55 protein-coding genes and 1 tRNA gene (1 of these 56 only partly in view) are annotated in these 57,255 nt (G+C 67.5%); 29 read left to right on the top strand and 27 right to left on the bottom strand.

Annotation, left to right across the window (positions count from 1 at the left end; translation table 11 throughout):
* From AU188_RS08465 to AU188_RS08455, 3 genes are all read left to right on the top strand, one after another.
* A protein-coding gene (locus tag AU188_RS08465; RefSeq protein WP_059163292.1) for an ABC transporter ATP-binding protein crosses the window boundary here: on the top strand, window positions 1-768 show its 3' end. 1,146 nt of this gene lie to the left of the window's left edge; the window shows 768 of its 1,914 coding nt (coding positions 1,147-1,914); its start codon lies off the left edge, out of view; the stop codon is at window positions 766-768.
* A 108-nt stretch (window positions 769-876) separates the two neighbouring features.
* Window positions 877-2,844 (top strand): ABC transporter ATP-binding protein, encoded by a 1,968-nt coding sequence (locus tag AU188_RS08460; protein ID WP_286137359.1) that lies wholly within the window; start codon window positions 877-879, stop codon window positions 2,842-2,844.
* Window positions 2,841-4,685 carry an ABC transporter ATP-binding protein gene (locus tag AU188_RS08455; protein WP_059163290.1) on the top strand — a complete coding sequence of 615 codons (1,845 nt, stop codon included), beginning with the start codon at window positions 2,841-2,843 and terminating at the stop codon, window positions 4,683-4,685. Before AU188_RS08460 ends, AU188_RS08455 begins: the two co-directional genes overlap by 4 nt.
* A 75-nt stretch (window positions 4,686-4,760) precedes the next feature.
* On the opposite strand, the gene AU188_RS08450 is transcribed toward AU188_RS08455, so the two are convergent.
* The 4 genes from AU188_RS08450 to AU188_RS08435 form a co-directional block, all read right to left on the bottom strand.
* Window positions 4,761-6,134 carry an NAD(P)-binding protein gene (locus AU188_RS08450; RefSeq protein WP_059163289.1) on the bottom strand — a complete coding sequence of 458 codons (1,374 nt, stop codon included), beginning with the start codon at window positions 6,132-6,134 and terminating at the stop codon, window positions 4,761-4,763.
* On the bottom strand, window positions 6,135-7,238 hold the full coding sequence (locus AU188_RS08445; protein ID WP_059163288.1) for an epoxide hydrolase family protein: 1,104 nt from the start codon (window positions 7,236-7,238) through the stop codon (window positions 6,135-6,137). It lies immediately after the preceding gene.
* Window positions 7,229-7,531 (bottom strand): hypothetical protein, encoded by a 303-nt coding sequence (locus AU188_RS08440; RefSeq protein ID WP_059163287.1) that lies wholly within the window; start codon window positions 7,529-7,531, stop codon window positions 7,229-7,231. Before AU188_RS08440 ends, AU188_RS08445 begins: the two co-directional genes overlap by 10 nt.
* Before the next feature lie 77 nt (window positions 7,532-7,608).
* A complete protein-coding gene (locus AU188_RS08435; protein ID WP_172799436.1) occupies window positions 7,609-8,040 on the bottom strand; it encodes an Hsp20/alpha crystallin family protein in 432 nt (143 codons plus the stop codon).
* Between the two features lie 155 nt (window positions 8,041-8,195).
* Here AU188_RS08435 and AU188_RS08430 point away from each other — a divergent pair, with 155 nt between their 5' ends.
* Together AU188_RS08430 and AU188_RS08425 are read left to right on the top strand one after the other, a co-directional pair.
* Entirely contained in the window at window positions 8,196-8,642 is a 447-nt protein-coding gene (locus tag AU188_RS08430; RefSeq protein WP_059163285.1) for a hypothetical protein, read from the top strand.
* 52 nt (window positions 8,643-8,694) lie between these two features.
* Window positions 8,695-8,940 (top strand): hypothetical protein, encoded by a 246-nt coding sequence (locus AU188_RS08425; protein ID WP_059098191.1) that lies wholly within the window; start codon window positions 8,695-8,697, stop codon window positions 8,938-8,940.
* A gap of 6 nt (window positions 8,941-8,946) precedes the next feature.
* Here the strand turns inward: AU188_RS08425 and AU188_RS08420 are convergent, their stop codons facing one another.
* On the bottom strand, window positions 8,947-9,651 hold the full coding sequence (locus AU188_RS08420; protein WP_059163284.1) for a hypothetical protein: 705 nt from the start codon (window positions 9,649-9,651) through the stop codon (window positions 8,947-8,949).
* Window positions 9,652-9,703: 52 nt separating this feature from the next.
* Complete coding sequence (locus AU188_RS08415; RefSeq protein ID WP_059163283.1) at window positions 9,704-11,173, bottom strand: acetyl-coenzyme A carboxylase carboxyl transferase subunits beta/alpha; 1,470 nt, start codon at window positions 11,171-11,173, stop codon at window positions 9,704-9,706.
* Window positions 11,174-11,199: 26 nt separating this feature from the next.
* Here AU188_RS08415 and AU188_RS08410 point away from each other — a divergent pair, with 26 nt between their 5' ends.
* The 6 genes from AU188_RS08410 to AU188_RS08385 are packed head-to-tail and all read left to right on the top strand — an operon-like array spanning window position 11,200 to window position 17,762.
* Window positions 11,200-11,934, top strand: coding sequence for an enoyl-CoA hydratase (locus tag AU188_RS08410; RefSeq protein WP_059163282.1), 735 nt, complete (start codon window positions 11,200-11,202; stop codon window positions 11,932-11,934).
* Window positions 11,934-13,052 (top strand): MBL fold metallo-hydrolase, encoded by a 1,119-nt coding sequence (locus tag AU188_RS08405; protein ID WP_059163281.1) that lies wholly within the window; start codon window positions 11,934-11,936, stop codon window positions 13,050-13,052. Before AU188_RS08410 ends, AU188_RS08405 begins: the two co-directional genes overlap by 1 nt.
* Window positions 13,053-13,070: 18 nt before the next feature.
* On the top strand, window positions 13,071-14,654 hold the full coding sequence (locus AU188_RS08400) for a serine hydrolase domain-containing protein (RefSeq protein WP_059163280.1): 1,584 nt from the start codon (window positions 13,071-13,073) through the stop codon (window positions 14,652-14,654).
* 14 nt (window positions 14,655-14,668) lie between these two features.
* A complete protein-coding gene (locus AU188_RS08395; protein WP_172799438.1) occupies window positions 14,669-17,041 on the top strand; it encodes a cation-translocating P-type ATPase in 2,373 nt (790 codons plus the stop codon).
* A 22-nt stretch (window positions 17,042-17,063) separates the two neighbouring features.
* Window positions 17,064-17,318: an antitoxin gene (locus AU188_RS08390; RefSeq protein WP_059163278.1), complete on the top strand. Its 255-nt coding sequence runs from the start codon at window positions 17,064-17,066 to the stop codon at window positions 17,316-17,318.
* 3 nt (window positions 17,319-17,321) lie between these two features.
* A complete protein-coding gene (locus AU188_RS08385) occupies window positions 17,322-17,762 on the top strand; it encodes a type II toxin-antitoxin system Rv0910 family toxin (protein WP_059163277.1) in 441 nt (146 codons plus the stop codon).
* Window positions 17,763-18,048: 286 nt separating this feature from the next.
* Here the strand turns inward: AU188_RS08385 and AU188_RS08380 are convergent, their stop codons facing one another.
* The 5 genes from AU188_RS08380 to AU188_RS08360 are packed head-to-tail and all read right to left on the bottom strand — an operon-like array spanning window position 18,049 to window position 24,213.
* The gene (locus AU188_RS08380; protein WP_059163276.1) at window positions 18,049-19,527 is read right to left on the bottom strand and encodes an acyl-CoA synthetase; all 1,479 of its coding nucleotides are present in this window, start codon (window positions 19,525-19,527) and stop codon (window positions 18,049-18,051) included.
* Complete coding sequence (locus AU188_RS08375; protein WP_059163302.1) at window positions 19,524-20,300, bottom strand: SDR family NAD(P)-dependent oxidoreductase; 777 nt, start codon at window positions 20,298-20,300, stop codon at window positions 19,524-19,526. Before AU188_RS08375 ends, AU188_RS08380 begins: the two co-directional genes overlap by 4 nt.
* Before the next feature lie 20 nt (window positions 20,301-20,320).
* Entirely contained in the window at window positions 20,321-21,865 is a 1,545-nt protein-coding gene (locus AU188_RS08370; RefSeq protein ID WP_059163275.1) for an AMP-binding protein, read from the bottom strand.
* Between the two features lie 9 nt (window positions 21,866-21,874).
* Complete coding sequence (locus AU188_RS08365) at window positions 21,875-22,609, bottom strand: GntR family transcriptional regulator (protein WP_059163274.1); 735 nt, start codon at window positions 22,607-22,609, stop codon at window positions 21,875-21,877.
* Window positions 22,606-24,213, bottom strand: coding sequence for an SMP-30/gluconolactonase/LRE family protein (locus tag AU188_RS08360; RefSeq protein WP_059163273.1), 1,608 nt, complete (start codon window positions 24,211-24,213; stop codon window positions 22,606-22,608). Before AU188_RS08360 ends, AU188_RS08365 begins: the two co-directional genes overlap by 4 nt.
* A gap of 138 nt (window positions 24,214-24,351) precedes the next feature.
* On the opposite strand from AU188_RS08360, the gene AU188_RS08355 reads away from it, so the two are divergent.
* The 12 genes from AU188_RS08355 to AU188_RS08300 all read left to right on the top strand — a co-directional run bounded on the left by AU188_RS08355 (window position 24,352) and on the right by AU188_RS08300 (window position 38,970).
* The gene (locus AU188_RS08355; protein WP_059163272.1) at window positions 24,352-25,197 is read left to right on the top strand and encodes an SDR family NAD(P)-dependent oxidoreductase; all 846 of its coding nucleotides are present in this window, start codon (window positions 24,352-24,354) and stop codon (window positions 25,195-25,197) included.
* A complete protein-coding gene (locus tag AU188_RS08350) occupies window positions 25,197-26,558 on the top strand; it encodes an aromatic ring-hydroxylating oxygenase subunit alpha (RefSeq protein ID WP_059163271.1) in 1,362 nt (453 codons plus the stop codon). The genes AU188_RS08355 and AU188_RS08350 overlap by 1 nt, the downstream gene beginning before the upstream one ends.
* A gap of 3 nt (window positions 26,559-26,561) precedes the next feature.
* On the top strand, window positions 26,562-28,418 hold the full coding sequence (locus AU188_RS08345; protein WP_059163270.1) for a flavin-containing monooxygenase: 1,857 nt from the start codon (window positions 26,562-26,564) through the stop codon (window positions 28,416-28,418).
* 75 nt (window positions 28,419-28,493) lie between these two features.
* The gene (locus tag AU188_RS08340; RefSeq protein WP_059163269.1) at window positions 28,494-29,417 is read left to right on the top strand and encodes an SDR family NAD(P)-dependent oxidoreductase; all 924 of its coding nucleotides are present in this window, start codon (window positions 28,494-28,496) and stop codon (window positions 29,415-29,417) included.
* Window positions 29,410-30,567, top strand: a complete 1,158-nt coding sequence (locus tag AU188_RS08335; RefSeq protein ID WP_059163268.1) for a CaiB/BaiF CoA transferase family protein — start codon at window positions 29,410-29,412, stop codon at window positions 30,565-30,567. The genes AU188_RS08340 and AU188_RS08335 overlap by 8 nt, the downstream gene beginning before the upstream one ends.
* A 2-nt stretch (window positions 30,568-30,569) precedes the next feature.
* On the top strand, window positions 30,570-31,736 hold the full coding sequence (locus AU188_RS08330) for an acyl-CoA dehydrogenase family protein (protein WP_059163267.1): 1,167 nt from the start codon (window positions 30,570-30,572) through the stop codon (window positions 31,734-31,736).
* 5 nt (window positions 31,737-31,741) lie between these two features.
* On the top strand, window positions 31,742-32,659 hold the full coding sequence (locus AU188_RS08325) for an acyl-CoA dehydrogenase family protein (protein ID WP_059163301.1): 918 nt from the start codon (window positions 31,742-31,744) through the stop codon (window positions 32,657-32,659).
* The gene (locus AU188_RS08320) at window positions 32,656-33,576 is read left to right on the top strand and encodes a Gfo/Idh/MocA family protein (RefSeq protein WP_059163266.1); all 921 of its coding nucleotides are present in this window, start codon (window positions 32,656-32,658) and stop codon (window positions 33,574-33,576) included. Before AU188_RS08325 ends, AU188_RS08320 begins: the two co-directional genes overlap by 4 nt.
* Before the next feature lie 50 nt (window positions 33,577-33,626).
* Window positions 33,627-34,817, top strand: coding sequence for an acyl-CoA dehydrogenase family protein (locus AU188_RS08315; protein WP_059163300.1), 1,191 nt, complete (start codon window positions 33,627-33,629; stop codon window positions 34,815-34,817).
* Entirely contained in the window at window positions 34,817-35,773 is a 957-nt protein-coding gene (locus AU188_RS08310) for an acyl-CoA dehydrogenase family protein (protein WP_059163265.1), read from the top strand. Before AU188_RS08315 ends, AU188_RS08310 begins: the two co-directional genes overlap by 1 nt.
* Before the next feature lie 19 nt (window positions 35,774-35,792).
* On the top strand, window positions 35,793-37,505 hold the full coding sequence (locus AU188_RS08305) for a thiamine pyrophosphate-binding protein (RefSeq protein ID WP_059163264.1): 1,713 nt from the start codon (window positions 35,793-35,795) through the stop codon (window positions 37,503-37,505).
* Between the two features lie 28 nt (window positions 37,506-37,533).
* The gene (locus AU188_RS08300; protein WP_059163263.1) at window positions 37,534-38,970 is read left to right on the top strand and encodes an aldehyde dehydrogenase family protein; all 1,437 of its coding nucleotides are present in this window, start codon (window positions 37,534-37,536) and stop codon (window positions 38,968-38,970) included.
* 57 nt (window positions 38,971-39,027) lie between these two features.
* Here the strand turns inward: AU188_RS08300 and AU188_RS08295 are convergent, their stop codons facing one another.
* Entirely contained in the window at window positions 39,028-39,348 is a 321-nt protein-coding gene (locus AU188_RS08295) for a DUF1330 domain-containing protein (protein ID WP_172799434.1), read from the bottom strand.
* A 4-nt stretch (window positions 39,349-39,352) separates the two neighbouring features.
* Between AU188_RS08295 and AU188_RS08290 the strand changes: the two genes are divergently transcribed.
* Window positions 39,353-40,255, top strand: a complete 903-nt coding sequence (locus tag AU188_RS08290; RefSeq protein ID WP_059163261.1) for an amidohydrolase family protein — start codon at window positions 39,353-39,355, stop codon at window positions 40,253-40,255.
* A gap of 140 nt (window positions 40,256-40,395) precedes the next feature.
* Complete coding sequence (locus tag AU188_RS08285; protein ID WP_059163260.1) at window positions 40,396-41,175, top strand: VOC family protein; 780 nt, start codon at window positions 40,396-40,398, stop codon at window positions 41,173-41,175.
* Window positions 41,176-41,178: 3 nt separating this feature from the next.
* Here AU188_RS08285 and AU188_RS08280 read toward each other — a convergent pair whose 3' ends face one another.
* Window positions 41,179-41,757, bottom strand: coding sequence for an SDR family oxidoreductase (locus AU188_RS08280; RefSeq protein WP_059163259.1), 579 nt, complete (start codon window positions 41,755-41,757; stop codon window positions 41,179-41,181).
* 107 nt (window positions 41,758-41,864) lie between these two features.
* Entirely contained in the window at window positions 41,865-42,311 is a 447-nt protein-coding gene (locus tag AU188_RS08275; protein ID WP_059163258.1) for a cupin domain-containing protein, read from the bottom strand.
* A gap of 80 nt (window positions 42,312-42,391) precedes the next feature.
* On the opposite strand from AU188_RS08275, the gene AU188_RS08270 reads away from it, so the two are divergent.
* Window positions 42,392-42,817 (top strand): hypothetical protein, encoded by a 426-nt coding sequence (locus AU188_RS08270; protein ID WP_059163257.1) that lies wholly within the window; start codon window positions 42,392-42,394, stop codon window positions 42,815-42,817.
* A 74-nt stretch (window positions 42,818-42,891) separates the two neighbouring features.
* Here the strand turns inward: AU188_RS08270 and AU188_RS08265 are convergent, their stop codons facing one another.
* Window positions 42,892-43,341: an Hsp20/alpha crystallin family protein gene (locus tag AU188_RS08265; RefSeq protein WP_059163256.1), complete on the bottom strand. Its 450-nt coding sequence runs from the start codon at window positions 43,339-43,341 to the stop codon at window positions 42,892-42,894.
* 481 nt (window positions 43,342-43,822) lie between these two features.
* On the opposite strand from AU188_RS08265, the gene AU188_RS08260 reads away from it, so the two are divergent.
* Entirely contained in the window at window positions 43,823-44,518 is a 696-nt protein-coding gene (locus AU188_RS08260; protein ID WP_059163255.1) for a GAF and ANTAR domain-containing protein, read from the top strand.
* Between the two features lie 114 nt (window positions 44,519-44,632).
* On the opposite strand, the gene AU188_RS08255 is transcribed toward AU188_RS08260, so the two are convergent.
* Both AU188_RS08255 and AU188_RS08250 read right to left on the bottom strand, forming a co-directional pair.
* Window positions 44,633-45,508: a DUF732 domain-containing protein gene (locus AU188_RS08255; RefSeq protein WP_059163254.1), complete on the bottom strand. Its 876-nt coding sequence runs from the start codon at window positions 45,506-45,508 to the stop codon at window positions 44,633-44,635.
* 409 nt (window positions 45,509-45,917) lie between these two features.
* A tRNA-Arg gene (locus tag AU188_RS08250) sits at window positions 45,918-45,990 on the bottom strand.
* Between the two features lie 136 nt (window positions 45,991-46,126).
* Between AU188_RS08250 and AU188_RS08245 the strand changes: the two genes are divergently transcribed.
* A complete protein-coding gene (locus AU188_RS08245) occupies window positions 46,127-48,076 on the top strand; it encodes a flavin-containing monooxygenase (RefSeq protein ID WP_059163253.1) in 1,950 nt (649 codons plus the stop codon).
* On the opposite strand, the gene AU188_RS08240 is transcribed toward AU188_RS08245, so the two are convergent.
* Complete coding sequence (locus tag AU188_RS08240) at window positions 48,071-48,889, bottom strand: LLM class F420-dependent oxidoreductase (RefSeq protein ID WP_059163252.1); 819 nt, start codon at window positions 48,887-48,889, stop codon at window positions 48,071-48,073. The genes AU188_RS08245 and AU188_RS08240 overlap by 6 nt on opposite strands.
* Before the next feature lie 179 nt (window positions 48,890-49,068).
* Here AU188_RS08240 and AU188_RS08235 point away from each other — a divergent pair, with 179 nt between their 5' ends.
* Entirely contained in the window at window positions 49,069-50,172 is a 1,104-nt protein-coding gene (locus tag AU188_RS08235; RefSeq protein WP_059163251.1) for a glutamate--cysteine ligase 2, read from the top strand.
* On the opposite strand, the gene AU188_RS08230 is transcribed toward AU188_RS08235, so the two are convergent.
* The 9 genes from AU188_RS08230 to AU188_RS08190 form a co-directional block, all read right to left on the bottom strand.
* Entirely contained in the window at window positions 50,169-50,885 is a 717-nt protein-coding gene (locus tag AU188_RS08230; RefSeq protein WP_059163250.1) for an anti-sigma factor, read from the bottom strand. The genes AU188_RS08235 and AU188_RS08230 overlap by 4 nt on opposite strands.
* Window positions 50,882-51,463 carry a sigma-70 family RNA polymerase sigma factor gene (locus AU188_RS08225; RefSeq protein ID WP_059163249.1) on the bottom strand — a complete coding sequence of 194 codons (582 nt, stop codon included), beginning with the start codon at window positions 51,461-51,463 and terminating at the stop codon, window positions 50,882-50,884. Before AU188_RS08225 ends, AU188_RS08230 begins: the two co-directional genes overlap by 4 nt.
* Window positions 51,464-51,465: 2 nt before the next feature.
* Window positions 51,466-52,233: a DUF1365 domain-containing protein gene (locus AU188_RS08220; RefSeq protein WP_286137356.1), complete on the bottom strand. Its 768-nt coding sequence runs from the start codon at window positions 52,231-52,233 to the stop codon at window positions 51,466-51,468.
* Between the two features lie 49 nt (window positions 52,234-52,282).
* Window positions 52,283-53,335: a poly-gamma-glutamate hydrolase family protein gene (locus AU188_RS08215; protein ID WP_059163247.1), complete on the bottom strand. Its 1,053-nt coding sequence runs from the start codon at window positions 53,333-53,335 to the stop codon at window positions 52,283-52,285.
* Window positions 53,335-54,558 (bottom strand): Nramp family divalent metal transporter, encoded by a 1,224-nt coding sequence (locus AU188_RS08210; RefSeq protein WP_059163299.1) that lies wholly within the window; start codon window positions 54,556-54,558, stop codon window positions 53,335-53,337. Before AU188_RS08210 ends, AU188_RS08215 begins: the two co-directional genes overlap by 1 nt.
* Before the next feature lie 77 nt (window positions 54,559-54,635).
* Window positions 54,636-54,848, bottom strand: a complete 213-nt coding sequence (locus AU188_RS08205) for a hypothetical protein (RefSeq protein ID WP_059163246.1) — start codon at window positions 54,846-54,848, stop codon at window positions 54,636-54,638.
* Between the two features lie 47 nt (window positions 54,849-54,895).
* Entirely contained in the window at window positions 54,896-55,162 is a 267-nt protein-coding gene (locus tag AU188_RS08200; protein ID WP_059163245.1) for a hypothetical protein, read from the bottom strand.
* Between the two features lie 32 nt (window positions 55,163-55,194).
* Window positions 55,195-56,271 (bottom strand): NAD(P)H-dependent amine dehydrogenase family protein, encoded by a 1,077-nt coding sequence (locus AU188_RS08195; RefSeq protein WP_059163244.1) that lies wholly within the window; start codon window positions 56,269-56,271, stop codon window positions 55,195-55,197.
* Between the two features lie 10 nt (window positions 56,272-56,281).
* A complete protein-coding gene (locus AU188_RS08190) occupies window positions 56,282-57,073 on the bottom strand; it encodes an SDR family oxidoreductase (protein WP_059163243.1) in 792 nt (263 codons plus the stop codon).
* Window positions 57,074-57,255 lie beyond the last annotated feature (182 nt).

Here is a 57,255-nt window from a genome sequence, read left to right as displayed (position 1 = left end):
CTGGAGGAGGTCGCGGTCCTCGACCATCGGGGTGGTGACGAAGTGCTGCACGGCATTTCGTTCACGGCGCGGCCGGGACAGATCATCGCGCTGGTCGGCTCGTCGGGCGCGGGCAAGTCGACGATCGCGTCGCTGATCGCCCGCCTCTACGACGTCGGAGCCGCGGATGCGGCGACATCAGACGAAGGCTCCGGTTCGATAAAGCTCAACGGCGTCGACGTCCGCGACCTGACGTTCGATTCGCTGAAGGACACCATCGGAGTGGTCACCCAGGACGGGCACCTGTTCCACGAGTCGATCCGCGCCAACCTCAAGCTCGCGGCGCCCGAGGCGACGGACGACGAACTGTGGGACGCGCTCGACCGCGCCCGGCTCGCCGACGTGGTCGCGGACATGCCCGACGGCCTCGACACCGTCGTCGGCGAGCGCGGCTACCGCTTGTCGGGCGGGCAGCGGCAGCGGCTGACCATCGCCCGGTTGCTGCTGGGCCGCTCGCGCGTCGTCGTGCTCGACGAGGCCACCGCTTCGCTGGACTCCGAATCCGAGGCCGCCGTGCAGCAGGCGCTGACCGAGGTGCTGGCGGGCCGCACCTCCATCGTCATCGCCCACCGGCTGTCGACCGTGCGTGCGGCCGACCTCATCCTCGTCGTCGAGGACGGCCGCATCGTCGAACGGGGCACCCACTTCGAACTGCTCGCCAATCGGGGCCGCTACGCCGACCTGTACGAGACCCAGTTCGGTGATCAGGAGGAAGGCGTCGCGGCATGACCATCCGTCGAGATCGACGCTTTGGTCGATTCTCGGCGACGATTTCCGCCAATTCGTCGGTTTCGGCGAGGCCGTTATCGAATTGCCCCGCATGGGAACATGGACCCAGTGGTTGACCCCGTAGTTCATGCCCTGCGCTCAGCGCCGGCCATCGCACCGCCACCGCAACGCCGACGCGCGAGCTCGGACCTGTGGCGGATGCTGCCGTACCTGATGCCGTACCGGGCGCGCTGGATCGCGATGGTCACCGTCGCGATCGCCAGCCTGGCCGCCACCGTGGCGATTCCGCTGATGACCAAGGCCGTCATCGACGGTCCGGTCCGGCATCAGGACCCGCAGGGCCTCTGGCTGCTGGGCGCCGCCGCCATGGGTGTCGGCATCTGCGAGGCGGTGCTGTGGTTCATCCGCCGTTGGCTGGCGGCGCGCGCCACCATGGGGGTCGAGGCCGACATCCGCAAGGACCTCTACGCCCGGCTGCAGATCTTGCCGATGAGTTTCCACGGCCGCTGGCAGTCCGGTCAGCTGCTGTCGCGAATCATGAACGACCTCAGCACGATTCGCCGCTTCATGTCCTTCGGTCTGCTCTTTCTCCTGCTCAACGGCCTGCAGATCACCGTGGTGACCGTGATCCTGCTGGCGATGTACTGGCCGCTGGGCGTGGTCGTGGTGGTGTCGATCGTGCCGATCACGATGACAATCCTGCACTTTCAGCAGGAGTACACCCGGCTGTCGCGGTTGGCTCAGGACCAGGCCGGCCACGTCGCCACCCACGTCGAGGAGTCCGCGCTGGGGCTGCGGGTGGTGAAGTCCTTCGGCCGCGAGGAGTACGTCTACGACCGGTTCGACGAACAGCTCACGAATCTGTATGACACGCAGCTGGATCGGGTGTCGGTGTCGGCGAAGTTCTGGACGCTGCTCGAGGTCATCCCGAACCTGACGTTGATCGTCGTACTCGGCTTCGGCGCCTACGCCGCCGGCCACGGCCACGTCACCATGGGCACACTGGTCGCGTTCATCACGATGATGCTGTCGCTGGTGTGGCCGATCGCGTCGCTGGGCTTCTTGCTGTCGATGACACAGGAGTCGTTCACCGCGGCCAACCGGATCGCCGAGATCTTCGACGCGCCACGGGAAATCGTCGACGGCACCGTTGACCAGCCGCCGAGCGGCGGGCGCCTCGAGCTCATCGACGTGGGCTTCCGATTCCCCGACGCCGCCCCCGACGAAGTGGCGCCGTCCGGCGAGCCGGACAATTGGGCATTGCGCCACGTCACCGTCACGGTCGAACCGGGGGAGACGCTGGCGCTGGTCGGGTCGACGGGCGCCGGCAAGTCAGTGCTGGTCGCCCTGCTGTCGCGCCTCTACGACGTCACCGAGGGCGCGATCTGCATCGACGGTCGCGACATCCGCGAGCTGAGCCTGCCCGCCCTTCGGCAGACGGTGGCCACCGCGTTCGAGGACCCGACGCTGTTCTCCATGTCGGTGGCCGAGAACCTGGCGCTGGGCCGCCCCCCGGAGAACCCGGCCACGGACGCCGAGTTGCGTCAGGCCGTCGAGGTCGCCGCCGCGCAGTTCGTCTACGACCTGCCGTTCGGCCTCGAGACCCGCATCGGCGAGCAGGGCATGAGCCTGTCCGGCGGCCAGCGCCAACGGCTGTCGCTTGCGCGGGCGATCCTGGCGGCGCCGAAAATCCTCGTGCTCGACGACACGCTGTCGGCGCTCGACGTGCACACCGAGGCGGTCGTCGAGGAGGCACTGCGGCGCGTGCTGCACTCCGTCACCGGAATCGTTGTCGCGCACCGGGCGTCGACGGTTCTGCTCGCCGACAAGGTCGCGTTGCTGGAGAACGGGACCATCACCCACGTCGGCACCCATGCCGAGCTGCTGGCCGGGGTGCCGCAGTACCGCTACCTGCTGGCCGCCGACGACGAGCTCGACGACGGCTGTGAACGCATCCCGACCTGGGAGGACGAGGAGGACCGCACACGCCTCGAGCACCTGGTCGAGGAGGAGCCGCCGCGCCGTCCCCTGCTTGCGCGTGGGCCCAACGTCACCTCGGAGGCGGAGCGCCGATGACCGCCACCGACACCCCGGACACCGCGACCACAGAGTGGCGGGGCAAATTCGAAGAACAGCAGGACGACCTGCCGATCGACGAGAGCATCGACCGACGCCGCGAAGCGCGCGCGCTGCTGGGCTCGCTGCTGCGCCCGTACCGCTTCACGGTCGCGCTGCTCGCACTCGTCGTGGTGGTGGAGAATGCTGCGCGCCTGTCGGTTCCGATCCTCGTCCAGCGCGGTATCGACCACGGGATCCCCCCGATCATCGAGGGCGGTGCGGCTCACACGCTGCTGATGATCATCGGTGTCCTCGCCGTCGTGGTGGTGGTTCAGGCCACCAGCCGGATGTTCTTCCTGCGGCGTTCGGGCCATATCGGGCAGAAGGTGCTTCGGGAGTTGCGCCGCCGGGTGTTTCGGCATTTCCAGCGGCTCGACATCGCGTTTCACGAGCGCTACACGTCGGGTCGGGTGGTCAGCCGGTCCACCAACGACGTCGAGGCCATCCAGGACATGCTGGAAACCGGCTTCGACAGCCTGGTCACCGCGGTGCTCACGCTCTTCGGCACCGCGATCCTGCTGGTCACGCTCGACTGGCGACTCGGGTTGATGTGCCTTGGCGCGTTCCCGGTGCTGATCGTGCTGGTGTGGTGGTTCCGCAACGAGTCGGCCAGGACGTATCGCCGGGTCCGGGAAAGCGCCGCCTTGGTGATCGTGCAGTTCGTCGAGACCATGACCGGCATCAAGGCCGTGCAGGCCTACCGGCGCGAACCGCGAAATCAGCAGATCTTCGAAGACATCGCCGACCGCTACAAGGCCGACAACGAGCGCACCTTCCGCCTGCTCGCGATCTTCATGCCGGGGGTCAAGCTCGTCGGCAACCTCACCACCGGCGTGGTGCTGCTCTACGGCGGCTACCGCGTGCTCAACGGTGAGATGACGATCGGCACGCTGACCGCGTTCCTGCTGTATCTGCGCATGTTCTTCGAGCCCATGCAGGAGATCTCGCAGTTCTTCAACATGTTCCAGTCGGCGTCGTCGGCGCTGGAGAAACTGGCCGGCGTGCTGGCCGAGCGGCCCGCCATCTTGGACCCTGCGCGTCCCGTCGCGCTGACCGACGTGCGCGGCGAGATCGCCTTCCGCGACGTGCGGTTCGCGTACGTTCCGGACCGTCCGGTGCTGCCGGGGTTGACGGTCGAGGTGCCCGCGGGCCAGACCGTCGCGCTGGTCGGCACCACCGGTGCGGGCAAGACGACGATCGCCAAGCTGATCGCGCGGTTCTACGACCCGACGTCGGGTTCGGTCACCTTGGACGGCGTCGACCTGCGCGAGCTTTCGCAGATCGAACTGCGTCGACATGTCGTGATGGTCACCCAGGAGAACTTCATGTTCGACGGGACCATCGCCGACAACATCCGGTTCGGCCGGCCCGACGCCACCGACGCGCAGGTCGCTGCGGCCGCCGAAGCCGTCGGCGCCGACCGGTTCATCGCCGCCCTGCCCGACGGATACGCCACCGACGTCGCCAAGCGGGGTGGCCGGCTCTCGGCGGGGCAGCGCCAACTCGTCGCGTTCGCGCGGGCGTTTCTCGCCGACCCCGCGGTGCTGATCCTCGACGAGGCGACGTCGTCGCTGGACATTCCCAGCGAACGCATGGTGCAGCGGGCGCTGGAGACGGTGCTCGCCGACCGCACGGCGCTCGTCATCGCGCATCGACTGTCGACGGTGCAGATCGCCGACCGGGTGCTGGTTCTCGAGCACGGCCGGATCGTCGAGGACGGTACGCCCGCAGATCTCATCGCCCGCAGCGACGGCCGCTACGCCGCGCTGCACCGGGCGTGGGTGCAGTCGTTGGCATAGGGGCGCACCCCCATCGAAACTGCGCAGAGATCGAGAGTTTGAGCGATTTCACGATCTGTGTGCAGTTTCGCCGAGTCAGGCCTGCGCCAGCAGCTCTTCGAGCTTCTCGTTGATCGCCGGCAGCTGCGAAGTGAGCATCGAGATGATCCGCTCCCGCGCCCGCACGCTGACATTGGCGGTCACATGGTGCAGGGCGTTGAGGCGAGCCGCGTCGACCCACGCCATCATGTCCGGGTCGGAGAACCACTTCAGTTGGTTCTCGTTGAAAATCAACATCATTCGAAGCCAGTCGGTCGGTACGTGCGGATACGGCACCGGGCGGCAGAACGCGTTGCGGGTGTCATCGTCGGGATACGCCGCCTCGACGTGCGCGATCACCGATGCGCTGAAGGCCGGCTGGCAGGTGCGCACCGTCTGCAGGGCGATGCGGTCGCCGCTGAACACCGTCGTCACCGGTTCCTTACCCAAACCGTCTGCGCTGCAATCGATGTAGAGCACAGAGGCCTCGACGTCGCGGACGCCGCCGTCGAGCGTGATGCGACCCGGCTCGACCGCTTGCACATGCCCCATCCGCACGACGTCCCCGATGCGCCGCAACTCGGTGAGCTCCGCCTGCGACAGGATCGCGCACCGGTACATCGTCGGCTCCACGGACCGGTCGATGCGCTGCAGGCATCCCTTGTCCTCCAGCCGGTCGAACAGATCGGGAAGCGAGCCGGCCTCCTGCACGGCGGCGAGTTGGTTGCCGAAATCGCGCAGCACCACCTGCGCGAACTGCCTGCCCGGTTGGATCGCCGCTCGATCCAGCACCCAGGACTCGCGGGGCTTGATCCACGTGACGCGCTCGGGCGCGACGCCGTGCCGCAGCAGCCACAGACACGAGTCCATCGCCGTCTTGCCGGCCCCGACGATGACATAGCGGTCGCGGGCCTCGCGGACCCGCGGCAGCTCGTTGGGCGGCACCACATCCACATCCGCAACGGCGTACGAGGGACGTCGCATCGACGGCACGATGATCTCCACGTGGGTGGTCACCACCCGCCGCGCGACCACCTCGACGTCCTCGCCGCCGAGCGTGCGCACCCGCCCGTCGCCGAGATACTCGCTCATCGGCAGGTACGTCACTCGCCCGGTCGGCAGCAGGTGCTGGCGCATCACCGCATCGAAGTACGCGCACACCTCTGCGCCGCTGGCCAACTCGTAATAGCCTGCGTTGAGCCCGAATTGGTCGATGGAGTCGCTGCCCAGACCGCGGGAGTTCACCCCGTAGTAGGCCGATGGTTGGTGCAGCCGCACGAACGGGTACGCCGTCGTCCAGTGTCCGCCGGGCTGGTCGTTGCGATCCACCATCACGACCGTGGCATCGGACTCGCCGACCAGCGTGTCGGTGAACGCGAGCCCCATCGCTCCGGCGCCGACCACCAGATAGTCGGCTTCCAGTGTGCGCATCTACCGCACGCTAGCGAAGAACGCGGCGACGTCGTCGACGAAGAGCTCCGGTTGCTCGAAGGCCGCGAAGTGTCCGCCGCGCGGCATCGTCGTCCAGTGCGTGATGTTGTAGTTCTGCTCGCACCAGCTGCGCGGCGGGCGGCCGATCTCCTTCGGGAACGAGGCGACGCCGGTGGGCAGCGCGACGTAGCGGCCGCCGCCGAAGTTGGAGAAGCTCTCCCAGTACAGCCGCGCGGAGGACGCGCCCGACGCGGTCAGCCAGTAGAACATGACGTTGTCGAGCATCTCGTCGCGGCTCAGCACGTTCTCGGGATGGCCGTCGCAGTCCACCCAGACCCAGAACTTCTCGACGATCCACGCCAACTGCCCGACCGGGGAGTCCACCAAGCCGTACCCCAGCGTCTGCGGCCGCGTCGCCTGCTGCCGCATGTAGCCCGATTCCCACTTGCCGTAGTGGGCGCCCGCGGCCAGCGCGGCCTTCTCCTCGTCGGTGGGGTCGGTCAGATCCTTCGGCGGCCGGGCGATCGGCATGTTCGTGTGAATGGCCACGCAGCCGCCCTCGTTGCGGCCGATCTGCGTGGTGACCGCCGACCCCCAGTCGCCGCCCTGGGCGCCGTAGCGCTCGTATCCCAGTCGGCCCATCAGCGTCTCCCACGCCGTAGCGATCCGCTCGACGCCCCACCCGGTGCGGGTCGGTTTACCGGAGAACCCGTAACCGGGCAGCGACGGGCACACCACGTCGAACCCGCGCTCGGTCAGCGGCTCGATGACTTTGTGGAACTCGACCACCGACCCGGGCCAGCCGTGGGTGATCAGCAGCGGGAACGCGTCGGCGTGCGGTGAGCGCTGATGGATGAAATGCAACTCGAGGCCGTCGATCTCGGTGGTGTACTGGTCGAACCGGTTCAACGCGCGCTCGCGGGCGCGCCAGTCGTACCCGTCGGCCCAGTACGTCGCGAGTTCGCGGGTGTAGTCCAGCGGGATGCCCTGGCTCCAGTCGTCGACGCATTCGGCGTCCGGCCATCGGGTGCGTCGCAGCCGCGTTTGCAGATCCTCGAGGTCTTCGTCCGGCACGGCGATGTGGAAGGGAGCGATCACAGCCATGTGCCGATAGTGTCATCGCCGTCCTTCGCACCGTCGAGAAGGTGTCCCCACGTTTCCCGCGCGACGTCAACGGCGCGCGGCTCACAATCCACGGTCGGCTGCCTCTGGGCCAGCGCGACGAGCGCGTCGGCGAGGCTGACCGCCTTGACTCCGTTCCGCTTCGCCGTCTGCGCCAACTCGAAGAACGCCTGGTTCAGGTGGTAGCGGCGCAGCGCGATGAGCACGCCTTCGGCGGTGTCGAGTATCCGATCGGCGCTGCGCCGCCGGTCCTGCGATACCTGGTACTCGGTCACGGTGACACTCCGTCTGTGTGGACGCCGCCCGGCCACCCGCATGGCGCGCACGCGGACGAGCGCGGGCGGCTACGCGATCACGCGTTCAGCGCTGCCTTCTGCCGGCCGGCGGTGACCGCGACCTTCTTGGGCTTGGCGGTATCCGAGACGGGAATGGTCAGTCGCAAGACACCGTCGTGGTAGTCGGCGCTGATCTTGTCGACATCGATGCCGCTGCCCAACGACAGCTGCCGGCTGAACACACCGTGGGGTCGCTCGGCGACCAGCCAGTTGCGGGTGTCGGCGGGTTCCGGTCGCTCGGCGCGCACCGTCAGGACGTTGTTGTCGACGTCGACGTCGAGGCTGTCGGCGTCGATTCCGGGCAGATCGAACTCGACGACGTAGGCCTCACCGGTGCGCCACGCGTCCAGGGGTGCCGACGACTGCGCGCCGGCGATCGTGGCGCCCCACAGTTGTTGGGTGAGCCGATCGACGTCACGGAAGAGCGGATCGTACTTCAGCATGGTCATCACCTCCCAGTCAACAGACAGTCAATTCTGTTGCCTTACACAACTTGTCGGATCTAGAGAGATATTCCCCACACGAAGCCGGATGCGACGATCGCGTCGTGTGGCGGGGGCCGACCGGACAGCGCTGTCTCGACGCCCGGTAATAATCGGCGGTGATGTGGACCCCGATGCTCGTCCTGATCGCCGCCGCCACGCTGATGGCCGCCGTCCTGCTCGGAGGAGGACTCTACGAAACCGTCGTCATCGACCCGGCCTGGCCCAAGCGGCCGGGGATCATCCAGTCCCGCAACGGTGGGATCTCGCGGCGCCGGTTCTGGATCCCCGCGCACACGGCGTTCGAGGTGCTGCTCATCGTCGCGCTCTTCGCGGCATGGAAGGAGGCCGACGTGCGAACCGCGCTGCTGGTGGCACTGGTCAGCCACGCGGTGATGCGGGTGTGGTCGCTGATCGACTTCGTGCCCAAGGCGATGGCGTTCGAGCGGACCGATCCGGCGGAAGTCGACGAGGCGGCGGCGGTGCGCTGGACGCGGCGCAGCCTCGTGCGGTTGCCGCTCGACCTCGTCACGTGCGTGGCGATGCTCGCCGCGCTCGCGGTCGCATAGATCGGTCGGCCAGCGGGCATAGCTAGGACATGAGTGAGCGACGGAACCAATCATGATCTCGGCCGAGGATGTGCGCGCACTGCTGCGGTCCGAAGAGAAGGACGCCGTGCTGGTGGTCATCGAGGGTCGCGTGGAGGTGATCGGCGCCGGCCGGCTCGCGTCGGCCGATTACCGCGGCGCGCTCGAGGTCGTGTCCCGCGACGACCTGGTGAAGCGCATCGGCGAGACGCCGTCCGATCACGAAATCGACGAGCAGGCAGCCCAACTCGACACCGCGGTCTCCGAGCTGGGCGGCTGAGGCCGGCTACGCCTCGATCTCGCCGGCGATCTTGCGTTCGATGCTCGCCCGGGTCGTCGCGGGCAGCACGATCAGACCGTCGAGCTCCTTCTGCGCGCGGGCATAGGCGGCCTTGCGCTCCTCGGAGGTCGCCCCGCCGTCTGAGGCCAGCCGGAGCAGGTTCTGGGCCCGTTCGATGCGCATCCGGTCCTCGGCCGAGAAGTCGCTGCGGCGCCGGCGAACCGCGTCGGCCTCGGCGACGTCGAACGCTGCGACGTACTCGTGCACGGCGTCGCGGTACTCGAGTTGCGCCCCGCGGTCGCCGAGGATGTCGTCGACGGATTCCGGCCGCAGCAGGTCCGCATGGCTCCTGGCCTTGTGGAATGCGATGGTCAGCGGAGCCCGCATGTCGGTCATGAGCGGGAAATCCAAAAGCTTGGCGACGTCGATCTCGTAGTCGAGCCAGCGGGCGTCGGTCTGCGCGTGGCGCTGCAGCACCTTGGTCATCTCACGCCGGTTCGCCGCCTCATCGGTACGGGCCCGCCCCGACGCCTCGGCGAGCGCCACTTTGGTCTGCTGCTTTATCCGGTAGCGCTCGAGCCGGCGTTGTGCACGACGCTCGTTGGCCGCCGCCACCGCCCGCACGCCGCCGCCGATCACGCCGCCCAGCGGGAATATCAGCCACCAGAAGTTTCCGGCGAAATGAAGCAGGGCTTCCACGTTTTCCAGCATGCCATTCGTAGGTGGCGCGGCGGCCGGACGAGTTCGCCGCTGTACCGCGGCTTCACAGGCCGATCCGCCGGTACCGCCGAAGCCTGACCTGCAGCCGTTCGTCGCCGGGAACCGAACGCAGCGAATGCAGTTCGTTCGCGATCACCGCCGACAACCGCTGCGTGAACTGCAGAGGTTCATCGGCGGCGTCGGGGTGTTCGGGCACGACGACGTCGACGATGCCGTCACGCAGCAGGTCGGCCGACCGAATGCCCTGCGCGGCAGCAAGTTCCGCGGCGTGGTCGAGATCCCGGAACACGATCGCGCTGGCGCCCTCGGGCGGTAGCGGGGCCAGCCAGCCGTGCAGTGCGGCCAGCACCCGGTCGGCCGGCACCATCGCCAGCGCCGGCCCGCCGCTGCCCTGACCCAACAGCACCGACACCGTCGGGGTGGCCAAGGTGACCAGTTCGGCCAGGCAGCGCGCGATCTCGCCCGCGAGCCCGCCCTGCTCGGCCTCGACGGTCAACGCCGGTCCGGCGGTGTCGATGACGAGCACCAGCGGCAGTTGCAGACCCTCGGCCAACGCCATGCCCCGCCGCGCCTCCAGCAGTGCCGCCGGCCCGACCATCCCGCCGACCACGCGCTGTTGGCCGAGCACCACCGCCGGCTGACCGCCGAACCGGGCCAGCGCGAGCAACGTCGTCGCCGCCTCACCCTGTCCCGTTCCCGACAGCAGCACCCGGTCGGTCGTACCGTGCCGCAGCAGGTATCCGACGCCGGGCCGGTCCGGCCGGCGCGACGCCTCCACCGAATCCCACGCCGGCACGTCCGGCGGGGACCGGAGCTCCGGCGCCGGCGGCGGCGGGTCGGGCGGGTCCGCGAGCACTTTCAACGCGCGGTTCAGCGTGGTGCGCACCGCGTCGAGCGGGACAACGCCGTCGATGACGCCGTGTCGGTGCAGGTTCTCGGCGGTCTGGATGCCCTCGGGAAACGGCTCGCCGTAGAGGTGCTCGTACACCCGCGGCCCCAGGAAACCGACCAGCGCGCCCGGTTCGGCGCCGGTCACATGCCCCAACGAACCCCAGGATGCGAACACGCCGCCGGTCGTGGGGTGCCGCAGATACACCAGGTACGGCAGATGGGCACGCTTGTGCAGTTCGACGGCCGCGGCGATCTTCACCATCTGCAAAAACGCGACCGTGCCCTCCTGCATGCGGGTGCCACCCGAACTGGGCGACGCCAGCAGCGGTAGCCGCTCCGCCGTCGCCCGCTGTACCGCCGCGGTGATCCGCTCGGCCGCCGCGACGCCGATGGAGCCGGCCAGGAAGTCGAACTCGCACAGCACCAGAGCAACCCGGCGACCGAACACCGTGCCTTCGCCGGTCACCACCGACTCGTCCAGCCCCGTCTTGGCGGCCGCGGCGGCGAGCGCCCGCTGGTAGTCCGCGCTGGCCTCGACGCCCAGCGGTGGGCCGTCCCAGCTCCGGTAAGACCCCGGGTCCAGCACGGCGTCGCGCACCTCGAGGGCACCGATCCGGCTCACCAGAGCAGCGTATATAGGCTGGCTGCATGATTGGTGTCACCCGCGACGGCCACGTGATGACCCTGGAGATGCAACGCGCCGAGCGACGCAACGCGCTGAACGTCGAACTGGTCGATGCCCTACGCGATGCGGTCGAGATGGCCGCGGCTGAAGACGTCCGCGCGATCGTGCTCACCGGTGCGGGCCATGTCTTCAGCGCAGGCGCCGACCTCTCCGACCCTTCGGGCGTCGCCGAGCAGTTACCCGACAAAGCCAAGGACCTGAACATCGCGATCGACAAGGCACCCGTGCCGGTGATCGGCGCGATCAACGGACCCGCGATCGGGGCCGGGGTCATCCTCTCGATGATCTGCGACCTGCGCGTCGTCGCACCCGATGCGTACTTCCAGTTTCCCGTCGCCAAATACGGCCTGGCGCTGGACAACTGGAGCATCCGGCGGCTGACCTCACTGGTGGGGGCCGGCCGGGCGCGAGGCATGTTGCTGGCTGCCGAGCGGCTCACCGCCGACGCTGCGCTGCAGACCGGGATGGCCAACCGCATCGGCACCCTCGCCGATGCCCAGGCCTGGGCCGCCGAGATCGCCGGGTTCGCGCCGCTGGCGCTGCAGCACGCCAAGCGGGTGCTCAACGACGACGGCGCCTACGAGGACCCGTGGCCCGAACACCAGGAACTGTTCGACAAAGCGTGGGCCAGCCAGGACGTCATCGAGGCGCAGGTCGCCCGCATCGAGAAGCGTCCACCGAGGTTCCAGGGCGCCTGATGATCCGCGGAGCGCTGCGCATCGGCTTCGGTACGGCCTCGCTGCTGGCCGGCGGTTGGGTGCTGCGGGCACTGCGTGGCGCGCCCGCCGCGCTGGGCGCCTCGCCCGCAGAGATCGAACCGGTCGCCCGGCGCTCCCCGAACTACCGCGACGGCGTGTTCATCAACCTCGAACCGGCGTCGATGATGAGCATCGACCAGGAGCAACAGCGACTGCTGGTGCGCGAGTTGGTCGGCTCCCGCGGTGCCACCAAGCCGGCCGGGCCCATTCCCGTCGTCACCCCCTCGCCGACCGACCCGGCGGCTGAGCAGTTGTCGACGTGCTGGTTCGGTCATTCCTCGGCGCTCGTCGAACTCGACGGCTACCGCGTGCTGGCCGACCCGGTGTGGAGTCGCCGGTGCTCACCCTCGCAGACCGTCGGACCCGAACGCATGCACGAGGTGCCCGTGCCGCTGGAGGCGCTGGCCGCCGTCGACGCCATCGTCATCAGCCACGACCACTACGACCACCTCGACATGGAGACGATCATCGGGCTGGCGCGAACCCAGCGCGCGCCGTTCGTGGTGCCGCTCGGCATCGGCGCGCACCTGCGCAAGTGGGGGATACCGGAGAGCCGGATCGTCGAACTCGACTGGAACGAAAGCCACACCATCGCCGACCTCACCTTGGTCTGCACCCCGGCGCGACATTTCTCCGGGCGCCTGTTCTCCCGTAACACCACGCTGTGGGCGTCGTGGGTGATCATCGGGCCCCGGCACCGCGCGTTCTTCGGCGGCGACACCGGCTACACCAAGAGTTTCGGTCAGATCGGGATGGACCACGGACCGTTCGACCTGACGCTGCTGCCGGTCGGCGCCTACCACCCGGCGTGGCCGGACATCCACATGAATCCCGAGGACGCGGTGCGGGCGCACCTCGACGTCGCCGAGGCGGACAACGGTCTGCTGGTGCCGATCCACTGGGCGACCTTCCGGCTCGCCCCGCACCCGTGGGCGGAACCGGTGGAGCGGCTGCTGCGGGCCGCGGACGCGGAGAACGTGCAGGTCGCGGTGCCGAAGCCGGGGCAGCGGGTGTATCGGGACGGGTCACCGCTCAACGACCCGTGGTGGCGGCTCTGACCGGTTACGGTTCACCTCATGAACGCACTGGCCAGGGCGGCCGTCGTGGGGCTGCTGCTCGTCGCGGGTTGCGCGGCGGAGCCGGCTGAACCAGGGCCACCCGCACCGTCGACTGCGCGGCCCGACGTCCCGCCCCCGTTGGTGCCCGCGATGCCGCTGCCGGAGAACGCGGTGGACAACGCCGTCGCGCAGCTCGACGGCATGGCCGAGGACCTGATGAAGAAATCGGGCATTCCCGGCATGGCCGTGGCCGTCGTGCACCGCGGGAAAACCGTGTACGCGAAGGGGTTCGGGGTCAAGGACGTCAAAGGCGCGGGCGGCGAGCAGAACCGAGTCGACGCCGACACCGTCTTCCAGCTCGCCTCGGTGTCCAAGTCGTTGACGGCGACGGTCGTCGCCCGCCAGGTCGGCGTGAACGCGATCAGCTGGGACACCCCGATCGTCTCCGAGCTGCCGTGGTTCGCGTTGTCGGATCGAGCGGTGACGCCGATGGTCAGTGTCGGGGACATGATGTCGCACCGCTCCGGGCTGCCCGACCACGCCGGCGACACGCTCGAGGACCTCGGCTTCGACCGCAGGCAGGTGCTCGAGCGGCTACGTCAGCTGCCGTTGGATCCGTTCCGGGTCTCCTACGCCTACACCAACTTCGGGTTCACCGCGGGCGCCGAGGCGGTCGCGGTGAACGCCAACAAGCCGTGGGAGCTGCTGGCCGACGAGGTGCTGTTCGATCCGCTCGGGATGGCGGCGACGAGCTACCGGTTCACCGACTACGAGGCCAGCGCAAACCGCGCCGTCGGCCACATCCACGTCGACGATCGCTACGAACCGTCCTACGTGCGCGACGCCGACGCGGAAGCGCCTGCGGGCGGGGCGAGTTCGTCGGTCAACGACATGACCCGCTGGCTGGCGATGATGTTGGCCGACGGTAACCACCAGGGTAAGCAGATCGTCGACGCGAAAGCGCTGCTGGCCGCGCTCACCCCGCAGGTCGTGTCCAGCCGGGCGACCGAACCCGCGATGCGATCGGGTTTCTACGGTTTCGGCTTCAACGTCGGAGCCACCTCGGCGGCCCGCATGGAGATCAGCCACTCCGGCGCGTTCGAACTCGGCGCCGGAACGAATTTCCTCATCCTGCCGTCGGCCGACGTCGCGATCGTCGCGCTCACCAACGCCACGCCCTCGGGCGTGCCCGAATCGCTGACCGCGCAGTTCGCCGACCTCGTGCAGTTCGGCGAGGTGCGCGAGGACTGGTACGGGCTGTACAGCGGCGTCTTCGCCGAGATGGAGAAGCCCGTCGGTTCGCTGGTCGGCAAGCAACCGCCCGCGAATCCCGCACCGGCGGCGCCGCTCCCGTCGTACATCGGCGCGTACGTCAATGGCTACTGGGGACCGGCGAGGGTTGCCGAGAAGGACGGCAAGCTGCGGTTGGCGCTCGGTTCGAAGCTCGATGTGCCGCTGACGCACTGGAGTGGTAACACGTTCACGTTCGAGTTCGTCAGCGAGAATGCGCCTCCCGGAACGGTTTCCACGGCGGTGTTCGACGGGAACAAGCTCGTGCTGGAGTATTTCGACACGTTCAAGAAGGGGACGTTCGTCAGGTGACAACCACCCCCGAGATGCAGGCCGCCGGGCTGACCGACTCTGAAGTCGCCCAACGCGTCGCCGACGGCAAGACCAACGATGTGCCGACGCGGGCCGCGCGCAGCGTTTCCGACATCGTGCGGGCCAACGTGTTCACCCGCATCAACGCGATCCTCGGCGTCCTGTTGCTCATCGTGCTGTCGACAGGATCGGTGATCAACGGCGCGTTTGGGTTGCTGATCATCGCCAACAGCGCGATCGGCATCATCCAGGAGGTGCGGGCCAAGCAGACCCTGGACAAACTTGCGATCGTCGGGCAGGCAAAACCGTTGGTGCGCAGGCAGTCCGGCACCAGGGCGGTGTCACCCGCTGAGGTGGTGCTCGACGACATCATCGAACTCGGCCCCGGCGACCAGATCGTCGTCGACGGCGAGATCGTCGAGGAGGCCAACCTCGAGGTCGACGAGTCACTGCTCACCGGGGAAGCCGACCCGATCGCGAAAGATCCCGGCGATACGGTGATGTCGGGCAGTTTCGTCGTCGCCGGAAGCGGTGCCTACCGCGCCACCAAGGTCGGCCGGGAAGCGTACGCGGCCAAGCTCGCCGAAGAGGCCAGCAGGTTCACCTTGGTGAACTCCGAACTGCGCAGCGGGATCAACAAGATCCTGCAGTTCATCACCTACCTGCTGATCCCGGCCGGGCTGCTGATCATCTACACCCAGTTGTTCACCACCGATGCGGATTGGCGCGAGTCGGTGCTGCGGATGGTGGGCGCGCTGGTGCCGATGGTCCCCGAGGGCCTGGTGCTGATGACGTCGCTCGCGTTCGCCGTCGGGGTGATCCGGCTGGGCCGTAGGCAGTGTCTGGTCAACGAACTACCCGCGATAGAAGGCCTGGCCCGCGTCGACGTGGTCTGCGCCGACAAGACCGGCACGCTGACCGAGAACGGTATGCGGGTCGCGGATCTGCGACGGCTCGACGAGATCGACGTCGGCAACATCCTGGCCCAGCTCGCCGCCGACGACCCACGGCCGAACGCGAGCATGCAGGCCATCGGCGAGGCGTACAGGATGCCGCCGGGCTGGACCGCGACCGCCGTCGCGCCGTTCAAGTCGGCCACCAAGTGGAGCGGCGCCTCGTACGGCGAGCACGGCAACTGGGTGATCGGCGCTCCCGACGTGCTGCTCGCGCCCGGGTCGCCGGTCGCCGAACAGGCCGAGCAGATCGGCGCCGCAGGTCTGCGTGTGCTGCTGCTGGGCGCCGGCGACTTGCCGGTCGACCACCCGGACGCACCCGGCCGGGTCACGCCGGCCGCGCTGGTGGTATTGGAGCAGCGCATCCGTCCCGATGCGCACGACACGCTGGAATACTTTGCCTCGCAGAAGGTCTCGATCAAAGTCATCTCCGGCGACAACGCCGTCTCGGTCGGGGCGGTGGCCGGGTCGCTCGGCTTGCACGGCGAGACGATGGACGCCCGTCGGTTGCCCGATGCACCCGACGCCCTGGCCGACACCCTGGAGGAGTACACCACGTTCGGCCGGGTCCGCCCCGACCAGAAGCGGGCCATGGTGCATGCCCTGCAGTCACGCGGGCACACGGTCGCGATGACCGGCGACGGGGTCAACGACGTGCTCGCGCTGAAGGACGCCGACATCGGCGTCGCGATGGGCTCGGGCAGCTCGGCGTCGCGCGCGGTGGCGCAAATCGTGTTGCTGGACAATAAGTTCGCCACTCTGCCGTACGTGGTCGGGGAGGGCCGGCGGGTGATCGGCAACATCGAACGCGTCTCGAACCTGTTCCTCACCAAGACGGTGTACTCGGTGCTGCTGGCGGTCTTCGTGGGAATTGGCGGCTTGTCTTCCAAGTTCTTCGACACCGACCCGCTGCTGTTTCCGTTCCAGCCGATCCACGTCACGATCGCGGCATGGTTCACGATCGGCATCCCGGCGTTCATCCTGTCGCTGGCGCCGAACAACGAGCGCGCACACCCGGGGTTCGTGCGCCGGGTGATGACGGCGGCGCTGCCGTCGGGGCTGGTGGTCGGAGTCGCGACGTTCACCTCCTACCTGGTCGCGTACCAGGGGCGCGAGGCCACGCCGGTGGAGCAGACTCAGGCGTCGACCGCGGCGCTGATCACGCTGCTGGTCGCTGCGATCTGGGTGCTCGCCGTGGTGGCGCGGCCCTACCAGTGGTGGCGGGTCGCGCTGGTCGCGGTATCGGGTCTGGCCTACGTGGTGATCTTCTCGATCCCGATGGCGCAAGAGGTGTTCATGCTGGACATCTCGAACGTCAAGACGACATCGATCGCGTTGGGTATCGGCGTGGTGGCTGCGGCCGCTGTCGAGGCGATCTGGTGGGCGCAGGGGGCGGTGCTGGGAGAGCGTCGGCGGCTGTGGCGCTCGGAGTAGGCGGCCAGCGTAGGGTGGCCCCATGGCATTCCTCGACAAGGTGAAGAATCTGCTGGCCAAGAACGCCGACAAGGTGGACACCGCGATCGAAAAGGCCGGTGACATGGTCGACAAGAAGACCCAGGGCAAATACGCGCAGCACGTCGACAAGGCGCAGGACGCGGCCCGCAACTACGTCAACAAGGACAACCCCCCTGCACCGGGCACTCCGCAGCCGCCGCAGAACGCACCGCAGCCGCCGCAGCAGCAACCGCCGGCGGCTCCGCCCACCCCGTAGCCGATGGCCAAGCTTTCCGTCTCCGTCGACGTCCCATTGCCGCCGGAGCAGGCATGGGCGTGCGCATCCGACCTCGCGCGCTACAAGGAGTGGCTCAGCATCCACCGGGTGTGGCGCAGCAAGCTGCCCGAGACCCTGGAGAAGGGCACCACGCTGGAGTCCATCGTCGAGGTCAAGGGCATGCCCAACCGGATCAAGTGGACCATCGTCCACTACCGGCCGCCCGAAGCCATGACGCTCAACGGCGACGGCGTGGGCGGCGTCAAGGTCAAGCTGCTGGGCAAGGTCAAACCGTCCGGCGACGGTTCCACGGTCACGTTCGACGTCCACCTCGGCGGGCCCGCGCTGTTCGGCCCGATCGGCATGGTGGTCGCCGGTGCGCTCAAGGGTGACATCCGCGAGTCGCTGAACAAGTTCAAGTCGGTGTTCGCCCCGGCTCAATAGCTCCCATACCAAGTGGACCCACCCGTTCGGCGTACACGTGGTGGTCCCTACCGGGCACCGCACGATCTCGCCCGGCGTCGAGCAGAATCTGGGGTGCTTGTACGCACGCACAGGGCCGGGGGTGCTGGTCTGCGAAATGGTCCTAGCGCCGAGATTGCATTCAGGGTTGTGCTGATCTGAGAAAACGACCACAGCCGTGTGTGCAATCTCGAGCATAGGAAGCCGAAAACGAACCACACCGAACTCGCGAACCTCGAACTCTCACTGACGACAACGACTCAGGACACTAGGAACTCAACCGGTCTCGCAGGTCGCGCTTGAGCACCTTGCCGTAGCTGTTCTTCGGCAGCTCGTCGATGAACTCGTAGCGCTTCGGGCGTTTGAACCGGGCGATCCGCTCGAGAAGGTGCGCATCGAGTTCGTCGGCCGACACGTCTCCGACGATGAACGCCACGACGACCTCGCCCCACTCCTCGTCGGGCGCGCCGACCACGCCGGCCTCGACGACGCCCGGATGCTCGAGCAGCACTTCCTCCACCTCGCGGGGATAGATGTTGCTGCCGCCGCTGATCACCACGTCCTTCGACCGGTCACGCAGCGTGAGGAAGCCCAGGTCGTCGAACGATCCCATGTCGCCGGTGCGCAGCCAGCCGTCCTGCAGCGTGGCTGCCGTCGCCGCCGGGTTGTTCCAATAGCCGGACATGACAACGTCACCGCGACAAACGATTTCGCCGATTTCACCGGCCGCGGCCGGTGTTCCGTCGGTCCGCAGCACCGCGACATCCACGCCGGAGCGCGCGTACCCGACGGATCCGAGCACCGCATCGTCGGCCCACCCTTCACCGGCGAGGTGATCGGCGCGGCGCAGGCCGGTGATCGTCATCGGCGCTTCGCCTTGGCCGTACAGCTGAACGAAAATGGGCCCGAACGCCGCCATCGCCTTCTTCAGGCTCTCGACGTACATCGGGCCGCCGCCGTAGACGATCGTTCGCAGGTTCCGTGGACAGGCCCGCCCGGTCTGCACCAGGCGCTGCACCATGGTCGGCGCCAGGAACGCGCTGCAGCCGGGATGGTGTTCGCACAGGTCGAGGAACTCGTCCGGCTCGAACAGCCCCGATTCCGGTATCACCTGGCGGGCCGCGCGCAACACATACGGCGGGATGTACAGCCCCGAACCGTGCGACATCGGCGCACCGTGCACCAGGGCGCAGTTCTCGTCGGGCGAGTCGAAGTCAGCCAGATGCGACACCGTCATCGCCATCAGGCTGCGGTGCGACAGCATCGCGCCCTTGGACTTACCGGTGGTCCCGCTGGTGTAGAACAACCACGCCAGCAACTCCGGGTCGGTGGAGCGCGGCGGCGTCAACGGGACTGCGGTGAAACGCCTTTCATAGCTGTCGGTGCCGATGATTTCGATCGGCACGCCGGTTTCAGGTGCGAGCACCGAGGCGATCTTCGGTGACGCGAACACCTGCGTCGCGCCGGAATCCTCCAGGATCTGCACCATCTCGCGCGGATGCAGCTTGTAGTTGATGGGCACGTAGACGCATTCGGCCGCCCACACCCCGAACATCAGCTCGATGATCTCCGGGCGGTTCTCGCTCGCGACGGCTACGCGGGTGCCGGGTGCGTCGAGCGAGGCGGCCACGCATAGTGACCGTTCCCGCAGCTGAGCCCACGTCCGAAGTTGCCGCTCACCGTGATACACCGCACCGCGCTCGCCGAAGCGGCTCGCCGCCTGGTCGAGCAGCGAGAACAGGTTCAACTCTTCACCCATTCCGAGTTGAGGGCGAAGTCCGACAGGTATTTGGTCGACGTCCAGCCGCCGTCCACGACGATCTCCTGTCCGTTGATGAAGCTCGCACCCTCCGAACACAGGAACGCCACCGTGCTCGCGATGTCGTTGACCTCGCCCAGCCTCGGATACGGTGTCATCTCGGTGTTGATCTTGCGGAACCGCGAATCCTCCAGACGCGTCGCGACCATCGGCGTCAGGGTCACCCCAGGTGCGACGGCATTGCACCGGATGCCTTGGGGCCCATACTGACACGCGATATGTCTGGTCAGTGATGTCAGCCCGCCCTTGGCGGCCGAGTACGCGCCACCCCGCAGACCGCCCACGACCGAGAAGGTGGAGGTGATGTTGATGATCGCCGAGCCGGGCTCCATGTGGCCGACCACCTCGCGTGCCAACCGGAACGGCGCCCGCAGCATCAAATCCAGGAAGTAGTCGAGCGATTCGTCGTCGGTCTCGTGCAGCGGTTTCGGGCTGCCGACGCCGGCGTTGTTGATCAGGAAGTCGATGCGGCCCCACCGGTCCAGCGCGGTCTGCACGATGCGGTGCGGCGCGTCGTTGGCGGTGAGATCGACCGCGACGGTGGCGACGCGGTCGCGATCGCCGATCGCCTTCTCCAGTCCGGACAGCCGATCCTCGTCGCGTCCGGTGCCCACGATCACCATTCCGGTCTCGGCCAACTTGGTCGCGCAACCGAAGCCGATACCGCTGCTGGCCCCCGTCACGATCGCTACCTGAACCATTTCGCTCCTCGTGTCCGCGGTCATGTCAGGGCCGCTCGAATCTGGTGCTTCAACACTTTCCCGGCGTCGTTCTTCGGCAATGCGTCCCAGATGACGACCTGCTCGGGCGCTTTGAATCGCGCGACGCCGTGGTCCTCCAACAGCGCCCGCATACCCGCCACATCGGGAGGCGCCTGACCGGCTGCGACGACGACGGCGCAGGCCCGCTCACCGGTGCGGTCATCGGGCACCCCGACGATCGCGATCTCCGCGATACCCGGGTGGCCGATGAGGATGTCCTCGACCTCCTTGGGTGAGATGTTCTCCCCGTTGCGGATGATGATGTCCTTGGCGCGGCCGGTGACGACGAGATATCCGTCGTCTACCCAACAGCCGAGATCGCCTGTGCGGAAATAGCCTTCGTCGTCGAAGGCGGCCGTCTCGTCCTCCAGGTGCAAATAGCCGACGAGCATCTGCGGGCCACGCGCGCGGATCTCGCCGTCGACCAGCCTGACGTCCGCGATACCCGGCTTGCCGTCGGTGTCGGCGGCATGGTCGGCGTCTTCCAGCGAGCCGACCGTGGTCACCGGAACCTCGGTCGAACCGTAGACGCGCGACACCGCCGCCGTCTCGAAATATCCAGTGGCCGTGCGGATCAGCGACGGGGGCACCGACGCGCCCCCGCAGATGAACACCTTGAGGTCGGGAAACCGGGTGTCGGCGCGCTGCGCCGCCGAGAGCAACCCGTCGAGAAACGGGGTGGCCCCGGCCATGTGGGTGACGCGCTCGGCGAGCATCAACCCGACGGCGGCATCCGGATCCCAGCGTTCCATCAGCACGGCGGTGCTGCCCAGTAGCAGCGGGCACTCGAACGCGTATATCGATCCGCCGATGTGCGCGATCGGTGACGGCACCAGAAACGTGTCGCCGTCCACGACGTGCCAGTGTTCGCCGATCTGACGGATCAGCGCATGAATTGAGTTGTGGGAGTGCAGCACGCCTTTCGGGCGGCCGGTGGTGCCGGAGGTGTAGAGGATCATCCGCACCGTGTCGGCGTTCAACACCGGCAGCACGGCAGCGCCCGGGCCGCCGGACAGCGATCCGTACGAGGTGTGACGGCCTGCGTCGCCGCGCACGACGATCACCTCGGGCGGCGCGGCCATCGCGGCGGTGACCCGGTCGAGCATCGCGACATAGTCGTGCTTGTTGAACGTCGCCGGCACGAAGATCGCCCGGCAGTCGGCGTCGCTCAGGATGAACGACAGTTCTCGGTCGCGCAGCGAGGGCAGGATCGGGTTGACCACCATCCCGGCCAGCGTGGCACCGAGATAGACGACGGCCGCTTCGTGCCAGTTCGGCAACATGAACGACACCACGCTGCCCGCGGGCATCCGGGACATCAGCGCCTGTGCCAGCGCGGCGGCCTGATCGTGAAGTTGCCTGCAGGTGAGCCGGATGTCGCCGTCCACCAACACGGTTCGGTCCGGCGTCGACACGGCGGCGTCGCGCAACGAGTCGGCCAGCGTGTCGTGCACCCACAGCCCGCGCCGGTACGCATCGGCGGTGCGGTGCTCGTCGACCCTCACGGTTGCCGCCTAGCCCTTGATTCGGCGCATCGTCATCGAGTGGCGGTACCGCGACGACGGGTGAGTGTTGAGGGTGACCTGCGCGACCTCGCCGTCGGAGGTCTTGTACGTCCTGCGCATCTCCAGCGCGGCACTGCCCGCGTCGACCTTGAGCGCGTCGGCCAGTTCCGGCGTGACCGTCACCGCCGCCATCTCCTGGTGCACCTCGACGATGCTGACCCCGAACAGATCCTCGATCAGCGGGAAGATCGGGCCGGAATGTCGTTGCAGCAGGCGCCCGACCGCGGCGAACGCGCGGTTGATGTAGTACTCCGTCGTGCAGACCGGTGCGTCGCTGCCCTCGGCCTGCCGGCAGCCCCGCACCGCGAGCCACTGCGAACCGGCCTGCAGGCCGGTGCGGGCGGCCAGTTCATCGTCGATGGTGACCATCGCGTTGGACTCGATCGTGAGCTGCGCGCCCGCCGCGAACGCCAGCAGATCGTTGATCGAAACCACGTCTTGCGCATACGAATTGGTCGCCGGACGGGGGACCACCAGCGTTCCCGCGCGGGGCCGCGACGCGACGAGGTTGTCCTCGCGCAATCGTCGCAGCGCTTCGCGGACGGTGTACCGGCTGACGGCGAACCGCTCGCACAACTGCTGTTCGGTGGGCAACTGTGAGCCCACCGGGTAGATGCCGTCGACGATCTCCTTGCGCAACGTGCGTGCGACCTGAAGATAGCGATGGTCAGTGGGGGCGGTCATGTCCGTCGCAGCGCGAGCACGCTGCCCTCGCCGTCGGCCGACACGTAGAGTGTGCCGTCACCTCCGACGGTGATCCCCGCGAACGGCCCCTGCGGTCCGGAGAACGGCGGCATTCCCTTGAGCGGCTTGGGCTCCACCCCCGGAGGCGGGCCGACCGGTAGACCCGAGGCGATCGTCGTGCGCGCGTCGGTGTTCAAGTCGACCGCGACGACCTCCTTGGCGCCGGCGTCGACGATGTAGAGCACGCCGTCGGCGACCGCGATGCCCTGCGGCCGCTGCAAGCCGTCCACCACCGTCTCGACGGCACCGGAAACCGATACCACGCGGCCCGCGCCCGACTCCGCGACCAGCGGACGGCCCGCCGGGTCGAACACGACACCAACCGGGTCCTTCAATCCCGAGGCCAACACTTCGGTGCTGCCCGAACGCAGCGCGTGGACACGGCCGGTGCCGAGTTCGGCGAACACGATGGTGCCGTCAGCCCCGAGCGCCACACCGTAGAGCTGGTCGAAACCATCTGCCAGGTAATCGGTTTCGCCGTCAGCGGGGCGGTACCGCGCAATCTGACCGCCCGACGTGGCGACGACGAACACACCCGCACCGGCGGGAGCCAGCCCGCGGAGGAAGCCGGGATAGCCGGGGGAGAACAGCATCCCGACCGTCTGCAGCGACCCGTCGGCGTCGACGCGGTAGAAGTAGGTGCCGTCGGCGACGTAGAGGTTGCCGTCGCTCACCGCGAGGTCCAGCGGCCAGTTCAGGCCGCCGGCAAGCAGCGTGCGGGTTTCACCGCCGCCGAGGACCTCGGTGATCTCACCGGTGAAGTTGGAGACGAAGAGCCGATCGCCGACGAAGGTCAGGTTGTCGAGTCCCGGGTTCAGTTGTGCGAGCGTGGTTTTCTCGCCGCTGCGCGGATCGATGCGCAGCACCTCACCGCTGGCCACCTGCGTGGAGATGATATGGCCCTGGGAGTCGAACTTCAGCGCGTCGGGGACACCGAGGTCGGCCGCCACCCGCTGCGGCGAACCGCCCGCGGGATCGATGCGCCAGATCTCGTTGGCCGTCATCAACGGGTAGTACAGCAACCCGTCGGGGCCGACCTCCATCGCGTTCGGCGACGGCAGGTTCTCCAGCAGGATGCGTTCGGCGCCGGTGCTGCGGTCGAGTTCCATCAGGCGACCGCCCTCGCGGCACTCGTTGACGAACAGCCGGTCCTGATGCACGGTGATCCCGTTGGCGCACGGCAGATCGTCGCGCAGCACCCGGGTGCGGCCGCCGGTGTCGCGGATGCTGACCCGCCCGTCCATCACCTCGGTCGCATACAGGTTGCCGGCGGAGTCGAATGCGACGTCGTCCGGCGCGACGATGTCACCGCCCTTGGCGCTGACCGTGTCGAGGGCATCGGTGCCCAATTCAAGTGCGCTGATCTGGCTGCCCGTCACCTGGGCGATGTAGACGCGTCCATCCGGACCCGTGCGCAGCCCGTTCGCGCCGAACAGCCGGCTGGGAGCGGTCACGCGTTCGATCCGCCAGCCCTCGGCAGCGGCCGGCGCTGGGCCGGGCGAGTAACGGGTGGCCTGCTGTGAGCTCGTCGCGGATGGTGTCATGATCTCGCACGCTAGCAAGCTCTACTAGTCCAGACAATAGGCGAGATAAAGTGCTCAACGACCCTTGACGAGCTGATTCGCGCTGGGGAATAGTGTTCTGCAACATGGAGAGCACCATTTATTGTCCGGACAAATAGCATGGGCGACCTTCTGAGGCTGGACGGGCGCATCGTCGTGGTCTCGGGCGCGGGCGGCGGCGGCATCGGCACCACCGTGACCCGGATGGCGGCCGAGGCCGGTGCGACGGTTGTCGCCGTGAGCAGGTCGAAGGAAAACCTCGACGAACACGTCGCACCGCTGGCCGCACACGGTCTTCCGGTCGTGCCCGTGGCCGCCGACGCGTCGACCGACGACGGCATCGCGACCGTCATCGACCACGTCCGTCGCGCCGACGGCGACCTCTACGGGTTGGTGAACATCGCGGGCGGGGCCGCACCGACGACCTGGATGCCCTCGACGCGCGTGACGCGTGATGACTGGCGCGCGCTGTTCGCCGCGAACCTCGAGACCGCGTTCTTCATGAGCCAGGCGGTGAGTCGGGAACTGCGCAGCCTCGGCCTCAAGGGGTCGATCGTCTCGGTTTCTTCGATCAGCGGAATGAACACCGCGCCGTTCCACATCGCCTACGGAACGGCCAAGGCCGCGATCGTCGCCATGACCCGCACCATGGCCGTCGAGCTCGCGCCCGACAACATCCGCATCAACGCCGTCGCGCCCGGCGTGACCGAAACCGCCGCGTCGGCCACCTACGTCGACGAGGACCCCGAACGCGACCGCCGGGCGATCGCGATGGGCAGGCGCGGCCGGCCCGAGGAACAGGCGGGCGCGATCCTGTTCCTGCTGTCCGATCTGTCCAGCTACATCACCGGTCAGACGCTGCTCGTCGACGGCGGCCTGAACCTGAAGTGGACGCATCTCGGCGCCGACAACACCTCGCTGTTCCTCAAGGACGAATCGTTTCGCGGCGCGATCAAGGAGTTCTGATGACCGACATCGAAATCACCGCAGCAGAAGAGCTTTCGGAACCCATGACCATCAGCGTGGACGCCTACGTCTCGGAGGATTACGCCCGCGCGGAGCGCGACAAGCTGTGGCGCAAGGTGTGGCAGCAGGTCGGCCGTGTCGAGGAGATCCCCGAGGTCGGTAGCTACCTCACCTACGACATCCTCGACGACTCGATCATCATCGTACGAACGGGCGCGCACACCTTTGCGGCCCATCACAACGTCTGTATGCACCGGGGCCGCCGTCTGGTCGACACTCCCGACGGCGCGAAGAACGCTGTCGGACGGGCGCGCAAGTCGTTCGTGTGCGGATTCCACGGCTGGACATACGGTCTCGACGGGGCGTGCACCCACATTCGCGAGCAGGACGACTGGAAGGGCGCGCTGACGCCGGACAACACCCATCTCGTCCCCGTCCAGGTCGACACCTGGGGCGGATGGCTGTTCATCAACATGGACCCCGACTGTGAACCGTTGGCGGACTTCCTCTTCCCGGCCGCGAAGATCCTCGACCCGTTCGGCCTGGAGAACATGCGCTACAAGTGGCGCAAGTGGCTGTATTTCGACTGCAACTGGAAAGTCGCGATGGAGGCCTTCAACGAGACCTACCACGTCTTCACCACGCATCCGGAGTTCAACAAGTTCGGCGAGTTCAAGGGTTGGGCCAAGGCGCAGGGCAAGCACAGCAACATCGGCTACGACGCACCCAAGGGCCTGGACGAGACCAAGTCCAAGATCCGCCTCGGCACCGGCGACCCGCGTATCTCCACCGCCGAGATGCAGGTCTACACAATGGAAGAGACCAACGCCACCACCACCCAGACATTGGTGAACGCGGCGAAGCGACTGGTCGACGAACTGCCCGAGGGCACGCCCGCCGACGAGGTGCTGCAGCACTGGCTGGCCTCCGCGCGGCGCGACGACGAGGCCCGCGGCGTCATCTGGCCGACCATTCCGCCCGACATCCTCGGCCAGAGTGGTACCGCATGGCAGATCTTCCCGAACTTCCAGGTCGGCCAGGGGTTGACCAGCGCACTGTGCTACAGCGCCCGGCCGCACCCGAGCTATGACCCGAACAAGTGCATCTTCGAGGTCGCCACCTACGAGCTGTACCCGAAAGGCCAAGAGCCGCAGACGGAGTGGCAGTACACCCCGAAGGACAGCCCCAACTGGCTGTCGGTGCTACCCCAGGACTTCTCGAACATGGCCGCGGTGCAGCAGGGCATGAAATCGCTCGGCTTCGGTGGCACCAAACCCAACCCCTACCGCGAGCGCAGCACCGTGAACCTTCACTACCAACTGTCCAAGTACATGGGCACCGGCGAACCGAGAGAGCTCTAGACAATGACAATGTTCGACACCTGCGGCCCCACGCAGACGCCCGACGACATCGACATCGACGCGCTGCGGGAGAAGTACGCCCAAGAGCGGGCCAAACGGCTTCGGCCGGAGGGCTCCAAGCAGTACGTCGAGTTGTCCGACGACTTCGCCGGCTACTACGAGGTGGATCCGTACACACCCGTCGCGCCGCGCGATCCGATCACCGAGGACATCGATGTCGCGGTGCTCGGCGGCGGCTTCGGCGGACTGCTGTCGGCGGCGCACCTGAAGAAGGCCGGTGTCGAGGACGTCCGCATCATCGAGCTGGGCGGCGACTTCGGTGGCGTCTGGTACTGGAACCGCTATCCGGGAATCCAGTGCGACAACGAGTCCTACTGCTACATCCCGCTTCTGGAAGAGCTCGACTACATCCCGAGCAAGAAGTTCGCCGACGGCCCCGAGATCTACGAGCACTGCCGGCGCATCGGCAAGCACTTCGGCCTCTACGACTCGGCGATCTTCTCCACCCAGGTGCGCGAAATGCGCTGGGACGAGCACGTCAAGCGCTGGCGGATCGCCACCAACCGCGGCGACGACATCCGGGCCCGCTTCGTCGTGCTGGCGTCGGGACCGTTTCACCGGCCCAAGCTGCCCGGTATTCCGGGCATGAAGGACTTCAAAGGGCACAGCTTCCACTCGTCGCGGTGGGATTACGAGTACACCGGCGGCGACTACACCGGCGGCATGGACAAGCTCGCCGACAAACGCGTCGCGATCATCGGCACCGGCGCCACCAGCATTCAGGTGGTGCCGTTCCTGGCCCGAGATGCGCAGCACCTGTACGTGTTCCAGCGCACGCCATCGACGGTGGATGCACGCAACAACGCGCCGACCGACCCCGAGTGGGTCAAGTCGCTGCAGCCCGGCTGGCAGAAGGAGCGGCAGCGAAACTTCCACTCGTGGACGTTCGAGGGGATGGCGCTCGGCCAGCCGGACCTGGTGTGCGACTTCTGGACCGAGCTCGGCCGCAACACCGCCGCCCGCGTCCTGTCGCTCGAAGACCCCGCCTCGATGACGCCGGAACAGTTCATGGCGATCCGCGAGGAAGAGGACTACAAGATCATGGAGCGGCTGCGCCGCCGGATCGCCGAAATCGTCGACGATGACGACACCGCCGAGGCGCTGAAGCCCTACTACCGCTTCCTGTGCAAGCGGCCGCTGTCCAACGACGACTATCTGCCGACATTCAACCGGCCCAACGTCACGCTGGTCGATGTCTCCGATTCCAAAGGCGTCGAACGGATTACCGAGAAGGGCCTGATCGCCAACGGTCAGGAGTACGAGGTCGACTGCATCATCTACGCCAGCGGTTTCGAGATCACCACCGAGATCAGCAGGCGCTACTCGATCGATGCGATCGAAGGGCGTGAAGGCGCCTCGCTGTACGACTACTGGCGCGACGGCTACAAGACGCTTCACGGCATGACGAGCCGCGGCTTTCCCAACCAGTTCTTCACCGGGTTCACCCAGGTCGGCATCTCGGCCAACATCGCGGCCAACTACGAACTGCAGGGCGAACACATCGCCTACATCATCGCCGAGGCGTTCAAGCGTGGCGCGACGGTCGTGGAGCCGACGCCCGAAGCGCAGGACGACTGGTGCAAGACCATCCGCGAATCCGCCGTCGACAACTCGGCCTTCGACGCGTCCTGCACTCCCGGCTACTACAACAACGAAGGCGGTGGTCCAGGATCTGAGCAGGGCGAGGGCATCCGCTCGCATCTCGGCGAGCCCTACGGCCCCGGTTTCTACGCGTTCGGCGATCTGCTCAAGGAGTGGCGTGACAAAGGCGATCTCGATGGGTTGGAGTTGACGAAGTGACCCCTTCCACGCGTCGAGCGCACGGTTGTTGCACACTTTTCGGCGATTTCTGTACAAGAAGCGTGCACTCGGCGCATGGCTGAGCTGAGATTCGACGGCCGCGTTGCGGTCGTGACGGGCGGCGGCAGGGGACTGGGCCGCGAGTACGCGATGCTGTTGGCGGCGCGCGGCGCCAAGGTCGTTGTCAACGATCCGGGGAGCAGCCTTGCCGGTGACGGGTCCGACGCCACGCCCGCCGCCGACGTTGTCGCCGAGATCACCGCTGCCGGTGGAGAAGCCGTCGTCAGCACCGACTCGGTGGCCACTCCGGCGGGCGGCAAGGCGATCATCGACACCGCCATCGAGCATTACGGGCGCATCGACATCCTGGTCCACAACGCCGGCATCGTCCGGCGCGCCCCGCTGGCGGAGATGACCTATGACGACTTCGAGGCCGTGCTCGACGTCCATCTGCGCGGGGCGTTCCACGTTGTGCGCGCCGCGTTTCCGGCGATGTGCGACGCCGGCTACGGCCGCATCGTGCTGACCTCCTCGATCGGCGGCCTGTACGGCAACCACGACGTCGCGAACTATGCGGTCGCCAAGGCGGGCGTGCTCGGGCTGTCCAACGTCGCGGCCATGGAAGGCGCCGCGCACGGCGTCAAGAGCAACGTGATCGTGCCCGCCGCGGTCACCAGGATGGCCGAGGGCATCGACACCTCGGCGTATCCGCCGATGGGTGCCGACCTGGTGGCCCCCGCGGTGGGCTGGCTGGCGCACGAAACCTGTTCGATCACTGGCGAAATGCTGATCGCGCTGGCGGGCCGGATCGCGCGCGCCGCGGTGGTGGAGAGCCCGGGCGTGTACCGGCCGTCGTGGTCGATCGAGGACGTGGGTGAACACATCGCCGCCATCCGGGACATGTCCGAGCCCGTCGTGTTCCCCGTCGTGCCCGACGGCCACAACGAGCACATCGGGTACAGCTTCGCGATGGCCCAGCGGGGAGCGATCCATGCCTAGCGGACCGCTGGCCGGCGTGCGCGTCGTCGACCTCACCGCGATGGTGATGGGTCCGTACTGCACGCAGATCATGGCCGACATGGGCGCAGACGTCATCAAAGTCGAACCGCCACAGGGGGACAACACCCGCTTCATCTCGGTGGGACCCGCAGCAGGAATGAGCGGGGTGTTCGTCAACGTCAACCGCGGCAAGCGCAGCGTCGTGCTGGATCTGCAGACCGAGAGTGGCAAGGCTGCGATGCGCGCGCTGATCGAACAGGCCGACGTGTTCATCCACTCGATGCGCGCCAAGGCGATCGCCAAGCTGGGCTTCGGCTACGACGAGGTCGCGGCGATCAGCCCCGCGATCATCTACACGAACTGCTACGGCTACGGCCGCCGCGGACCCGACCGCGACCGGCCCGCCTACGACGACACCATCCAGGCCGAAGCCGGATTGCCCGCCGTGCAACAGCAATTGACGGGTGAGGCCGATTACGTCGGCACGATCCTGGCCGACAAGGTGGCCGGGCTGACCGCCCTGTACGCGACGACGATGGCGCTGTTCCATCGCGAGCGCACCGGAGAGGGGCAGGAGGTCGAGGTCGCGATGTTCGAGACGATGGCATCCTTCATGCTGGTCGAGCATGCCAACGGCGCCATGTTCGACCCCCCGCTCGGGCCCGCGGTGTACCCCCGCACGGTGGCGCCCAATCGCAGGCCGTACCGCACCAGCGACGGTTACATCGCCGCGCTGATCTACAACGACAAACACTGGAAAGCGTTCGTCGACGCGGTGCGGCCCGCGTGGAACAACGACACCTACGCCACGCTCGAACGACGAGCCCACAACATCGACGTGGTCTACGGGCTGCTGGCCGAGACCATGAAGGAACGCACGACGGCCGAATGGCTGGCCCTGTTCCGTGAACTCGAGATTCCCGCGGCACCGCTGAACACGCCGGACGCGCTGTTCGACAACGCCCACCTCAACGCGGTCGGGCTGTTCGAGACCGTCGAGACCCCGCAGGGGCCCGTGCGGTTCCCCGGCGTGCCGACCTGGTTCTCCCGGACGCCGGGCAAGGTCGCCGGACCGGCCCCGGCGTTGGGCGCCGACACCGAAGCCGTGCTCGACGAGCTCGGCCTCAACGCACCAGTGGAGCCGGTGTAGCCATGGACTTCGAGATGGGTCCCAAGGCCGCCGAGTTGCGCGGTGAATTGCGCAGGCTGGTGAAAGAGCATGTCCCCGAGCATTATCTGGGTGCGTTCACCGATGACCCCGCCGATCTGGAGATCGCCCAGCGGTTCTGCCGCATGCTCGCCGAACGTGAACTGCTGTGCCTGTCCTGGCCCCGGGAGTTCGGCGGCGGCGGCGCCTCGGTGTGGGAGCAGACCGTGGTGCGCGAGGAGATGTGGGCACATCACGAACCGCGGGGCGCGCAGTACATGGGTGTCAACTGGGTCGGCCCGATCATCATGCGCCACGGCACCGAAGAGCAGCAGCGCAAACATCTTCCGCCGATCGCGCGCGGTGAGGTGATCTGGTGTCAGGGGTTCTCCGAACCCGAGGCGGGTTCCGACCTGGCGTCGCTGCGCACGAGCGCCCGGCGCGATAGCGACGGATGGTTGGTCAGCGGGCAGAAGATCTGGACGTCGTACGCGACGATGGCGCAGTGGTGCTTCCTGCTGGCGCGCACCTCTCGCGTGGGAGAAGGCGCAACCCAAAAGAAGCAACAGGGCCTGACCATTTTCCTTGTACCGATGGACGATCCGGCGATCCAGGTCCGGCCGATCCGGTGCATGATGGGCCCGCACCACCTCAACGAGGTGTTCTTCGACGACCTGCGCGTCACCGAAGCGGATGTGCTCGGGACGGTCGACCACGGCTGGTCGATCGTGCAGGACGTGATGGCCTTCGAGCGGGTCGGCATCGCGCGGTACGCGCGTTGCGAACGCCTGCTCGCCGCGGCGCCCACCGTGCTCGGCGACCGCTGGGACGACCTGCCGGCCGAGTTGCGCGGCCGGTGGATCCGGATGCTGACGCACTGCCGACGCGCCCGGTTGATGGCCTATCGCGTGGTCTCGCTGCAGAGCAGCGGACGCATCCAGCCGGGCGATGCCGCCGCCTACCGAATCGCGGTCACCAAGCTGGACCAGGACAGCGCGGAAGTGCTGATGGACATCGCGGCCGAAGTGTCGCACGACGATTCGCGCGCCAAGTGGTTCCTCGGCGAGGTCGAGGACCACTGGAAGTACTCGCAGGCCTCGACCGTCTCGTCGGGCAGCATCGAGATGCAGCGCATCCTGCTGTCCCGCGCGCTGTTGGCGGCGGCGAAATGAGCGAGATGATCCTCGACCTGTCCGATGACGCCAAAGAGTTCGGGCGCGAGGCGCTTCGGGCATTCGAGGCGGCCGGCGGCGACCAGCTGGTGCAGCAGGCCGAGGCCAAACCGTGGGAGCGTGAACCGCTGGTCGGTGCGATCCTGAACGGGCTCGGCGCGTGGGAACTCGATGCGCGCAGCGACGCCGACGGCCTCGAAGCGGCCGCCGCGTTGTGCCGCAGCGCGGGCTACTGGGCGCTGCCTTATCCGGTCGCCGAACGGCTGTCCGCCCCCACCGATCTCGCCACCGACGGGCTGATCGTCGTGGCGGGTAGACGGCCATCGGCGGCTATAGGCGGTCTTGAAAGCCGCTGGACGGCGGTGACTCTCGACGGTGTACGCAGCGCCGTGACCGGGCTAGGCCCCACCGGCGCAGGCTTCGTCGCCGAACTGCAGACCGCCCGGGTCGATGACGACGGCGCCGCCGACGTCGCGCTCGCGATGGTGCTGCCGTGCTGGACGCTGCTCGGCATGCTCGACAGGGCGATCGAACTGACCGTCGCACACGTCACCCTGCGCAAGCAGTTCGGCCAGCCGCTGTCGTCGTTCCAGGCTGTGCAGTTCCAGCTGACCGATGCCGAGGTCGAGCGCGGTGGCCTCGACATCCTCGCCAAGTACGCGCTGTGGAGCGCCGGTACCGCACGGCCCGAGGCACTCAACGACGCTCTTGCCCTTCGGATGTCGGCGCTCGAAGCCGCCGAAGTCGTGTTCCGGGTGTGCCACCAGTTGCACGGCGCCGTCGGCTTCTGCGACGAGACCACACTGTCGTGGCTGTCGCGCTACAGCCAGCCGATGCGCCGGCTGCCGCTCGGTCTGTCCGCCACCCGGGACGAGTTGACCCGCAGGGCGGGCGGCGGAGGCCTGACGGGGTTGTACGCATGAAGGTCGCGGTGATCGGCACCGGCTTCGGCAAGCACGCGGCGGCGCCCGCGTACGCCGGCCTCGGATTCGATGTCGAGGTCATCAGCCCGCGCGACGAGGCCGCTGTCAAGGCCGCGCTCGCGTCCGACGTTGATCTGGTCTCCGTGCATTCGCCACCGTTCCTGCACCTCGAGCACGTGAGCGGCGCGATCGACCACGGCCATGCGGTGTTGTGCGACAAGCCGTTCGGGCGCAATGCCGCCGAGGCCGCCGCCATGCGGGACAAGGCGAAGCAAGCCGGTGTGCTGCACTTCCTCAACTTCGAGTTCCGGTTCAACGAGTCATGGGCGCGGCTCAAGGGGTTGGCCGACAGCGGAGCGATCGGAACACCCCGGCACCTACACTGGACCTTCTTCGGAAGCGGGCTGCGCGGCCGCAAGCTCGGCTGGATCAACGACGCGGAACTCGGCGGCGGCTGGATCGGCGCCTACGGCTCCCATCTGATCGACTTCACCCGCCACCTCTACGGCAGCGAGATCACCGACTGCGGCGGCGTCCTGCGTGCCGACATCGACGGCGCGACCGCGGAGGACTCGTACTCGGCGTGGTTCGTGATGGCCAACGGCTGCACCGCCACCCACGACACCGGCTTCGCGGCCGCCGTACCGTCCGCGCCGACGGCAACGCTGATCGGCACCGAGGGCACCATCGAGCTGACGGCCGACACCACCCTGGTGGTGCGCCGTCCGAAAACCGACCCCGAGACGGCCGAGTTCGCGCCGCCGCCGCGACGTTCACCACCGCCTGCGCTGACGACGTTCTTCGGCGAGGTGGCCGAGGCCTTGCGCACCGGTACCCAGATCGCACCGTCGTTCGACGACGGAGTCGCCGTCGCCGAGGCCATGGACCGCCTGCGGGCCAAGGCGGTGCGCCTGTGACTCCCGCCGAAACTGACGATGTGTACGAGAAAACCCGCGAATCTCGTGCATTGGCTCAGTTTCGGGAGAAGGTGCGGCAGTGGTGCGTCGAACACGTCCCGAAGGACTGGCGCGAGGCGCAGACCGGCGCCACCGACGAGGAGTTCGTCGCATTCCAGAAGGCCTGGTTCGCCGAACTCCACGCCGCTGGCTTCGCGGTGCCGCATTGGCCGGCCGAGTGGGGCGGCGGGATGTCGGTGGCCGAGCAGGTGGTGTTGTATCAGGAGTTGGCCGCGCACGACGCGCCGCGACTGGTGCTCGCGTTCGTCGGCATCCATCATGCGGCGTCGACGTTGTTGGTCGCGGGTACCGAAGAGCAACGGCGCCGGCACCTTCCCGCGATCCTCGACGGCGAGATCTGGGTGCAGGCCTTCTCCGAACCCGAGGCCGGCTCCGACCTGGCGAGCCTGCGCACGACGGCCCAAAAGGCGGGCGACGGCTACGTCGTCAACGGGCAGAAGCTCTGGGCCAGTGGCGGCAAGCACGCCGATTGGTGCCTGCTGCTGGCCCGCACCGATCCGAATGCGCCGAAGCGCAAGGGTATTTCGTACTTCCTCCTCGACATGACCACGCCCGGCGTGGAGGTCCGGCCCATCCGCAACGCGATCGGCGACTCGCATTTCTGTGAGATCTTCCTCAACGACGTCTCGATTCCGGCCGTCAACCTGGTCGGCGAGGAGAACGCCGGCTGGCAGGTCGCCCAGGCCACCCTCGGCGCCGAACGCGGCATGACGATGCTCGAACTCGCCGAGCGACTCGGCAATGCGGGGTTCCGATGGTTGACGCAAAGCGCACCCGTCGACGACCCCGTGGTGGCCGACCGGCTCGCGCAGTTCGAGATCGAGATCACCGGTCTGCGCGGGTTGTGCCGAAAACTGGTCGAGGACAACGAGGACGGCGCGCCAGGACCAGCGGACGCGTCGATCGTCAAGCTGTTCTACAGCGAACTGCTGCAGCGCATGACCGATTTCGGCGCAGAGATCGGCGGATTGGCCGCCCACACGGAATTGACCAAGCCGATGTCGAGCGGTTGGGAGTCGGGCGCCTGGGTACTCGACTTCGTCGGGTCGTGGGAATGGACCATCCCCGGCGGGGCGAGCGAGATCCAGCGCACGATCATCGGCGAGCGAGGCCTCGGCCTGCCCCGGGAACCGATGCCCGAGCGGGACCTTGTGTTACCGCGAGAATCGGCTGGAGCCTGATGACCTCCGAATTCGCCGAGTTCCACGACGAACTGCGCTCCGTGGCGGGCGATCTGCTCGCCAAGGACCGCCGCGTGCAATGGTCGACGTTGGTGGACGCGGGATGGGTCGGGCTCGAGGTGCCCGAGCAGTTCGGCGGTGCCGGCGCATCCTTCGCCGAAACCGCGGTCGTCTGCGCTGAGATCGGCCGTGCCGCGAGCGCAACCAGCTACCTCGGTAGCGCCGTGCTGGCCGTCGGCGCCGTGAACATGTTGCAGCCCAGCGATGCCCGCGACAGCTTGCTCACCGATATCGCCAATGGCGACCTCCGGGTGGCCGTCGCGCTCGACCCGTACGGCTTCGTGCCCGACGCCGAGGGCGCCGACCGGATCCTGATGGTGACCGACCGCGGTGTCGGCGTGACAGGCGTGCCGGCCACGCCGCGACCAGTGGTCGACGAGACACGCAACCTGGCCGCCGTGCCGACCGACGCAGAGCTCATCGATCTGCTGCCGTTCGCCGGGAATCCCCATGTCGCAGTGCAGCGGCTACATGATCGCGCCGCCGTCGCGATCGCCTGCGACAGCCTCGGTCTGAGCGAGGCCATGCTCGACGCGACCGTCGGGTACGCGAAGGTGCGTCACCAATTCGGCAGAGCCATCGGGTCATTCCAGGCCGTCAAGCACGCGTGCGCCGACATGCTGGTGAGCGTCTCGGTGTCCCGGCAACTCGTCGGCGCGGCCGTGCAATCCGCCGCCGAGAACCGGCCCGACGCCGGCGTAGCCGCCTCGATGGCCAAGGCGCACGCCTGCGCGGCGGCCGTCGACATCGCCGGCAAGGCCATGCAGCTGCACGGCGGCATCGGCTACACGTGGGAGAGCGGAATCCATGTGTACCTGAAGCGCGCCGCGCTCAACCGTTCGCTGTTCGGCTCGCCGGCAGCACACCGCAAACGACTAGCACAACGCTATCTGTAGAGAAATCAAGGAGTTTCACGTGGGCGTACCCGTATACAAGCGCATTTTGGACCTCTTCGAGGCCGAGGGTGTCAACACGTTGTTCGGCATCCCGGATCCCAACTTCGTGCACATGTTCTCCGAGGCCGACGCGCGGGGCTGGTCGGTCGTGGCGCCGCACCACGAGCTGAGCGCCGGCTTCATGGCCGAGGCAGCATCGCGGATGACGGGCAAGCCCGGTCTGTGCATCGGAACGCTGGGACCCGGAGTGGCCAACATCGCCGGAGCCATGATGTGCGCACTGGTCGAGAACTCGCCGGTGATCTTCCTGGGCGGCCAGCGGGCGCGCATCACCGAACGCCGGGTGCGCCGCGGCCGGATCCAGTTCGTGCAGCAGGAGGGCTTGTTCGCGCCGTCGGTGAAGTACAGCAGCTCCATCGAGTACGCCGATCAGACCGACGAGATCATCCACGAGGCCATCCGCCGGGCGATGTCAGGCACGCCGGGCCCGTCCTACGTCGAGTTCCCGTCGCACGTGATCCTCGAAGAGCTCGACCTTCCGGAAGTGTTGCCGCCGAACAGGTATCGCCTCGTCAATCAGGGCGCGGGCGAGCGTGAGGTCGCCGAGGCCGCCAAGTTGATCCGCGAGGCCGAGAGCCCGATCCTGCTGGTCGGTCACGGCGTGCACACCTCCCGCACGCAGCAGGAGGTCAAGGAGCTGGCCGAGCTGATGGCCTGCCCGGTGATCCAGACGTCGGGTGGCACGTCGTTCATCCCGGGGCTGGCCGAGCGCACGTTCCCCTACCTGTTCTCCCCGGCCGCCAACGAGGCGGTCGAGAGTTCCGACCTGTGCGTCGCGCTGGGTACCGAACTCGGCGAGCCGATGCACTACGGCCGCACCCAGCATTGGGCGGGCAACGATGCAAACCGCAAGTGGGTGTACGTCGAGCAGGACCCGACGGCCATCGGCGTGAACCGGCCCGTCGACGTGGCGTTGGTCGGCGACCTGCGCGGCGTGGTGCCACAACTCGTCGAGGCGTTGCGCGATACCCCGCGCGCGCCGTCGGCCAACCTCGAAACCCTGATCCAGTCGGACGCCGCCGAGCTGGCGCGGGTCGCGGAGGAGGCGCCGACCGGACGCACCCCGGTGCACCCGGCGCGCTACGTGGTCGAGGCGACCAAGGCGTTCGCCGAACTCGACGACGGCATCATGGTGCGCGATGGCGGCGCGACCGTGATCTTCCAGTGGACCTACTCGCAGTCCAAGCCGCGCGACGTGATCTGGAACCAGAACTTCGGCCACCTCGGTACCGGCCTGCCGTACGCCGTCGGCGCCTCCGTCGCCGAAGGCGGCAAGCGTCCGGTCATGTTGCTGACCAGTGACTCGGCGTTCCTGTTCCACATCGCGGAGCTGGAGACCGCGGCGCGCCAGAACCTGCCGCTGGTGTGCGTGGTCGGTGTCGACCACCAGTGGGGACTCGAGGTGGGGGTGTACAAGCGCACGTTCGAACAGCCGTCCCCGCAGCCCGGCGTGCACTGGAGCAAGGACGTCCGGATGGACAAGATTGCCGAGGGCTTCGGTTGCCACGGCGAGTACGTCGAGAAGGAGGAGGAGATCGGCCCGGCGATCGCCCGCGCCTACGCCAGCGGCAAAGTCGGTGTGGTGCATGTGTGCATCGACCCGACGGCGAACTCCGAGGAGATGCCCAAATACGACCGATTCCGGACCTGGTACGCAGAAGGCACCCAGTAGCGCCTCGTTCTAAGGAAAGCTGACAGCCATGCGCGAATATCTGAAGTTCTACATCGACGGTCAGTGGGTCGACCCGGTTCGGCCCAACACCCTCGAGGTCGACAACCCGACCACCGAAAAAGTGTCCGGCAAGATCGCGATCGGTTCCTCGGCCGACGTCGACGTGGCGGTGCAGGCGGCCCGCCGGGCGTTCGCGACCTGGTCGCAGACCAGCCGTGAGGAACGCCTCGACGTGCTGCAGGCGATCATGGGCGAATACCAGAAGCGGGCAGCCGACCTCGCCGACGCGGTCAACGAGGAGATGGGTGCACCGGCCTCGTTGGCGGCCGGGCCTCAGGTCAACCTCGGCCTCGGCCACCTGGCCACCGCGATCGACGCGCTGAAGAACTTCGAGTTCGAGGAGCAGTACGGCGCCACGCTGGTGGTCAAGGAGCCGGTCGGTGTCTGCGGCTTGATCACGCCGTGGAACTGGCCGATCAACCAGATCGCGTGCAAGGTCTTCCCGGCGCTGGCGACCGGTTGCACGATGGTGCTCAAGCCGTCGGAGGTGGCGCCCTACAGCGCGCAGGTCTTCACCGAGATCATCGACGCCGCAGGCGTTCCCGCGGGCGTGTACAACCTGGTCTACGGCGACGGTCCGGGCGTGGGCGCGGCGCTGTCGAGCCACCCCGACATCGACATGGTCTCGTTCACCGGGTCGACGAGGGCCGGTGTCGACGTCGCGAAGAACGCCGCGCTGACGGTGAAGCGGGTGACGCAGGAACTCGGCGGCAAGAGCCCGAACATCGTGCTCGACGACGACGACTTCGCCAAGAGCGTGACCGCGGGCGTCTCGGTGATGATGATGAACAGCGGCCAGAGCTGTAACGCGCCGTCGCGGATGGTGGTGCCGAACTCCCGCATGGAGGAGGCGATGGCGATCGCGCGCGAGGTCGCGAGCGCGGTGAAGGTCGGCGACCCGGACGACAAGACCGCGATCGGCCCAGTCGCGTCCAAGGCCCAGTTCGACAAGATCCAGGGGCTGATCCAGAAGGGCATCGACGAGGGCGCGACCGTCGTCGTCGGCGGCTGCGGACGCCCCGACGGGCTGGACAAGGGCTACTACGTCAAGCCGACGGTGTTCGCCAACGTCACCAACGACATGACGATCGCTCGGGAGGAGATCTTCGGCCCGGTGCTGTGCATCCTCGGCTACGACGACCTGGACCAAGCGGTCGAGATCGCCAACGACACGGAATACGGTCTGGCGGGCTATGTTTCGGGCGCCGACCTGGACAAGGCCCGCACGGTGGCGCGCCGGATCCGCGCCGGGTCGGTGGCGATCAACCACGGCTTCGACATGAATGCGCCGTTCGGCGGCTACAAGCGCAGCGGCAACGGGCGCGAGTGGGGCCACTTCGGGTTCGACGAGTTCCTGGAAGTCAAGGCCGCGTTGGGTTACGCCCCGGAGGCGGCGGCCGGATAGCGATTTCGGTGTCGAAGCGGTCGCTATTCGACTGTTCGAACACCCAAATCGCGGCTCTTACGGTCTGAGCAGCGGCCGCAGATCGTCCAGGCGGTCGAACAGGTGCCAGATGTACGACGACGAACCGTCCTCCCGATGCGGGTGCAGATCCGCCAGGTCCGGATCGTCGCGGTAGCTGTCGAAGGCTTCCTTGGAGTCCCATTCGACGAGGATCAGCACCTTGCGCGGTTCGATGTCGCCCACGACCGCCTCCCGGAACTGTCCGAGCGCGACGACGCGACCGCCGTGCTTGGCGACCTCCTGCGGTGAGCGTCTCGAGTAGGCCAGGTACTCGTCGCGATCGGCGATGTCGAAGAGGTTCAGCGCATATATCGTCACGTAGGTGACGGTACGCGGCCAGAAGTACGAATACGGCGTCGATTTCGACCGCATCGCAGCGATCGACATCCACACCCACGTCGAGATCGACGGCCACGGTCACAAGGCCTACGTCGACGACCTCGTCGAAGCGACGGAGAAGTACTTCAAGATGCCGCCGGGTGCGATGGCCGGTGTCGATGCGATCGCCGACCTGTATCGCCGGCACAACACCGCCGCGGTGGTGTTCACCATCGACGCGCGAACCGCGATGCGCCACGCGCCGAACTCGATCGAGGACCTCGTCGCGGGTGCGGCGCGCAACAACGATGTGCTGATCCCGTTCGGCAGCGTCGACCCGTGGCACGAGCGCCGGGCGGTACACCGCGTGCACGAGCTGGTCCGCGACTACGGGGTGAAGGGCTTCAAGTTCCATCCGAGCATGCAGGCGTTCGAGCCGAACGACCGTCGCTTCTATCCGATCTACGAGGCGATCACCGAAGCCGGTGTGCCCGCGCTGTTCCACACCGGCCAGACCGGGATGGGCTCGGGGCTGCCCGGTGGGCACCGCATCAAGCTGCGCTACTCCGACCCGATGCTGCTCGACGACGTCGCCGCCGACTTCGGTGAGCTGACGATCGTCATGGCCCACCCCGCGGTGCCGTGGGTGGACTCGCAGATCGCGATCGCCACACACAAGGCCAACGTCTACATCGACCTGTCCGGCTGGAGCCCGAAGTACTTCCCGCCGCAGCTGGTGCGCGCGATGAGCAGGCAACTGCGCACGAAGGTGTTGTTCGGCACCGACTTTCCTTATATCCAGATCGACCGGTGGCGCCGCGACTTCGACACGCTCGACATCGACCCGGCGGTGCTGCCGCTGGTCTACAAAGACAACGCGCTGCGGGTTCTCGGGGTCGCTTCTTGAGCGCGAGAAGACGTCAAGTGCTCAATCTTCGGCGGCACTTCTCCGGGCACTTTGCGTCTGCTCGGCGTCAGATGATGAGTTTTGGGGCCGACGGTGGTCTGCATCGGTGAACGACCCACCACCGACTGAAGGAGACCGTCGTGCCCGTCCGCAACTCCGCCCCCGTGGGCGCCCCGATCTGGATCGATCTCGCGTCCTCGGATGTCGAACGCTCGCAGGCCTTCTACGGCGCGGTGTTCGGCTGGACGTTCGAGTCCGCGGGCCCCGAGTACGGCGGTTACATCAACGCTTTCAAGGACGGCAGGTACGTCGCCGGCCTGATGGCCAATGACCCGCAGTGGAACAGCCCGGACGGCTGGACCACGTACTTCCACACCACCGACGTCAAGGCCACGCTCGACAAGGCGATGGCCGGCGGCGCCATCACGTGCGGGGCGCCGGCCGAGCCGATGGAGGTCAAGGACAGGGGCTGGATGGGCATGCTGTCGGATTCCAGCGGGGCCTTCTTCGGCCTGTGGCAGCCGACCGGGCACCGCGGCTTCGAAATCGTCAACGAGCACGGCGCGCCGGTGTACTTCCAGTGGACCGGCCGCGACTACGCCAAGGCGCAGGCGTTCTACCGCGACGTGTTCGGCTGGCAAATCGAGACGGTGTCCGACACCGACGAATTCCGCTACAGCACAGCCATCTTCGACGGTGAAGCGTTGCTCGGCCTGATGGACGGCACCGCCTTCCTGCCCGAGGGCGTGCCGTCGAACTGGAACTTCTTCCTCGGCGCCGACGACGTCGACAAGGCCGTGCAGTTGGTCCTCGACAACGGCGGCAGCGTGATCCGCGATGCCGAGGACACTCCCTACGGCCGGTTGGCCGCGGTCACGGATTCGACGGGCGCCGCGTTCAACCTGTCGTCGCTTCAGTGAGCGTCAGGCGGTCATGAGATAGTCGGCCCTGCCCACGAACACGATGCTTGCCGGGTTCGGGGTGGTGGCCGCGTCGACAACGGCGTCGGCGAAGGTCATATGGCTCATGTCGCCGGACACCACGGTGAGCTGCACGCCGGCCCGGCGGAACTCTGAACGCCTTGTGAGCAAGGCGGTTTCGCCGGCCCGCATGCTCGCGGCGACGGCCGTATAACCCTTGGGAACCGCCTTGTCGGGGAAGAAGTGGGCCTGATGGCTGGTCACGAAGACAATCCTTCCGCCAACCGGCATCAGCGGCAGCGCCGCCAGGGCCAGCCGCCGTTGAGCATCGCGGTTGAGGCGCATCGCGCAAGCGGGGTCGGCGCCCGTGTCCAACGCGTCCGACGAGTTGAGGATCAAGGTGTCCAACCGGCCGAAGCGTTCCGCGACGGTCTCGATCACCTCCGCGGACTCGAACTCATCGGAGATGTCGCGGGTCACGACGACGTGGGTGTCGACGCTGCCGAGCTGCCGCGCAACCCGCGCGCCGAGGCCCCTCGAGCCGCCGGTGACCAGGACGATCCGTTCGGGTTCGTGATCCATGTCGGGCTCCTTCCGTCGCTGCCGCGCACGCGTGGACCCACCGTACACCCATTTCTAAGAAAAATAAGGCGCTTATAAGGTCACAATAAGGTAGCGCTCAGCGGTGCTCAGCCGCTGGGAGCGGCCAGGGCGAAGTCGGCGAAGTCGAAGCCCGGCACCACCACGCAGCTGACCAGGCTCGGTTCGTCGTCGCGGGGGCGGGCGCGCTGCCAGTGCCCCGGCGGCACGACGAGCTGCGGTCGCTCACCGGCCATGATGTCGGCGCCGAGCAGACGTGTTGTCGCACTCTGTTGCTCGACACCGACCTCCAACAACAACGGGCTTCCCGAGTGGTAGAACCACAGTTCGGCGCTGCGCACCGTATGCCAGGCGGATTGCTGGCCCGGCATGAGCAGAAACAGAATCGCGGTGCCCGCGTTGCGGGGACCGGTGTAGTCCGGCGGCAGCGCGGATTGCGGCACGGTCAGGTCACTGCGCCAGGTCTCTTTGAACCAGCCGCCCTCCGGGTGGGGGGCCAGGTCGAGGCGGCGTGCCCAGTCCGGAAGATCGGTCATCCCCAGTACCTGCCTTTTCGCGGTCGGACACTCCACAGTAGAGATCGGATCGCCCCTGACACACCCGATAGGCTCGAGGGATGTCGCGCCTGCGTCCCGGATGGCTGGTCGCGCTGTGCGGGGCGATCGTATCGGTGAGCGCGTGGCTGCCGTGGTTGACGTCCAACGGCGCACGCATCAGCGCGATCGGTGGAGTCGTCGGCGAGCTGTCCGGGCCGGCACCTGGTTTCGGTGTCGGACAGCTCATCGCGCTGCTGGCGTCGATCCTGATCGTCGCGGGCGCCATGTCGGCGCGAGGGTTCTCGGCGCGGCTGGCATCGTCTGCCGCGCTGTCGATTTCGGTCCTGCTGGTGGTGTTGACGGTGTGGTATCACCGCCTTTACGTGTATCCGCCGGTCACTGCGGGCTACGGGCTCTACCTCGGCGTGGCCGTCGCGGTTGTCGCGGCGTTCCTCTCAGTGTGGGCGATGGTGAGTGCGTGGTCGCCGGTCGCCCGAACCGCGTGACCGGGTTGGAGCACGCCTCCGGGCATGCCGAAACTGCGGACAGATGGCTCCGCCCGCAGTTTCGATGATGCGGCCTACCCGGCGTCGACCGTCGTGGTCTCGATCGACCTCTGCCCGCCGCCATGGGCGACGTCGATCTTGCGGGGCTTGGCGCGTTCGGCCATCGGGATGGTCACGCTCAGCACACCGTTCTCATAGGTGGCCGAGATGGCCGATGCGTCAATGCCTTCGCCCAGGGACAGCTGCCTGCGGTAGGTGCCGAAGAACCTCTCGTTGGCCAGCCACTGCACGCCCTCATCGGATCGTGCCGTGCGATGCGCGGAGATGGTCAGCGTTCCGTTGTCGACACTGACATCCACCGAGCCGGGGTCGACACCGGGCAGATCGGCGGTCAGCAGGTAGTGGTCGTCGATCTTGCAGAGATCCATCGGCATGAACCGGGGCGAACGATTTGATCCGGTCTGGTTGGTCAGCAGGCCCCGGGTCAGAGCATCTAGTTCACTGAACGGATCAAAGCGAAGCACAGCAATCCACCTCCTATGTCATTCAGAGCCCGCCACCCTGGCGGGCAGCCAAATCACTGTGCACCTGCGAGTTTAGCACTCGACACCAGAGAGTGCCAGATTTTTCTCCGAAGTTTTTCCAGCCCCGGGTGCTGCGCGCCACGTCAGGACCGCGGGTCCGTCCGAGGCCTGAAACCACCCGGTGTCGCCCGACATCGCAACTCCGAGCCCGCGCGCCCACGACCGATACTCGAGGCGAAAGACATTGTGGCAGAATCGAATTCAGGTCAAATCGGTGGCGACCCAGGTGGCGTCGAACGCCGGGCAGTGGCCCATCTGTGAGGTTGGCGCCGTAGGGCGGCCCCGCCGGCTCCTGTCTGAACCGACGAGACCTCAGCACGGGTGACGGTCGACCGTCACACGTGCTTGGGTAGGACGTGCCCACTGCCCAAAACGGCAAACATTCGTGTAGGGCAGTACGCGGAGGGGAAGACTTCAACATATGACGAAGCCCCGAACCCACGAACTGGCCGAGCGGATGGCCGAGCTGGCGCGGGCCTCTGCTCCGCCGCGCACCGTGGACGAGGTGCTGGAGGACGTCACCGCGACGGCGAAAGAGCTGATCCCGGGTGCGGACACGGTCGGTGTGCTGCTCGTGGCCCGCGGAGGCAAGTTCGAATCGCTGGCAGGTACCTCGGATTTGCCGCACGAGCTCGACGAACTTCAGATGCAGTTCGGCGAGGGGCCGTGCATACAGGCGGCACTCCGCGAGTCGATCCTGCGCACCGACGACTTCCGTTCCGAAGAGCGCTGGCCGCGATACGCCGCCGCCGCGGTCGAGCGTGACATCCTCAGTGGTCTGTCGGTCAAGCTCTACACGGCCGACCGCACCGCCGGGGCGCTCAACATGTTCAGCACGAAGACACACGCCTTCGGCGCCGAAGACGAGACGACCGCGGCGATCCTCGCCGCGCATGCCGCCGCCGCGTTACTGGCGAGCCGGGAGGGGGAGCAGCTGAAGTCCGCGATGTCCACCCGGGACCGCATCGGCCAGGCCAAGGGCATCATCATGGAGCGCTACGGGGTGGACGAGGTACGGGCGTTCGAGATGCTCAAGCAGCTTTCGCAGGACAGCAACGTCAAACTGGCCGACATCGCTCAGCGCGTCATCGATACCCGTCACGGTGCCGAAGAATAGGGAAACACCGGATTCCTCAGCCTGGCCGTCCGGATACTGTCGAAGTCTCGGCCCGCCACCTGATGACCTCCAGGTGACGGGCCGATTCGTTTCGAGGCGCTCGCAACGACGACATCAGTGACCCAGTCTTACCTGAACGCCGTGGGCTCGGAGGTGTGCAAAGGTGTAGCTGAACTCGCCTCGGCGCCCGATGGACACGACATAGCGATCCTGACCCTCGGTGACGGGGAAGCTGAATGAGAAGGTGCACGTCGCGCTATCGCCCTTCCCCTGCCCAAGCGTGGTGGTGGCCAGGATTTCGTTCTTGCCGTTCTTGACGGTCACTTGAGTCTCATGGCCGACATCGGAATAGCCGTTGGCGCCCTCGCACGCAGTCCCATCGGCGATGATACCCCCCATACCGCTGCTGTCCGTGAGAACGAAGGTCCCTGGGGCGGTTGCGCTTTCGAGGATACGGAAGCCTTTGGCGAATTGCGGACAGAATGCTTCGACGGCAAATTTGTCGGCCGGCAGTCCTTGTTCGGGTCCGCCCTCTTCCAGTTGGCGGCAGACCTGCTTACCGCGGGCGATGGCTCCGGCGTCGGAGTTGAATTCGTTCGCCAGCCCAGCGTCCTTGAGCGCTGACAGATAGCCGGTTTCCGGCGAGGGTGGGTTTGAGCCTCCACCGCGCAGAAGTCCCCATACAACTACGGCCGCCAAGACGATGATCACCGTCGTCGCCCCAGTTGCCGGCCAGCTCAACCGGATGCTCGACCGCGCCGCCGCGACCTCGCGGTAATCCGGCAGCATCCGACCGCCGGTTGGATCCGTCGCTACCCGCCTCCCGTTGCGCACGCGATTCGTCGGACGGCCGGCGACGTAGTAGCGCCCCTCATATCGCGCCGTGGGGTCGGGGCGCCAGCCCGTCAACGGCGTGGCGACGTGCACCGCTCCGCACCGCTTGCATATGCCGTCGGAAGACAGATTCGAGCCGCAATACGGACAGGTCATCGTCGCCGAACTCCGACCGCCGGCCGACAACTACATCGCGCCATCGTGGGCTCCTGAACAGTGCTGTCCAGCGAGGTGTCAATACAAACGGTACGAGACTGAAAAGCTGCGAGAAAGCCTTATCGGGAAATCGAGGAACGGCGCTCTCCCGACCCGCGGCTGAGCAATCATCTTGATCGAAAAATCAATTCTTCGATTACCTCGGTAAGGCTGCTGACCTGCTGAATCGACAAACCATCGCTGATGACGGCCAACACGGCCTGATACCGCTGCTCGGCCACGCTCAACTCCCTCATCTAGGGAGTGTCAAGGATCAGCCGAAGTAACTGTCAACCATCAGCCGAAACACTGTCGCCCATCAACCGAAGTAGGAATGTCCAGCATCAACCGACCTAATACATCACCCGAGTGCCCCCGGCAGGATTCGAACCTGCGACACCGGCTTTAGGAGAGCCGTGCTCTATCCCCTGAGCTACGAGGGCGGGACCGCTGGGAGCTTACCGGCTCCAACCGAGCAGCGCGGACCACTCAAATGTCAGCACGAAGCGGCTCCGTAGATTACGCTACTTTAAGTTCCGTAATTAGAGCGCGGACCGTCGCGCTCAGGGAGGACACGTCGTGCGCAGTCGCTACGCGGGCACGCCATTCACCACGCCGACCGCCGAGATCCGACAGGCGCTCGAAGACGTCAGCGTGCCGACGCTGTTGCTCAGCCTCGTACACATCACCGGCGATCTGCGCTTCATCCGCGACTACGCCCAGGCCGGGCTGTTCCTCAACGAGGTCCAGGGCTTCATGTCCGAAGAGGACAAGGCCAGTGCGAGGGCCGAAGCGCTGGAGGTCATCACCGCCTACCGCGACCGCGGTTGCCCCGAGCCCGCGCCGCTGAGCGCGTCCGTCGTCAAGCAGATGATGGACTGGGCCGCTTGCGAACCGGTCGGCGAGGAGTATTTGCCGCTGCTCACCGAGGAACTCGACCTCGACGGCGTCGATCCGCGCAGACCTGAACCCGTTGACCCGGATGCGGCGGCCCGGCTACCCGTGCTCGTCATCGGGTGCGGCGAATCAGGGCTGCTCGCCGCCGTTCGGCTCAAACAGGCCGGGCTTCCGTTCACAGTCGTCGAGAAGAACGCCGGGCCCGGCGGAACCTGGTGGGAGAACACCTATCCCGGTGCACGGGTCGATGTGGCCAACCACTTCTACTGCTACAGCTTCGAACCCAGCAACAAGTGGAGCCACTACTTCGCCGAACAAGCGGAGCTGCGCGACTACTTCGTCGACGTGATGGACAAGCACGGCATCGGCGCGCACGTCCGGTGGCAGACCGAAGTGGTCTCCGCCGCGTGGGACGACGCGGCCGGGATCTGGACCGTCGCATTACGTTCCAAGGACGGCCGGGTATCGAGGGTCACCGCCCGCGCGATCGTCAGCGCCGTCGGCCAACTCAACCGGCCGCAGGTGCCCGACATCGAGGGCGCCGACACCTTCGACGGCCCGTCGTTTCACTCCGCCGCGTGGGATCATCGCGTGGACGTCACCGGGCGGCGGGTCGCGCTGATCGGCGCCGGCGCCAGCGGATTTCAGATCGCACCCGCGATCGCCGAGCGGGTCGAGCACCTCGACGTCTTCCAGCGGACCGCGCAGTGGATGTTCCCGAACCCGATGTACCACAAGGAAGTTGGCGACGGCACCCGCTGGGCGATGGAGCACCTGCCGTTCTACAGCCGCTGGTACCGCTTCCTGCTGCTGTGGCCCGGCGCCGACAAAGGCCTCGACGCCGCCCGCGTCGACCCCGGCTACGAACAGGGCGACTACGCGGTCAGCGACATCAATGCGGCCGCCCGGATGATGTTCACCGACTGGATTCAAAGCCAGGTCGACGGCGACGAGCAACTGCTCGCCAAGGTGCTGCCCGACTATCCCGCGACCGGTAAACGGACGTTGCAGGATGACGGCACCTGGCTGCGAACCCTGCGCAGAGACAACGTGGAACTGGTCCGCACGCCGATCGAGCGGATCACGCCGACGGGCGTGGTGACCGCCGACGGGCGGGAGCGGCCCGCCGATGTCATCGTGTACGCCACCGGGTTTCGCGCGACCGAGGTGCTGTGGCCACTGCGGATCACCGGCCGCGACGGTGTCGAGCTTCGCGATGTCTGGGGCGACCGGCCGTACGCGTACCGCGGAATCATGGTGCCGGGGTTCCCGAACTTCTTTCTCACCTACGGCCCCGGCACCCATCTGGCGCACGGCGGCAGCCTGATCTTCAACTCGGAGTTGCAGATGCGCTACATCGGTCAGTGTCTGCACGCACTCGCCGACGGGCTGCACTCGATCGAGCCGAGGCCCGAGGCCACCGAGGAGTGGCGTCGGCGATCGCAGGAAGCGATCAAGATGACCGTCTGGTCACACCCGTCGATCAAGCATTCGTACTTCAAGAACGCCCGCGGCGAGATCCACACCGTCAGCCCGTGGAAGCTCTACGAGTACCACGATGCGGTGCGCGAACCCGAGTGGTCGGACTTCGTGCTGCGGTCCGCCGACACCGCCGCGGCCCGGATGTCATAGCTCGGCGATCACCTTGGCGAACGCCTCGGCATGCAACTGCTGGACGGTGATGTAGCTGATGCCGTAGGTCTCGCGGTAACCGCGAAGCGTGTCGGCGATCTCCTTGACAGAACCCGACAACACCGCCGGTGTGCTCAGCAATTCGTCTTCGGACAGGTGCGGCAGGAACCGGCGCGTGATCGACAGGTCGGGCCGGCCGGAGTCGTCGGTCGGCATCGCCGTGACGGCGATGTTGAGCTCGAGGTCGTCGAACCGGTCACCGGCGGCCGCGCGGACGAACGCGATGCGGTCGGCGAGCGGATCCGACGTCGCCGTGATCGGCGCGCCGCCGGTCAGCCCGATGATGTCGGCCCGTTGTGCGGCAAGCGTCAACAGCTTGTCGCCGTTGCCTGCGATGAGGATCGGCACATCGGGGGCGTGCTCGCGGATGTGCTCGGTGATGTGGCGCAGCCAGTTCACCCGCTGGCCGGCCGACGGGAACGGCAGCTCGGCCTGCTCGAACTCCTCTTTGACGTAGCCGGCGCCGAGGCCGAGGTCCAGGCGGCCGCCGCTCAGGTCGCGCAGCGAGGTCACCTCGCGCGCCAGCAGCGCGGGCCGGTAGAACCCGGCATTGAGGACGAAGGTGCCGACGCGCAGCCGCTCGGTCGCCATCGCCATCGCCGTCATCATCGGAAACGGCGCGGTCGTATAGAGGTGATCGGCCACGTGCACGATGTCGTAGCCCATGTCCTCGGCGCGGCGGGCCCAGTCCTGCACTGACTTCTGACGGCGCGCGGCCTGAAGGCCGACACCGAACCGGAACGGTTTGGTCACGGATCGATCGTATGGGGGTCGCGAGTCAGCAAAGGATGTTTGGCTCGCACACGAGCAGGGCAATACATCTGCCGCCGACTTCGAATACCGAAGTCCACTAGCCGAAGGACTTGTTGCCCCGATCCGGCCCGTCGTGAACCATTCCGACGGGCCGGATCAATATTCCGACCCCCATATCCATGGCCGCGCACCCCACAATCGGCGTCGAAGAGGAATTCCTGCTCGCCGACCCGGCGACCGGCGAACCGGTCGCTCTCAACGAGGCCGTCGCCCACGAGGCCGCCAAGCACGGCGTGAAGCTGCAACTCGAACTGACCACCTGCCAGGTCGAGACCACCAGCGAGGTGGTCGCCTCCACCCGCGAACTGCGGGACCAACTGTTGCGACTCCGGCGCGTGGCGGCCGACGCCGCGCAGGCCGCCGGGGCGCAACTGCTCGCGGTCGGATTGCCACCGACAATTCCCCGGGACTTCCCGATCACCGACACGCCGCGATACCGCGAGATCGGCGACAAGTTCGGCATGGTCGCTCACGAGCAGGGCATCTGCGGGTGCCACGTGCACGTGGCGGTGCCCAGCCGGGAAGCCGCCATTCGGGTCAGCAACCGGCTGCGGCCATGGCTGCCCAGCCTGCTTGCCCTGAGCGCGAACTCCGCGATCTACCGCAACTCCGACACCGGCTACGCCAGTTGGCGCAGCGTGTTGTGGGCGCGATGGCCCAGCGCCGGCCCACCGCCGCACTTCGACTCCGTCGACGAGTACGACGCCGTCGTGCGCATGCTGCAGCAGGCGGGCGCGATGCTCGACGACGGCATGGTCTATTGGGACGTGCGCCCGTCGGCGAACTTCCCGACGATCGAGGTGCGCGTCGCCGACGTGCCCGCGACGGCGGCCGAAACCGTGCTGCTGGCCGCGGTCACCCGGGCCGCCGTGATGACCGCGCTGGAGGACGAACGGCGCGGCGAGCCGACACCGCCGCTCGCCCCGCATGCGCTGAAGGCCGCCTACTGGAAATCCGCACGCGACGGTCTGAACGGCGATGCGGTCGATCTGCTGGAAACCCACGAGCGGGTTCCCGCGCGAGCGCTGCTGGACCGGCTGATCGAGCATGTGCGCCCGGCACTCGAAGCGGTCGGCGACTACGACCTCGTGTTCGACGAGGTGCACCGCGTCACCGAGCAGGGCAACGGTGCGATCAGGCAGCGACGGGCGTGGCAGCGCCGCCGCGACGTGGGCGACGTCGTCGCCGAGGCGGCCGAGGCCACGCTGGCGGGAATCAGTTAAGCCAACGGCAGCTCGGCGAACGGGGCGCTGGTCGGCTGCGGTGAACCGCCGGGCGGTTCGACGGTGAACGCCAGCGCGCGCGAGTCGCCGAGATCGGGCAGCACGGCGGTCGTGGAGGGTGCGACTGCCTGCGGGTCCATCGTGCCCGCGGAGTGCGGCCCCTCAGCGTCGATCAGCCACATCTGATACACGGTGCCGGGTTGCGGCGGTGCGACGTTGTTCATCACCAGCACCCCGGCGTCCTTCTCGCGCGAGAACACCACCGTTGCCGTGCCGCCGCCGGGGATGCCGCCCGACACGGTGCGTACGTCGGGTGCGGCGAAGACCTGCTCGGCGGTAGACGGGCTGGGCGCCGGCCGCAGCGCCAGCCCGACACCGAGTGTGCCGAGGCCGACGACGAGTACCGCCGCGGCGGCCAGCGCGATCCGCTGCCAGCGTCGCGGCCGGAGCTGTTGTACGGGTGCGCGTGTGGCGCCAGCGACCTCGGCGAGCAGGCGCGCGCGCAACGCCGCCGGTGGTTCGGCCGCGGTGGCCGCCGACACCACTGCCATGGCCTCGCGGACCTCGCGCACCTCGTCGGCGAAGGCCCGTGCGACGGCGGGCGGCGCGGCCGCGACCCGGCGGTCGACATCGGCCCGTTCGGAGTCGGACATCGCGTCGAGTGCGTACGGCGCCGCGAGCGCGCCGAGGTCGGAATCGAGGGGCTCGGTCATGCCATCCCCAAGCACTTGCGCAGGCCGCGCAGGCCGTCGCGCATCCGCGACTTGATCGTGGCGAGGTTCGCCGACAACCGCTCCGACACCTGGGCGTAGGTCAGCCCGTCGTAGTACGCGAGTTGGATGCACTCGCGTTGCACATCGGTCAGCGATCGCAGGCAGTCGGCCACCCGGCGACGTTCGTCGCGCAGGATCACCGAGTCGGCGACGTGATCGGCGGGCGGGTCGACGGTGGCCGCGCCGTACCGGTCCTCGCGTCGGCTCGCCGCCTGTTCGGCACGCACCCGGTCGACGGCGCGGCGGTGCGCGAGCGTCATCAGCCACGCGAGCGGTGATCCGGCGGCGGGGTCGTAGTTGGCAGCGGTGCGCCACACCTGCAGATAGATGTCCTGAGTTGTCTCCTCGCTGTAGCCGGGGTCCCGCAGCACCCTGGTGACGAGGCCGAACACCCGCGCACGGGTGCGGTCATAGAAGGTGGCGAACGCCTCGACATTCTGCTGGGCCACCTGGCGAAGCAGTTCGTCGAGGTCCGTGGTCACCAGCGGTAGCCTAGCCACCGACGTCAGCAACGTCATCGTTATTGCGATCTGGCCGCGTGCGCGACCAAAGGCTCTGCCGGAGCGCGTGTTTCGCCGACTCGTTCGACACGCGGCGCGAGGGGAACGCGACGCAGCCACAACGTGACGTGCTGGATCCGGTACTCCAGCGCCGTCATCAGCGGGGCCAGCGGGGCGACCAGCTGCATCCGCAACAACTCGGCGACGGTTGCCGGCCTGCGCGTGCCGCGCAGCGTCGCGATGAACGCCGGTTCGTTGCCGCGGTGCAGCGACACCGTCACGTCCAGCTGGGCGCCGGGTTGCGGGGCGCGCACCAGGTAGTGGCCGTCGACCCCGTTGAACGGCGACACCCGCAACTTCTTCGGCGTCATCGACATGCCGTCGGGGCCCGGCGGGAGCAGATAGGCGTGCCGCTCGCCGCCGCGGTTGTGCATCTCCATCACGACATGACGCAGCACGCCGTCGGCGTCGTGGCACCAGTACAGCGTGAGCGGGTTGAAGACGTAGCCGAGCACCCGGGCCTGCAGCAGGGCGGTGACCCGACCGCCGTCCAGGGCGACGCCGCGGTCGCGCAGGAACGCGTCGATGCGCCGGCGCAGGGAGTCCTGCGGCGCGCCGTCGAGGTGGTCGCGTGCGTCGAAGCGGGCGAAGGGCCGGAGCCACCACGGAAGCCGGGGGAGCCGGTCGAGGTCGACATACCAGCTGTATCCGTGGTGCTCGAAATGGTGATACACCGGTGCGCGCCGCAGATGTGCGGTCCGGGTCCGGTACAGGTATGAGCCGTCCACATGGAGTATTCGGAGCCACCTGCACGCCGGATGACTGTGGCGAACCGAGTCACCAAGAATGCGCGGTCGCCACGAGGCCCTGGATCAACGCGGAGGTGGCGGGCGTGAGGCCGTCGTCGCTCGGTAGCTGGCTGCGGGGGCTGATGCCACGCACCCGTGGTGTCAGCTCGAGTTGCGCTCCGCCGCCGCGGACGCGGTTGACCGGATTGTCGGGATGCAGCCCGCGCAGTTCGCGAGGAATCGCGTCGAGATCGGTGATCACCTGGTAGCCGGGCACGCTGACGTGGCGGGCGAGATGTTCGGCGAGTTCGCGGTTGCGGCCGCCCGCAAGCAGTTGCGTGCTGCGACCGATGCGGCCGTATCCGTGCAGCGACACCGCGACGTCGACGTGGTCGAGGAACTCCGCGAGACGAGCGGACTCCTGCGCCCGGTACAGCGCCGAGGGCAGATGGTGCGGGTAGTGGTCCGGATGGCGCATCACATAGACGGAGGCACCCGCCGCGTCGGCGGCCCGTTCGGCGATGACGTCGGTCATCTCCTCCAGGCCGCCGCCGTGGATGGCCAGGAAGCCGAAGCGCGACCGCAGTGTGCAGACCTCTGTGACGCCGGGCTGTGCCAACAGCTCCGAAAGTGATTGCGGTGCAGGGGTTTCTGTGTTGTGGAGGCGGTTCGGCCAGTGTGCGGGATCCCACCGCCGGAGGAAGTCGACCCAGCGCTGCGGCAGGCCGTGGTGCATGGCGCCGTCGACGATGCGTTCCAGATATCCCGGGCGCGGCGGCCCGGGATCGACGCGGTGGTCGATGTAGACCCAGGCTTCGGCGGGGCCTTCGTCGGTGTGCACGGTGAGTCGGTCACGGCGGTAGCGGACCGGAACGCCCTCGGCGCTGTCCAGCACGGCCAGGTCGTGATCGTTGAGTTGCCACACGACGCCGTGGACTTCGGAGCCGTCGAACGGTTCGACGGTCGCAACACCGCGCTGGTTGATCAGCCAGTCGTGGTCGGCGAGCATGGCCGGCCGGGGATTCGCCGCGTCGGGGCACCGCAACGCCATCTGCGAGACGTTGAGGTTCGACCCGTACGCGAAGTAGGCGTGGTTGAGCATCAGCCTGTCAGGGTCAGGAAGATCAGCACCACATTCAAAAGGGTAATGAGAGCGGCGATGGCCCAGCCGAGAGCCGTCGTCACGCGGTGGTTGGTGTCGTCGCCCATCAGGCTCCGGTCGCTGGTCAGCCGCACCAGGGGAATCAAGGCGAACGGGATCCCGAAGGACAGCACCACCTGCGACAACACCAGCGCCCGGCTGGGGTCGAGACCGATCGCGAGGATCGCCAGGGCCGGCAGCAGGGTGATGAGGCGGCGCAGCACCAGTGGAATGGAGCGCTTCAGCAGGCCCTGCATGATCATCGCGCCCGCGTATGCGCCGACCGAAGAGGACGCCAGCCCCGAGGCCAGCAGGCCGATGGCGAACAGCAGCGCGATCGTCGGGCCGAGGGTCTCGCGGACCGCGGCGTGTGCGCCCTCGATCGAGTCGGTGTTCTCCTGTCCCTGCAGATTGGTGGCGGCGACCAGCACCATCGACAGGTTGACGGCGCCGGCGATGACCATCGCGATGCCGACGTCCCAGCGGGTGACGCGCAGCAGCATCCGTCGCATCGGGCCTGCCTCGGGGTGACCGTGGCGGTCCCGGGCCAACCCGGAGTGCAAGTACACCGCGTGCGGCATCACGGTCGCGCCCAGCATGGCGGCGGCGATCAGCACGCTCTCGGTGCCGGCGAACATCGGAACCAGCCCGGCTGCCGCCTCGTCGACGGGCGGGGGAGCGACGACCAGGCTGGCGAGGAAGCCCACCGCGATGATCGACAGCAGCCCGGTGATGACGCGTTCGAACGAGCTTTGACCTTGGCGGTCCTTGACCAACAGCAACAGCAGCGAGACGACCCCGGTGATGATGCCGCCGGTCAGCAGCGGCAGGTCGAACAGCAGGTTCAGCGCGATGGCGCCGCCCACCACCTCCGCGAGATCGGTTGCCATCGCGACTAATTCGGCCTGCAGCCAGTACGTCAGCCGGGTCCGGCGGCGCATCCGGCCACCGACCGCTTCCGGCAGCGACATCCCGGTCACCAGCCCCAGCTTCGCCGAGAGGTACTGCACGAGACAGGCCATGGCGTTGGCCGCGACGATGACCCAGACGAGCAAGAACCCGAACTGCGCGCCGGCGCTGACGTTGGCGGCGACGTTGCCGGGGTCGACGTAGGCGATGGCGGCGACGAACGCCGGGCCGAGCAACAGCCAACTCGGCCGCAGCTTCACCTCGTCCTGGACCACCTCGCCCACTTTCTATCCGGAGTAGCGAATAGAAAAGTTAGGTTAGCCGAAACCTCGGGCCGACGTGGCGCCGGGTGTCACCTACCTCGTCCACCGATGATCACCGGGCCCCAAGCCCACCCGCGGTACGGGCCGGTCTGCATCGACGGTGACGTGACGATCTGAGAGCTGCCGTTCGTATCGCATTGCGAGGTGTTCGGGGCGATGTCGGCGCACTCGGGCGCGGCGGTGGCGACCGGTGCGGCGAGCGTGCACACGCCGACCACGGCCGCAGCGAAAACCACTGCCATATAACGGGTTATCGATCTCTCGCTTGGCAGGGGCAGGCCCCGGACGGTCACGGGAAGAAGAACCCGTCGCCTTCCCACATGCTGCCCCACGGACCCACGTACTCCTGTTCGGCGGGCGTGGCGTCGATCGAAACGTTGCCTGGCGACACGCATTCCGTGGTGGAGCCGCCGATCGCCTGGGCGCCACCGGTGTCGACGCACTGCGGCAGCGTCGGGTTGGCCGGTTCGGCGCCGGCCAACGGTGCGCCCGCGACCGCCGCTGCGACGCCACCGGCCGCGATCACCGGAGCGAGATAACGAAGTGTGGTTCGCATGGGCACGTCCTCAGTCTGAAATACCGTTGGCCTCAACGCTGAGCGTACAGCCCTTTTCCGGTGATCAGCGGCAAGTCGAGCGTCGTCCGGATGCCCGGCGGGGCGGCCACGACCGCGGGAATCGCGTTGACGACACGGGCGGCAGTCGCGACCAGCCCGGCGTGGTTGTGGTCGCCGTTGGGGCTGCTGAGGCACAGGTCGAGCGTGTATGACGGCTCGCCGGTGATCTCCAGACGGTACGAGCCGCCCTCCTGCGCCGGTTGCGGCCAGTCCGGGTGCAGGTCGTCGCGCAACCGCGTGACGTGTTCGAGGACGACGGCGACCTTGCCGTCCTTGATGCCCTGCACTTCGAAGCGCAAGGCCGCTGCGGTGCCCTTCGCGATGTGGCCCGCGGCGATGTCGAATTCCTCGGGCGCCGGTTCGCGGGTGTAGGTCTCGGTGACCTTGTCGAGTTCGATGCCGAGGCCCGCGGCGAGTTGGCGCACCACCGATCCCCAGGCGAGGCTGAGCACCCCGGGTTGCAGCAGCATCGGGATCTCGTCGAGCGGTTTGCCGAAGCCCATCACGTCGAACATGACCGTGGCGCTGTCGTAGGTGTCGTAGTTGATGATCTCCATGCAGCGGATCTGTTCGACGCTCTGGCAGGTGCCCGCCAGCGCCAGCGGCAGCAGGTCGTTGGCGAAGCCTGGGTCGATGCCGTTCACGAAGACGCTCGAATTGCCTTGTTGCGTGGCTTCCTCGATCGGCTTGACGAGTTCGTCGGGCAGCACCTGCCACGGATACTGCAGGAAGACCGCGCTGCTGCCGACGACGTTGACGCCGGCGGCCAGGATGCGGCGATAGTCCTCCAGCGCGTCGGGCAGGCGGTTGTCGGCCATCGCGGTGTAGACGGCGCACTGCGGCTGGGTGGCCAGTACTGCATCGAGGTCGGTCGTCGCGGTGATACCCGTCGAAACCCCCAGCCCCGCAAGCTCTCCCGCGTCCGTTCCGGCTTTGGCCTCCGACGACACCCACACGGCGGTGAGCTCGTATTGCGGGTCGTTGATCAGCTGGGTCAGCGCGTGCCGTCCGACGTTGCCGGTGCCGATCGCGGCCACCTTGATGGTCATGGACTTCCTCTCACAGATCCGGGATGGGCAGGTCGAGATTAGGGACCGTCAACCCGCCGTCCACCTCGAGCGTCTTACCGGTCAGATAGCTACCTGCCGGCGAGGCCAGATACACGGCGGCAGCGGCGATGTCGTCGGGCTCCCCGAGGCGGCGCATCGGGGTGGCCTGCTCCATCGGCTTCCGCAGATCGTCGTCGGAGGCCACGATGTCGAGCGCCGAGGTCAGGATCGAGCCCGGCGCGATCGCGTTGACCCGGATCCGCGGGCACAGGTCGAGCGCGGCCAACCGGGTGTAGTGGGCGAGCGCGGCCTTGGCGGTGCCGTAGGCGGCGAAACCGCGCCCGGCCAACCGGCCCATGGTGGAGGTGATGTTGATGATGCTGCCGCCGCCGGAGTGCTCGAGCATGTGCGGTACGGCGGCCGCCGTGAGCGCGTGCGCGGTCGAGACATTGAAGGTGAAGGCGTCGCGCAGGTCCTTCGTCGAGGTGTTGAGGAGCGCGTTCGGCATGGTGCCGCCGACATTGTTGACGACGATGTCTAGTTTGCCGAACGCTTCGACTGCGGCGTCGGCGAGCTTGGCGGTGTCCTCGGGATGCGCGAGGTCCGCGACGACGATGTGGGCCCGTCGTCCGGCGGCGCCGACCTGCTCGGCGACCTCCTCGAGTTGCGACTGTGTGCGCGACGCGATCACCACGTCCGCACCGGCTTCCGCGAATGCGACCGCCATCGCGGCGCCGAGGCCGCGGCCCGCACCGGTGACCACCGCCACCTGATCGTCCAGTCGGAATCTGTCGAGAATCACGATCGAAGTCCTTCCCTCGCCGGGCGAACGGTAACAGGGCTCCGGCCGCTCCCGGGCGGTTTTCTGAAACACGTTCTAATTCGGATCGCTCGTGTCAGTGGACACATGTCTTGAGTCAAGAAATTGGCAGGTTTTCGTGGGTAATGGCGTGGAGGTAGGCCTGCCGTGGGGTGCGGTCGTCA

This window comes from Mycobacterium sp. IS-3022, from assembly GCF_001500065.1.
In the GTDB taxonomy this organism is placed as follows: domain Bacteria; phylum Actinomycetota; class Actinomycetes; order Mycobacteriales; family Mycobacteriaceae; genus Mycobacterium.
Note: the sequence above shows the minus strand (reverse complement) of the source record. Positions and strands in the feature narration are given on the sequence as shown.

Excerpts from the sequence above, each read along its gene's own strand:
- AU188_RS08215 (WP_059163247.1), bottom strand. The coding sequence starts at position 53,335 with ATGCTCAACCACGCCTACTTCGCGTACGGGTCGAACCTCAACGTCTCG.
- AU188_RS08455 (WP_059163290.1), top strand. The coding sequence starts at position 2,841 with ATGACCGCCACCGACACCCCGGACACCGCGACCACAGAGTGGCGGGGC.
- AU188_RS08275 (WP_059163258.1), bottom strand. The coding sequence starts at position 42,311 with ATGACCGATCTTCCGGACTGGGCACGCCGCCTCGACCTGGCCCCCCAC.
- AU188_RS08270 (WP_059163257.1), top strand. The coding sequence starts at position 42,392 with ATGTCGCGCCTGCGTCCCGGATGGCTGGTCGCGCTGTGCGGGGCGATC.
- AU188_RS08385 (WP_059163277.1), top strand. The coding sequence starts at position 17,322 with ATGGCCAAGCTTTCCGTCTCCGTCGACGTCCCATTGCCGCCGGAGCAG.
- AU188_RS08330 (WP_059163267.1), top strand. The coding sequence starts at position 30,570 with ATGGACTTCGAGATGGGTCCCAAGGCCGCCGAGTTGCGCGGTGAATTG.
- AU188_RS08390 (WP_059163278.1), top strand. The coding sequence starts at position 17,064 with ATGGCATTCCTCGACAAGGTGAAGAATCTGCTGGCCAAGAACGCCGAC.
- AU188_RS08365 (WP_059163274.1), bottom strand. The coding sequence starts at position 22,609 with ATGACCGCCCCCACTGACCATCGCTATCTTCAGGTCGCACGCACGTTG.
- AU188_RS08195 (WP_059163244.1), bottom strand. The coding sequence starts at position 56,271 with ATGACCATCAAGGTGGCCGCGATCGGCACCGGCAACGTCGGACGGCAC.
- AU188_RS08200 (WP_059163245.1), bottom strand. The coding sequence starts at position 55,162 with ATGCGAACCACACTTCGTTATCTCGCTCCGGTGATCGCGGCCGGTGGC.
- AU188_RS08410 (WP_059163282.1), top strand. The coding sequence starts at position 11,200 with ATGATTGGTGTCACCCGCGACGGCCACGTGATGACCCTGGAGATGCAA.
- AU188_RS08205 (WP_059163246.1), bottom strand. The coding sequence starts at position 54,848 with ATGGCAGTGGTTTTCGCTGCGGCCGTGGTCGGCGTGTGCACGCTCGCC.
- AU188_RS08345 (WP_059163270.1), top strand. The coding sequence starts at position 26,562 with ATGACAATGTTCGACACCTGCGGCCCCACGCAGACGCCCGACGACATC.
- AU188_RS08360 (WP_059163273.1), bottom strand. The coding sequence starts at position 24,213 with ATGACACCATCCGCGACGAGCTCACAGCAGGCCACCCGTTACTCGCCC.
- AU188_RS08225 (WP_059163249.1), bottom strand. The coding sequence starts at position 51,463 with ATGACGTTGCTGACGTCGGTGGCTAGGCTACCGCTGGTGACCACGGAC.
- AU188_RS08445 (WP_059163288.1), bottom strand. The coding sequence starts at position 7,238 with ATGGCTGTGATCGCTCCCTTCCACATCGCCGTGCCGGACGAAGACCTC.
- AU188_RS08320 (WP_059163266.1), top strand. The coding sequence starts at position 32,656 with ATGAAGGTCGCGGTGATCGGCACCGGCTTCGGCAAGCACGCGGCGGCG.
- AU188_RS08355 (WP_059163272.1), top strand. The coding sequence starts at position 24,352 with ATGGGCGACCTTCTGAGGCTGGACGGGCGCATCGTCGTGGTCTCGGGC.
- AU188_RS08420 (WP_059163284.1), bottom strand. The coding sequence starts at position 9,651 with ATGCTGGAAAACGTGGAAGCCCTGCTTCATTTCGCCGGAAACTTCTGG.
- AU188_RS08325 (WP_059163301.1), top strand. The coding sequence starts at position 31,742 with ATGATCCTCGACCTGTCCGATGACGCCAAAGAGTTCGGGCGCGAGGCG.
- AU188_RS08260 (WP_059163255.1), top strand. The coding sequence starts at position 43,823 with ATGACGAAGCCCCGAACCCACGAACTGGCCGAGCGGATGGCCGAGCTG.
- AU188_RS08450 (WP_059163289.1), bottom strand. The coding sequence starts at position 6,134 with ATGCGCACACTGGAAGCCGACTATCTGGTGGTCGGCGCCGGAGCGATG.
- AU188_RS08405 (WP_059163281.1), top strand. The coding sequence starts at position 11,934 with ATGATCCGCGGAGCGCTGCGCATCGGCTTCGGTACGGCCTCGCTGCTG.
- AU188_RS08310 (WP_059163265.1), top strand. The coding sequence starts at position 34,817 with ATGACCTCCGAATTCGCCGAGTTCCACGACGAACTGCGCTCCGTGGCG.
- AU188_RS08255 (WP_059163254.1), bottom strand. The coding sequence starts at position 45,508 with ATGACCTGTCCGTATTGCGGCTCGAATCTGTCTTCCGACGGCATATGC.
- AU188_RS08435 (WP_172799436.1), bottom strand. The coding sequence starts at position 8,040 with ATGACCATGCTGAAGTACGATCCGCTCTTCCGTGACGTCGATCGGCTC.
- AU188_RS08400 (WP_059163280.1), top strand. The coding sequence starts at position 13,071 with ATGAACGCACTGGCCAGGGCGGCCGTCGTGGGGCTGCTGCTCGTCGCG.
- AU188_RS08340 (WP_059163269.1), top strand. The coding sequence starts at position 28,494 with ATGGCTGAGCTGAGATTCGACGGCCGCGTTGCGGTCGTGACGGGCGGC.
- AU188_RS08425 (WP_059098191.1), top strand. The coding sequence starts at position 8,695 with ATGATCTCGGCCGAGGATGTGCGCGCACTGCTGCGGTCCGAAGAGAAG.
- AU188_RS08230 (WP_059163250.1), bottom strand. The coding sequence starts at position 50,885 with ATGACCGAGCCCCTCGATTCCGACCTCGGCGCGCTCGCGGCGCCGTAC.
- AU188_RS08235 (WP_059163251.1), top strand. The coding sequence starts at position 49,069 with ATGGCCGCGCACCCCACAATCGGCGTCGAAGAGGAATTCCTGCTCGCC.
- AU188_RS08375 (WP_059163302.1), bottom strand. The coding sequence starts at position 20,300 with ATGGTTCAGGTAGCGATCGTGACGGGGGCCAGCAGCGGTATCGGCTTC.
- AU188_RS08300 (WP_059163263.1), top strand. The coding sequence starts at position 37,534 with ATGCGCGAATATCTGAAGTTCTACATCGACGGTCAGTGGGTCGACCCG.
- AU188_RS08350 (WP_059163271.1), top strand. The coding sequence starts at position 25,197 with ATGACCGACATCGAAATCACCGCAGCAGAAGAGCTTTCGGAACCCATG.
- AU188_RS08280 (WP_059163259.1), bottom strand. The coding sequence starts at position 41,757 with ATGGATCACGAACCCGAACGGATCGTCCTGGTCACCGGCGGCTCGAGG.
- AU188_RS08335 (WP_059163268.1), top strand. The coding sequence starts at position 29,410 with ATGCCTAGCGGACCGCTGGCCGGCGTGCGCGTCGTCGACCTCACCGCG.
- AU188_RS08395 (WP_172799438.1), top strand. The coding sequence starts at position 14,669 with ATGCAGGCCGCCGGGCTGACCGACTCTGAAGTCGCCCAACGCGTCGCC.
- AU188_RS08430 (WP_059163285.1), top strand. The coding sequence starts at position 8,196 with ATGTGGACCCCGATGCTCGTCCTGATCGCCGCCGCCACGCTGATGGCC.